The sequence below is a fragment of the Flavobacterium oreochromis genome, from assembly GCF_019565455.1.
Taxonomy (GTDB): Bacteria; Bacteroidota; Bacteroidia; order Flavobacteriales; family Flavobacteriaceae; genus Flavobacterium; species Flavobacterium oreochromis.
The window spans coordinates 1,853,015-1,910,685 of the sequence record NZ_CP067377.1 but is presented as its reverse complement, the minus strand read 5'-3'; the positions used below and the strand labels follow the sequence as shown (position 1 = coordinate 1,910,685).

General features: G+C 31.4%; 42 protein-coding genes and 8 pseudogenes (2 of these 50 running past the window's edge). 18 read left to right on the top strand and 32 right to left on the bottom strand.

Annotation, left to right across the window (positions count from 1 at the left end; all coding sequences use genetic code 11):
• Positions 1-1,197 carry the 3' portion of a UDP-N-acetylglucosamine 1-carboxyvinyltransferase gene (murA, locus tag JJC03_RS09040; RefSeq protein WP_088398519.1) on the top strand. It extends 114 nt beyond the left edge of the window, so only the last 1,197 of its 1,311 coding nucleotides appear in the window; the start codon falls outside the window, past its left edge; the stop codon is at positions 1,195-1,197.
• A gap of 75 nt (positions 1,198-1,272) precedes the next feature.
• Positions 1,273-2,040 (top strand): sulfite exporter TauE/SafE family protein, encoded by a 768-nt coding sequence (locus tag JJC03_RS09035; RefSeq protein WP_088398520.1) that lies wholly within the window; start codon positions 1,273-1,275, stop codon positions 2,038-2,040.
• A 29-nt stretch (positions 2,041-2,069) separates the two neighbouring features.
• Here the strand turns inward: JJC03_RS09035 and aroQ are convergent, their stop codons facing one another.
• Together aroQ and JJC03_RS09025 are read right to left on the bottom strand one after the other, a co-directional pair.
• The gene (aroQ, locus tag JJC03_RS09030) at positions 2,070-2,486 is read right to left on the bottom strand and encodes a type II 3-dehydroquinate dehydratase (RefSeq protein WP_088398521.1); all 417 of its coding nucleotides are present in this window, start codon (positions 2,484-2,486) and stop codon (positions 2,070-2,072) included.
• Between the two features lie 69 nt (positions 2,487-2,555).
• A complete protein-coding gene (locus JJC03_RS09025) occupies positions 2,556-3,101 on the bottom strand; it encodes a porin family protein (protein ID WP_088398522.1) in 546 nt (181 codons plus the stop codon).
• A gap of 185 nt (positions 3,102-3,286) precedes the next feature.
• Between JJC03_RS09025 and JJC03_RS09020 the strand changes: the two genes are divergently transcribed.
• Positions 3,287-3,991, top strand: coding sequence for a BT1926 family outer membrane beta-barrel protein (locus JJC03_RS09020; RefSeq protein WP_088398523.1), 705 nt, complete (start codon positions 3,287-3,289; stop codon positions 3,989-3,991).
• Positions 3,992-4,055: 64 nt separating this feature from the next.
• Positions 4,056-4,958 carry a site-specific tyrosine recombinase XerD gene (gene xerD, locus JJC03_RS09015; protein ID WP_088398524.1) on the top strand — a complete coding sequence of 301 codons (903 nt, stop codon included), beginning with the start codon at positions 4,056-4,058 and terminating at the stop codon, positions 4,956-4,958.
• 58 nt (positions 4,959-5,016) lie between these two features.
• On the opposite strand, the gene hisS is transcribed toward xerD, so the two are convergent.
• Positions 5,017-6,435 (bottom strand): histidine--tRNA ligase, encoded by a 1,419-nt coding sequence (hisS, locus tag JJC03_RS09010; protein ID WP_088398525.1) that lies wholly within the window; start codon positions 6,433-6,435, stop codon positions 5,017-5,019.
• A 172-nt stretch (positions 6,436-6,607) separates the two neighbouring features.
• On the opposite strand from hisS, the gene JJC03_RS09005 reads away from it, so the two are divergent.
• A complete protein-coding gene (locus JJC03_RS09005) occupies positions 6,608-7,855 on the top strand; it encodes an ABC transporter permease (protein ID WP_235873082.1) in 1,248 nt (415 codons plus the stop codon).
• Positions 7,856-7,899: 44 nt separating this feature from the next.
• Here JJC03_RS09005 and prmC read toward each other — a convergent pair.
• Both prmC and JJC03_RS08995 read right to left on the bottom strand, forming a co-directional pair.
• Positions 7,900-8,753, bottom strand: a pseudogene (gene prmC / locus JJC03_RS09000) (peptide chain release factor N(5)-glutamine methyltransferase).
• Positions 8,754-8,775: 22 nt separating this feature from the next.
• Entirely contained in the window at positions 8,776-9,249 is a 474-nt protein-coding gene (locus JJC03_RS08995; RefSeq protein WP_235873081.1) for a GNAT family N-acetyltransferase, read from the bottom strand.
• 86 nt (positions 9,250-9,335) lie between these two features.
• Between JJC03_RS08995 and ribD the strand changes: the two are divergent.
• The 4 genes and pseudogenes from ribD to JJC03_RS08980 all read left to right on the top strand — a co-directional run bounded on the left by ribD (position 9,336) and on the right by JJC03_RS08980 (position 11,599).
• Positions 9,336-10,342 (top strand): annotated as a pseudogene (gene ribD / locus JJC03_RS08990) (bifunctional diaminohydroxyphosphoribosylaminopyrimidine deaminase/5-amino-6-(5-phosphoribosylamino)uracil reductase RibD).
• Positions 10,335-10,535, top strand: a complete 201-nt coding sequence (locus tag JJC03_RS18800; RefSeq protein WP_309597631.1) for an HAD family hydrolase — start codon at positions 10,335-10,337, stop codon at positions 10,533-10,535. The pseudogene ribD and the gene JJC03_RS18800 overlap by 8 nt, the downstream one beginning before the upstream one ends.
• Positions 10,517-10,978 (top strand): HAD-IA family hydrolase, encoded by a 462-nt coding sequence (locus tag JJC03_RS08985; protein ID WP_309597630.1) that lies wholly within the window; start codon positions 10,517-10,519, stop codon positions 10,976-10,978. The genes JJC03_RS18800 and JJC03_RS08985 overlap by 19 nt, the downstream gene beginning before the upstream one ends.
• A gap of 11 nt (positions 10,979-10,989) precedes the next feature.
• A pseudogene (locus JJC03_RS08980) lies at positions 10,990-11,599 on the top strand (IMPACT family protein).
• On the opposite strand, the gene JJC03_RS08975 reads toward JJC03_RS08980, so the two are convergent.
• The gene (locus tag JJC03_RS08975; protein WP_088398531.1) at positions 11,596-11,997 is read right to left on the bottom strand and encodes an acyl-CoA thioesterase; all 402 of its coding nucleotides are present in this window, start codon (positions 11,995-11,997) and stop codon (positions 11,596-11,598) included. The pseudogene JJC03_RS08980 and the gene JJC03_RS08975 sit on opposite strands and share 4 nt — an antisense overlap.
• Before the next feature lie 196 nt (positions 11,998-12,193).
• Here JJC03_RS08975 and dnaA point away from each other — a divergent pair.
• The 3 genes and pseudogenes from dnaA (at position 12,194) to JJC03_RS08960 (ending at position 14,937) form a co-directional block, all read left to right on the top strand.
• Positions 12,194-13,620 (top strand): annotated as a pseudogene (gene dnaA / locus JJC03_RS08970) (chromosomal replication initiator protein DnaA).
• A complete protein-coding gene (locus tag JJC03_RS08965; RefSeq protein ID WP_088398533.1) occupies positions 13,620-14,084 on the top strand; it encodes a low molecular weight protein-tyrosine-phosphatase in 465 nt (154 codons plus the stop codon). The pseudogene dnaA and the gene JJC03_RS08965 overlap by 1 nt, the downstream one beginning before the upstream one ends.
• Before the next feature lie 128 nt (positions 14,085-14,212).
• Positions 14,213-14,937: pseudogene (locus tag JJC03_RS08960) on the top strand (SAM-dependent methyltransferase).
• Here the strand turns inward: JJC03_RS08960 and JJC03_RS08955 are convergent.
• From JJC03_RS08955 to dapF, 5 genes and pseudogenes are all read right to left on the bottom strand, one after another.
• Entirely contained in the window at positions 14,938-15,582 is a 645-nt protein-coding gene (locus JJC03_RS08955) for a peptidoglycan-binding protein LysM (protein WP_103714547.1), read from the bottom strand.
• A 272-nt stretch (positions 15,583-15,854) separates the two neighbouring features.
• Positions 15,855-16,091 carry an endolytic transglycosylase MltG gene (locus JJC03_RS18795; RefSeq protein WP_309597629.1) on the bottom strand — a complete coding sequence of 79 codons (237 nt, stop codon included), beginning with the start codon at positions 16,089-16,091 and terminating at the stop codon, positions 15,855-15,857.
• Positions 16,092-16,111: 20 nt separating this feature from the next.
• Positions 16,112-16,873, bottom strand: a complete 762-nt coding sequence (locus JJC03_RS08950) for an endolytic transglycosylase MltG (RefSeq protein WP_309597628.1) — start codon at positions 16,871-16,873, stop codon at positions 16,112-16,114.
• 12 nt (positions 16,874-16,885) lie between these two features.
• Positions 16,886-17,418 (bottom strand): annotated as a pseudogene (locus tag JJC03_RS08945) (GNAT family N-acetyltransferase).
• Between the two features lie 142 nt (positions 17,419-17,560).
• Positions 17,561-18,343 (bottom strand): diaminopimelate epimerase, encoded by a 783-nt coding sequence (dapF, locus tag JJC03_RS08940; protein ID WP_088398539.1) that lies wholly within the window; start codon positions 18,341-18,343, stop codon positions 17,561-17,563.
• Positions 18,344-18,583: 240 nt separating this feature from the next.
• Here dapF and JJC03_RS08935 point away from each other — a divergent pair, with 240 nt between their 5' ends.
• From JJC03_RS08935 to JJC03_RS17765, 5 genes are all read left to right on the top strand, one after another.
• Positions 18,584-19,969 (top strand): S1C family serine protease, encoded by a 1,386-nt coding sequence (locus JJC03_RS08935; RefSeq protein ID WP_088398540.1) that lies wholly within the window; start codon positions 18,584-18,586, stop codon positions 19,967-19,969.
• Between the two features lie 127 nt (positions 19,970-20,096).
• Positions 20,097-21,542 (top strand): glyceraldehyde-3-phosphate dehydrogenase, encoded by a 1,446-nt coding sequence (locus tag JJC03_RS08930; RefSeq protein ID WP_235873079.1) that lies wholly within the window; start codon positions 20,097-20,099, stop codon positions 21,540-21,542.
• 128 nt (positions 21,543-21,670) lie between these two features.
• On the top strand, positions 21,671-22,522 hold the full coding sequence (locus tag JJC03_RS08925; protein ID WP_088398545.1) for an alpha/beta hydrolase: 852 nt from the start codon (positions 21,671-21,673) through the stop codon (positions 22,520-22,522).
• Between the two features lie 5 nt (positions 22,523-22,527).
• A complete protein-coding gene (locus tag JJC03_RS17770; RefSeq protein ID WP_258930499.1) occupies positions 22,528-22,689 on the top strand; it encodes a GNAT family N-acetyltransferase in 162 nt (53 codons plus the stop codon).
• A 31-nt stretch (positions 22,690-22,720) separates the two neighbouring features.
• Entirely contained in the window at positions 22,721-23,062 is a 342-nt protein-coding gene (locus tag JJC03_RS17765; RefSeq protein ID WP_309597796.1) for a GNAT family N-acetyltransferase, read from the top strand.
• A gap of 255 nt (positions 23,063-23,317) precedes the next feature.
• On the opposite strand, the gene JJC03_RS08915 is transcribed toward JJC03_RS17765, so the two are convergent.
• From JJC03_RS08915 to JJC03_RS08820, 20 genes and pseudogenes are all read right to left on the bottom strand, one after another.
• Positions 23,318-23,929, bottom strand: a complete 612-nt coding sequence (locus JJC03_RS08915) for a hypothetical protein (protein ID WP_235873077.1) — start codon at positions 23,927-23,929, stop codon at positions 23,318-23,320.
• Between the two features lie 116 nt (positions 23,930-24,045).
• A pseudogene (locus tag JJC03_RS08910) lies at positions 24,046-24,414 on the bottom strand (copper resistance protein NlpE N-terminal domain-containing protein); the annotation flags it as partial.
• A 17-nt stretch (positions 24,415-24,431) separates the two neighbouring features.
• Positions 24,432-24,536 carry a lipoprotein gene (locus JJC03_RS19150; RefSeq protein WP_374226214.1) on the bottom strand — a complete coding sequence of 35 codons (105 nt, stop codon included), beginning with the start codon at positions 24,534-24,536 and terminating at the stop codon, positions 24,432-24,434.
• A gap of 50 nt (positions 24,537-24,586) precedes the next feature.
• Positions 24,587-25,645 carry an acyltransferase family protein gene (locus JJC03_RS08905; protein ID WP_103714551.1) on the bottom strand — a complete coding sequence of 353 codons (1,059 nt, stop codon included), beginning with the start codon at positions 25,643-25,645 and terminating at the stop codon, positions 24,587-24,589.
• The gene (locus JJC03_RS08900) at positions 25,642-26,766 is read right to left on the bottom strand and encodes a hypothetical protein (RefSeq protein WP_103714553.1); all 1,125 of its coding nucleotides are present in this window, start codon (positions 26,764-26,766) and stop codon (positions 25,642-25,644) included. The genes JJC03_RS08905 and JJC03_RS08900 overlap by 4 nt, the downstream gene beginning before the upstream one ends.
• A 250-nt stretch (positions 26,767-27,016) precedes the next feature.
• Entirely contained in the window at positions 27,017-27,139 is a 123-nt protein-coding gene (locus tag JJC03_RS19145) for a hypothetical protein (RefSeq protein ID WP_258932603.1), read from the bottom strand.
• Positions 27,140-27,165: 26 nt separating this feature from the next.
• Positions 27,166-28,356 carry a C40 family peptidase gene (locus JJC03_RS17755; RefSeq protein WP_258930498.1) on the bottom strand — a complete coding sequence of 397 codons (1,191 nt, stop codon included), beginning with the start codon at positions 28,354-28,356 and terminating at the stop codon, positions 27,166-27,168.
• A gap of 750 nt (positions 28,357-29,106) precedes the next feature.
• Positions 29,107-31,871 (bottom strand): annotated as a pseudogene (locus JJC03_RS08880) (bifunctional aconitate hydratase 2/2-methylisocitrate dehydratase).
• Between the two features lie 214 nt (positions 31,872-32,085).
• Entirely contained in the window at positions 32,086-32,769 is a 684-nt protein-coding gene (locus JJC03_RS08875; protein WP_174647553.1) for a carboxylesterase family protein, read from the bottom strand.
• A gap of 1 nt (position 32,770) precedes the next feature.
• Positions 32,771-33,724, bottom strand: coding sequence for an AAA family ATPase (locus JJC03_RS08870; RefSeq protein WP_088400841.1), 954 nt, complete (start codon positions 33,722-33,724; stop codon positions 32,771-32,773).
• A gap of 411 nt (positions 33,725-34,135) precedes the next feature.
• Positions 34,136-35,488: a peptidylprolyl isomerase gene (locus JJC03_RS08865; RefSeq protein ID WP_088444706.1), complete on the bottom strand. Its 1,353-nt coding sequence runs from the start codon at positions 35,486-35,488 to the stop codon at positions 34,136-34,138.
• A 21-nt stretch (positions 35,489-35,509) separates the two neighbouring features.
• On the bottom strand, positions 35,510-37,471 hold the full coding sequence (locus JJC03_RS08860; RefSeq protein WP_240918129.1) for a peptidylprolyl isomerase: 1,962 nt from the start codon (positions 37,469-37,471) through the stop codon (positions 35,510-35,512).
• Between the two features lie 137 nt (positions 37,472-37,608).
• A complete protein-coding gene (locus JJC03_RS08855) occupies positions 37,609-39,564 on the bottom strand; it encodes an OmpA family protein (RefSeq protein WP_088445493.1) in 1,956 nt (651 codons plus the stop codon).
• 10 nt (positions 39,565-39,574) lie between these two features.
• Positions 39,575-40,489 (bottom strand): PorP/SprF family type IX secretion system membrane protein, encoded by a 915-nt coding sequence (locus JJC03_RS08850; protein ID WP_088401289.1) that lies wholly within the window; start codon positions 40,487-40,489, stop codon positions 39,575-39,577.
• A 54-nt stretch (positions 40,490-40,543) separates the two neighbouring features.
• Complete coding sequence (locus JJC03_RS08845; protein WP_235873076.1) at positions 40,544-49,357, bottom strand: T9SS type B sorting domain-containing protein; 8,814 nt, start codon at positions 49,355-49,357, stop codon at positions 40,544-40,546.
• 477 nt (positions 49,358-49,834) lie between these two features.
• A complete protein-coding gene (locus JJC03_RS08840; protein ID WP_088444325.1) occupies positions 49,835-50,392 on the bottom strand; it encodes a hypothetical protein in 558 nt (185 codons plus the stop codon).
• A gap of 71 nt (positions 50,393-50,463) precedes the next feature.
• A complete protein-coding gene (locus JJC03_RS08835) occupies positions 50,464-51,066 on the bottom strand; it encodes a T9SS type A sorting domain-containing protein (protein ID WP_235873075.1) in 603 nt (200 codons plus the stop codon).
• Positions 51,050-52,297 carry a DUF8693 domain-containing protein gene (locus tag JJC03_RS08830; RefSeq protein ID WP_235873074.1) on the bottom strand — a complete coding sequence of 416 codons (1,248 nt, stop codon included), beginning with the start codon at positions 52,295-52,297 and terminating at the stop codon, positions 51,050-51,052. The genes JJC03_RS08835 and JJC03_RS08830 overlap by 17 nt, the downstream gene beginning before the upstream one ends.
• A gap of 1,099 nt (positions 52,298-53,396) precedes the next feature.
• Entirely contained in the window at positions 53,397-54,008 is a 612-nt protein-coding gene (locus tag JJC03_RS08825; protein WP_088400717.1) for a response regulator transcription factor, read from the bottom strand.
• A complete protein-coding gene (locus JJC03_RS08820) occupies positions 54,008-55,702 on the bottom strand; it encodes a sensor histidine kinase (RefSeq protein ID WP_235873073.1) in 1,695 nt (564 codons plus the stop codon). The genes JJC03_RS08825 and JJC03_RS08820 overlap by 1 nt, the downstream gene beginning before the upstream one ends.
• Positions 55,703-55,825: 123 nt before the next feature.
• On the opposite strand from JJC03_RS08820, the gene JJC03_RS08815 reads away from it, so the two are divergent.
• The gene (locus JJC03_RS08815; protein ID WP_088400721.1) at positions 55,826-57,415 is read left to right on the top strand and encodes a peptide chain release factor 3; all 1,590 of its coding nucleotides are present in this window, start codon (positions 55,826-55,828) and stop codon (positions 57,413-57,415) included.
• Positions 57,416-57,524: 109 nt separating this feature from the next.
• Here the strand turns inward: JJC03_RS08815 and JJC03_RS08810 are convergent, their stop codons facing one another.
• On the bottom strand, positions 57,525-57,671 hold the final stretch of the coding sequence (locus JJC03_RS08810; protein WP_088400723.1) for a DUF3467 domain-containing protein. The gene runs 171 nt beyond the window's last position; only the last 147 of its 318 coding nucleotides appear in the window; its start codon lies off the right edge, out of view; its stop codon occupies positions 57,525-57,527.

Genomic DNA, 57,671 nt, shown 5'->3' with positions numbered 1-57,671 from the left:
GTACGAATAACTAACATACCTGACATTATTGATGTTAACAAATTAATTTCTTTACTAGGAAATTTAGGTGTTAAAATTCAAAAAAATGGTCCTGGTGATTATACCTTTCAAGCAGACGAAGTAAACATAAATTATTTAAAAACAGAAACTTTCAAAAAAGAAGGAGGAAGTCTTCGTGGCTCTATCATGATTATAGGTCCTTTATTAGCACGTTTTGGCTGCGGCTATATTCCAAAACCAGGAGGGGATAAAATTGGTCGTCGTCGTTTAGACACCCATTTTGAAGGTTTTATAAATTTAGGAGCAAAGTTTAGATACGAAAGAGCAGATCATTTTTATGGAGTAGAAATAGATGGAAGACTAAAAGGTACTTACATGCTACTAGATGAAGCTTCTGTTACTGGAACTGCAAATATTGTTATGGCTGCGGTATTAGCAGAGGGCATCACTACAATTTATAATGCTGCTTGCGAACCCTACTTACAACAACTGTGTAAAATGTTAAATGCAATGGGGGCTAAAATTAGCGGCATTGGTTCAAACTTATTAACTATAGAAGGAGTGGAATCGTTAGGAGGCTGTGAGCACCACATTTTACCAGACATGATTGAGATAGGTTCATGGATAGGACTTGCCGCCATGACAAGAAGTGAAATTACAATAAAAAATGTAAGTTGGGAAAACCTTGGTGTTATACCTAATGTTTTTAGAAAACTAGGTATCACTATTGAGAAAAAAGGTGATGATATATATATTCCAGCTCACACAGATGGATATGAAATCAAAACAGATATTGATGGTTCTATTTTAACAATAGCTGACGCTCCTTGGCCAGGCTTTACTCCTGACCTATTAAGCATTATATTAGTTGTTGCTACTCAAGCAAAAGGAGATGTATTAATCCATCAAAAAATGTTTGAAAGTCGTCTATTCTTCGTTGACAAACTCATTGACATGGGAGCAAAGATAATGTTATGTGATCCACACAGAGCTGTTGTAATGGGACATAATTTTCAGTCACAACTAAAAGCAACCACCATGAGTTCACCTGATATTAGAGCTGGTATTTCTTTATTAATTGCAGCTTTAACCGCAAAAGGAACTAGTACAATTCAAAACATTGAGCAGATTGACAGAGGTTATGAACGTATTGATGAACGATTAAGAGCCTTGGGCGCAAATATTATAAGAGCATAATTTACCACTCAGGCTGTAGTCGCGGTATTCTTTTCGCGACTAGAGCCTGAACTAGAAATCAAACTAGAACTCACTTTGGAAACTTATATCATTATCCTGCTTTGCTTTGCTTCATTTATAGCAGGACTCATTGATGCTATTGCAGGCGGAGGAGGACTTATTCAAACACCTATAGCCTTAATATTACTTCCTAATAGTCCTATTGCTAATTTAATAGGTTCTTTAAAAGTACCCGCTATTACAGGAACTTCTATTGCAGCTGTTCATTATTTAAAAAATGTTAAAATGCACTGGAAACCTTTGCTCATCATGGGACTTTTTTCTTGTGTAAGTGCTTTTTTTGGATCTTATCTACTAACACTAGTTAGTAACGATTTCATAAAACCTTTACTTTTATTCATATTAATAATATTAGCTATTTACACTTTTCTAAAAAAAGACTTCGGCAATCACAAACCTAAAGATATTTCAAAAAGTTACTTTCTTATTCTTGGTTCCATTATAAGTAGCTTAATAGGTTTTTATGACGGTTTCATAGGACCTGGAACAGGAAGTTTTTTAATTGTTTCTTTCATCGTTATTTTAGGGCTTGATTTTTTACACGCATCTGCACACGCTAAATTAATCAACATAGCATCTAATATGGGCTCACTATGCTTATTCATTTCAAAAGGAAAAATTATTTGGATCATAGCAATCCCCATGGCTATTTGTAATGGCATTGGAGGATGGATAGGCGCTAAACTAGCAATACAAAAAGGAAACCAGTTAATCAGAATTTTCTTTTTAACAGTTGTTATTGGAACTCTAATCCGATTAAGTTATGATATTTTTATTAAATAATTTTTGAATTGATAACTATAGTTTAAAAATTATTTAATAAAACTTTTCAATGCTAATTCATAACTCTGTAATCCAAAACCTAAAATAACCCCTATAGCATTAGGTGAAATATAGGATTGATGTCGAAATTCTTCTCTTGAAAAAGTATTGGATATATGAACTTCTATTACGGGAGTAGGAATTGCTTTTATACAATCTCCTATACCTATAGAAGTATGTGTATAAGCACCTGCATTTAGTATAATTCCATCATAATCAAAACCAACTTCTTGCAACTTATCTATAAGCTCTCCTTCTATATTACTCTGAAAATAAGACAATTCTACAAGTGGATAAAGTTCTTTTAATTGATCAAAAAAATCTTCAAATGTAGCCGTTCCATAAATCTCAGGTTCTCTACGACCTAATAAATTCAAATTAGGACCATTAATTATATATATTTTCATCAAAATTAGGTTTCTGTAAAAATAAAAAAATAGTTCTTATCCAGAATAGTTTTATTCCTTCATCTTTAACTAAAACAAAATTCCTAAAGAAATTTGTCCTACACTATTTTTTATATCTGCATTTTTACCAATTTCTGTTAATCCTAAAATATATCTTCCTTGAACAAAAAGATGATCTGTAAGCTTAACAGCTAATCCTGCATTAGCACTAAAATCAAGTGTTTTCACATCCGTTTGCCAATCTACCTTCTTAGAGGCTAACCAAGAAAACTGAGGTCCTAATTCTAAACTTAATGTTCTACCTAAACTTATTTTAGCCATAAGTGGTAATGAAATATAACCTAACTCTGACTTGATTTCCTGAAAGGCATTATCATAAGTAGCACCTTGTGTAGAATACAATAACTCGGGTTGAAAACTTAAACCTCCTAAGACTTTTATTTCAGCGAGCAAACCAGCATGGTAACTTGTTAATGCCTTAGTTTGCAAAGTAGTACTTTTAAAATTAGCATAATTTGCACCTGCTTTTATACCAAACGTTAACAACTGTCCTCTTGTCATAAAAGAAGCGAATAGGAAAAGTATAACAATAAATGATTTCAATTCTGTTTTCATATGTCAACAATTTTAAATTAAAATAACTATTTAACTACAAAAAATAGCTTGTAAAATTCTAAAAGTAGAAGTTACAAAAAATATACTTAAAAATCAACTCATTACACTTTAAACTTTTTTCTTCTAAAAACTAAAAAAATGTCTGAATTTTTCTATAAATTTGCAAAAAATTAAATTAACTAGAAATGAAAAAAATTTTATTAACTGCTGCTGCAGTTTTTGCTTTTGGTTTTGCTAATGCACAAGAATCTTACAAACCAATTAAAGGTACATTAACAACAGAAGTTGGTGTAACAGGAGGTATTTTAGATACTAATTTTGGTACTATTAATGGAGCTGCAAAATTCAGATATTTCATAAAAGATGATTTAGCAGTTAGAGCTGGTTTAGGTTTAGGTAGTAACAAAAGAGAACAAAACAACATTACTAACCAAGGTTTACCTACAGAATTTACAACAACTGAAGTTGCTAGAACAACTAATAGAGTTATTACATTAGGAGCTGAAAAGCATTTTGCTGGTACAGATCGTCTATCAACTTATGTAGGAGCTGATATTGTTTTTGGTTTTACTGGAGCTGAATACAAAGTTACTCGATCAAACAGTAACGATTCTATGACACAAGTTGGTGCAGTTAACAATTTAGGAATAATAGGTAATGGTTCTTCTACTTTTGGTATTAGAGCTACAGTAGGTGCTGATTACTATTTCACTAAAAAATTATACCTTGGAGTAGAGGTTGGATTAGGTTACAATGCTGGAACACAAGATGCTGTTGAAACAACTACAGTAATTGGTAACACAACTACAGTTAACAAAACAGGTGAAGGAAAAACTTCTAACACATATACTAATGCAATTGGTGGTTTAAAATTAGGTTTCCAATTCTAATTAACATAAAGTCATCGTAAACCTCGGATAATATCCGAGGTTTATTTTTTTAACAAACTAACTTATGAATTGGCAAAATCTTCTAAAAGATTACCAACATTATCTAAAGCTAGAAAGAGCACTCTCAAAAAACTCTATTGAAAATTACACGTTGGATATAGAGAAATTAATACAATATCTTACAGAATACAATTTAGACTACTCTCCTGTAACTATTAAAGAAGAAATCATTCAAGATTTTATTTATCACATAGCCAATAACATCACCCCTAGAAGTCAAGCTCGTTTAATTTCCGGATTAAAAAGCTTTTTCAACTATCTTATTTTTGAAAATTACAGACAAGACAATCCTTTAGAACTAATAGAAAGTCCAAAATTAGGAAGAAAATTACCTGACACCCTTAGTATTGAAAATATTGACAGTTTAATTAACGCAATTGATCTATCTACCCCTGAAGGAGAACGTAATCGAGCCATATTAGAAACCCTTTATAGCTGCGGACTTAGGGTATCAGAGCTAACCTCTTTAAAAATTTCTGATTTATTTTTTGAAGAAGGTTTTATAAAAATAACAGGAAAAGGCAACAAACAACGTTTTGTCCCGATAAGTGAATTAACTCAAAAATACATCACAATCTACAAAAGTCAAATTCGTTGTCACCTTAACATTCAAAAAGGAGATGAAGACACTTTATTTCTTAACAGAAGGGGAAAACAACTGACACGTGCAATGATTTTTACAATCATTAAAGATTTAGCAAAAAAAATAAATTTAAAGAAAACTATTAGCCCACACACATTCAGACATTCATTTGCCACTCATTTATTAGAAAATGGTGCTGATTTACGATCTATTCAATTAATGCTAGGACATGAAAGCATTACTACAACAGAAATCTATATGCACCTTGACCGCACTCATTTAAATCAAGTCCTTCAAAAGTACCATCCTAGAAGTCAATCATAATCAAAATCAAAAGAGTGTCCTATTTTTTATCATATTTTAGAACACTCTCTTTATCTAATTATTTTAAATTAGTTACCAATTCATCAAACGAAACAGTTTTCTGCTCTCCTGTCTGAAGATTTTTTAAATTATATTGATCCTTTTTCATTTCCTCTCCCCCCACAAGAATAGCATATGGTATATTCCTTTTATCAGCATATTGAAACTGTTTCCCAATCTTTACTGAATCAGGATACATCTCTACCTTTATGCCTTTTTGACGTAATTTAGCTATTGCTTTCATTGAAAACAAAGCTTCTTCTGACCCAAAATTCAAAAAAATTGCCTTAGAATTAGCTGTAACTGTTTCAGGAAATAATCCTAGTTCCTCTACAACTAAATAAATTCGATCTAAACCAAATGAAATTCCTACACCACTCATATTCTTAAGTCCAAAGATACCTGTTAAATCATCATATCTTCCACCACCACCAATAGATCCCATACTAACACCTTCTGGAGCCGAAACCTCAAATATAGCACCTGTATAATAATTTAATCCACGAGCAAGTGTAACATCTAAATCTAAATTAGATTCTTGAAGACCTAGAGTTAACACTTTTTGACAAATAGACTGTAACTCTTCTACTCCTTTCATTCCTTCAACAGAAGAGGCTAATAATTCTGAAAGTTTTTCAATTTTTTCGGTTATTGTCCCTATAAAGTTAAATAAAGGTTGAACTTTTTTAATTGCATCTTCAGAAATACCTTTTTCAAGCATTTCTTTTTTCACCCCATCCGCTCCTATTTTATCTAACTTATCTAAAGCTACAGTAAAATCAATTAATTTATCAGAAGCTCCTATTACTTCTGCTATACCGGACAAAATCTTACGGTTATTAATTTTTATAGTTACTCCCTTTAATCCCAAATCACTAAAAACAGCATCATATAACTGAACTAATTCAACTTCTTGCCATAAAGAAGTTGATCCAACTACATCAGCATCACATTGATAAAACTCTCTAAAACGTCCTTTTTGAGGCCTATCAGCTCTCCAAACTGGCTGAATTTGATATCTTTTAAACGGAAATTCTATTTCATTCTGATGTTGCACCACATAACGGGCAAAAGGAACAGTTAAATCATAACGTAATGCTTTTTCAGAAATTCTATTAGTAAATTGATTTAATTCTATCAATTGTTCTTTAGAAATAGTTTCTGCTGAATTCAACTGCAATTGCTCAATAGTGGCTGGTAATTCAATTTTCTTTCTATTAAAAAAATAATTACCAGAATTTAAAATTTTAAATATCAACCGATCTCCCTCTTCTCCATATTTCCCCATTAATGTTTCAGCATTTTCAAAAGTGGGAGTTTCTATAGGCTGAAATCCAAAACGTTCAAAATGTTTACGAATCGTACCGAATATATAATTTCTTTTAGCTACTTCTGAAGGTGAAAAATCACGAGTCCCTTTTGGAATGGATGGTTTCATTTTTTTTTATATTAAATTAAAACTATAAATAATCTAGCTTATCTAAACAAATAAGTAATTAAGATTTAAACCACTAAACTATTATCTACTGCAAATATCATATTTTTTCAAGGAAAACTAAAATTTTGGTTTTAATTGTAACATTTACTTGATTAAAGATACTTATTAGCATATGGTAGGATTATTAGTAAAAGAGAATATAAAAATTGCACTAAGTGCTATTCGTACTCAATTTTTACGAACAACGCTAACGGTACTTATTATTGCCATAGGAATAATGGCACTTGTAGGCATATTAACAGTAGTATCTGTATTAAGTAATACTATTACTAAAGATTTTACTTCTATGGGAGCCAATACATTCTCAATAAGCCAATATAAAGACGAAATAAAAAGACATAAAAGAGGAAAACAACGTGAAAAAATAAATCCTATAATAACTTATTCTCAGGCAGAATCTTTTAAACAAAAATACAATTTCCCTTTTACCTATACTTCCATTTTTTTTATTGCCACACCTACTGCAGAAGTAAAACACGAAAATAAAAAAACAGATCCAGAAGTAAGTATACTGGGTGTTGATGAGAATTACATAGCAAACACAGGTTTTGAAATTATAAAAGGTCGAAACTTTTCAGCCTTTGACATTACTAACAATCATCCTGTATGTTTATTAGGCGCTGATTTTGAAAAAAAACTTTTCGCTAATATTAATCCTTTAGATAAAATTATTAGTGTACGAGGTGCTAAATTCAAGGTAATTGGTATTTTAAAAGAAAAAGGATCTAGCTTTGGAAACAATCAAGATCTAAGAGTTTTAATTCCTTTACAACTTGCTCGTTCCCTTTTTAGTTCCCCGAATATAAATTATACAATTAGCATAATGACTACTCGAAAGGATTTTCTAGATCCTGCAATAGATCATGCTATATTAAAAATGCGGATCATTAGAAAATTAAACCCTGTAGAAAATGATAATTTTGGAATATCCAGAAGTGATGATCTCATTAGAAGAATAATTAATTTAACTTCTTATCTTGATATATCTGCTTGGGTTATAGGAATTATAACCATTTTTGGATCCTCTATAGCACTTATGAACATAATGCTCGTTTCTGTTACAGAACGAACTCGTGAAATCGGAACCCGAAAAGCTTTAGGTGCTAAAAGAAGCACTATAGCATTTCAATTCTTCATGGAAACCTTAGTAATTGGCCAATTAGGAGGATTAGTTGGCACTCTAGGAGGGATATTAATAGGCTATGGATTCGCTACTTTATTGGATTTTGACTTTGTAATTCCCTGGATCGCTATTATTTCTGCATTTATTGTATGCTTTATAGTAGCGATCATTTCAGGCTCTTATCCTGCTTTTAAAGCATCTAAACTAGACCCTATAGAAGCCTTAAGATATGAATAATTCATTCCTGTTTTTTTATTAAAGTAAAAACATTTTTACAAAACTTATTTCTGCCCTAATAACATCCTATCATTTCCATATATATCAACGCGAAGATTAATATTTTGAAAATGTAATTCCTTCATAAGTTCGATCATTTCTTTACTTAAATACTGATTAATTTCAAAAAAAAGACAGCCTCCCTGTCTCAAACTTCCTTGTGCTAATTGCGCTATTTTTCTATAAAAAATTAACGGATCTGCATCTTGAACAAATAATGCTAAATGAGGTTCATAATCTAAAACATTTTTCTTTATTTCTACCTTCTCTAAATTTCTAATATAAGGAGGATTAGAAACTATAATATCAAATATCAAACCTAAATCTTCTAAATTTAATACATCCTGATGGATAAACTCTATAGTTACTTCGTTTCTTTTAGCGTTCTTTTTGCAACTTCAAGCGCTTTTAATGAAACATCCATTGCATAAACTTCTGCCATTTGTAAATTTTTAGCCAATGAAACAGCAATACATCCTGTTCCTGTTCCTATATCTAAAACCTTAATTTTTTGATCTTTTTTAGTTTCTGATATAATTTTGATAATCCAATCTACTAATTCTTCTGTCTCTGGTCTAGGAATTAAGGTATGTTCATTAACATAAAAAGGCATTCCATAAAAATCCGTTTCTCCTAAAATATACTGTATCGGTTTCTCTTGTTTTAATTGATCTAAAACTGTTTCCCATTGTAATAACTGCAAAGCATCTAACTCTAAATTAGGATTCAAAGCAAAATCAATTCGCTTCATACTATGAAAAGCTTCTAATAAAAGATTAAAAAAACTTTCTATTTCCTGTTCTTCATAAATTTTTAATAACTCTTCGGCAAATTGTATTTTATATTCTCGTAATAACATATTATCTTATCCTTTCACTAATTTATAATTCTTTTAACATCCAAACAGAACAAGCAGAATGACCAGTAGACCCCATAGGCTCAGACAAATAGACAAACCCTGATTTTAGGTATAACTTTTGAGCATTTTCCATAGTAGGCAACGTTTCTAAATAGCATTTCTCAAACCCTAATAAACTTGCCTTAGCAAGACAAACCTTCATCATCTTTGTCCCCCATCCTTTTCCTCTTACAGAGGGCAAAAAGTACATTTTTTGTAATTCACATACTTCAGTAGTCCCATTTTGTAATGAAGCTACACCAGCACAACCTACTATTTTTCCTGAAAGCTCTAACACAAAATATGCAGATCGAGCCATTTGATAAGTTTCATACATGGTGTCTAATTGTGGATCTTCATAGGCAGTTCCTTCTTTAGGTACTTTATACTCATCCAAAACAGATCGAATTAGAGTTGCAATTTCGCTATTATCCTCTTTCTTTATTAATCGAATCATATCCTATTAGTTTAAAACAAATTTTTGAAAATCCAAAATCTTATATACTTCTTATTTTTAAGCAATCATTTTATTATTTTTGTGTGGTGAAGATACATCAAAAATATATATCCCGCTGTATAGAATTAGCTAAAAATGGATTAGGCACTACGTATCCTAACCCTTTAGTAGGAAGTGTAATTGTACACAATAATTTAATCATAGGAGAAGGCTGGCACCAAAAATCAGGTGAGGCACATGCTGAGGTAAATGCAATCAACTCAACAAAAGACAAAAATCTTTTAAGCCAGTCAACAATTTATGTTAGTCTTGAACCTTGCAGCCATTTTGGGAAAACCCCCCTTGCGCTGACTTAATCATTAAGCATAAAATTCCTAAAGTTGTAATAGGCACTGTAGATCCTTTTGCTAAGGTGTGTGGTGCAGGAATACAAAAACTTAAAGATGCTGGTTGCGAAGTAATCATAGGCATTCTAGAAAAAGAATGTCAAGAACTAAATAAACGTTTCTTTACTTTTCATCAAAAAAAACGACCTTATATCATTTTAAAATGGGCTGAAACAACAGATGGTTTCATTGCCCCTCTTAAAAAAGAGATTCAAAAACCCATATGGATTAGCAATCAATACAGTAGACAATTAACTCATAAATGGCGAACAGAAGAACAAGCTATTTTAATAGGAACTCAAACAGCTATTGACGACAATCCACAACTAAGCGCCAGAGACTGGAAAGGAATAAACCCAATAAGAATAGTTTTAGATAAAAAAAATAAAGTTCCAAAAGAAAATCTTATATTTGATAGATCGGCCCCAACCTTTATCCTAGATGAAACAGTATTAAACAGCAATAAAAATTCCGTTTCTTCTATAATTGAATGGCTCTACCAACATCAGATTCAATCAATCATAATTGAAGGAGGCAGTCGAACATTACAACATTTCATAGAACACAATTACTGGGATGAAGCTCGTATTTTCAAGAATAAAGAGACTCTAATAGAAGGTATTAAAGCCCCTCAAATTTCCAGTCTAAAAGTAAAAAGTAAAAGGATACTGAATAATGAACTTTTAATTTTTTCAAATTATGATTAACAACATTATTTTCGACTTCGGCAATGTTTTTATGAATTTGGATAAAAATGCCTCTCTTAAAGCACTAAAAGAATTAGGCCTTTCAGAATGGGATGAAGATTTCGAACAAATCAACCAAGAATTCGAAAAAGGAAAAATAACAGAGGTTCATTTTATGATTGAACTAAAAAAAGAATGCCAAATGCTTCTATAGATGATATACGTACTGCTTGGAATGCTGTTATAACAGACTTCCCTTTATCTCGACTTGAATTTTTACAAAAACTATCTCACAAATACAAACTCTACCTTTTAAGTAATATAAATGAAATACATATTGCTAAATTCGAACATCGTGTTGGAATGACTTTCGCTAGGGAGTTTTACCAATGTTTTGAAAAAGTATATTTTTCATCAGAAATAGGTTTTCGTAAACCAGAAAAGGAAGCTTTTGATTTTATATTAAAAAAACACGAACTACCCCCAAAACGCACCTTATTTGTAGATGATGAGATAACAAATATTGAAACAGCAGCCTCAATGGGCATGCACGTGTGGCATTTACAAACAGACACTGAAGATGTAACAAACTTATTATCAAAAAAGAAATCCCTCTTTAATTCATTTTTATTTCCAAAAACAATAATTTTGTATTAAAAATATAACTTTTGAATACAGAAGATACTTATATAACGCTCAAAGAAGCTTCTCCTGAAGTTTTATATAAAGAAAAAAATAGTAAATTTTACGGTTATGCTTTCCCCATCACGAATGAAGAGGAAATCAAAACCCTTTTAGAAGGCTTAAAGAAAAAACATTACGCTGCTCGACACTGGTGTTATGCTTGGCAATTAGGCACAACTCAAAAACATTATCGTGCAAATGATGATGGCGAGCCTAACAATAGCGCAGGAATGCCTATATATGGTCAAATCCAATCATTCGAGCTAACAAATGTACTTGTTATTATAGTTCGTTATTTTGGAGGTATCAAACTAGGAGTTGGCGGATTAGTTTCTGCTTATAGAGAAAGCGCTAAAATGGCTTTAGAAGCCTCTTCTCTCATTGAAAAAAACAATTGATATTCTATACAAAGTAAATTTTGATTATAAGAATATGAATAAAGTCATGAGAGTCATAAAAGAAAAAGACATCAACATTGTTTCCCAAAAAATGGAAGAAAGCTGCGAACTCATTATTTCAACACGACAAAAAAATGCCGAAATGATTTTTGGCATTTTTTCGTCAATTTTTGAAGTAACAATAACTGAATTTTAAGAAAAATTCAATAAGCCTTCTAAATACTCAGGAGGCATTATTGGTTTCCCTGTTTTAGCATCTACAAACACTAATAAAGAGTTGGCCGTTGTTAATAACTCATCTGATTCATTATAAATTTCATAGTCAAATTCTAGCTTCACAGAAGTCTGACTTTTAAAAATAGTTCTAATGGTCAAGAGATCATCATAACGTGCTGGCTTTTTATAATTCATACTTAATGACACTAAAGGCAACATAACCCCTTTTTCCTCCATCCATTTATAAGAAACCCCCAGATTTCTAAGCCATTCCACTCGCCCCATTTCAAAATATTGCGCATAATTACCGTGGTAAACCACTCCCATTTGATCCGTTTCTGCATAACGAACACGTACTTGAATATCAAAAATTTTCATACTATTTATCTTACTTTTTTACGTTTTACTTAAAGTCAAAATTTAATTCTTACAATAAAATTTCTACAAAGTCAAGACTAAAAAAATTTTTTTAAAGAATTTTATCAACCATCTTTGCTATCCCAATGAACCCCAAATCTTGACCTTAATTTTGTCAAGTAAAACCTTAAAAATTAACACAATAAGAATGCACACAATGAACAAAACCGCTGAATCAGTATGGGCAAACTGTCTTTTATTTATAAAAGATAACATCCAGGAGCAAGCTTATAAAACTTGGTTTGAGCCTATCAAAGCGGTAGAGCTTACTGATAGCGCACTGTACATTCAAGTTCCTTCAAAATTCTTTTACGAATGGCTTGAAGAGCATTATGTGAAATTATTAAAGGTAGCATTACAAAAAGAACTAGGGAAAAACGCGAAGTTACTATATAAAATTAAAATGGAAAACCCTTATGGGAATAAACTTCCGTTTACACAACAAATTCCGAGTGCTGATAAAGCTCCTGTAAAAACACAGGAAATAGATGTACCTGTACAACAAAAAAATCCAGAGTTAAAAAATCCTTTTATCATCCCGGAATACGTAACATTAAAATTGACTCTCAGTTAAATTCTAATTACAGTTTTGACAATTTTCTTGAAGGAGACTCTAATCGTCTTGCAAGAAGTGCTGGTATGGCAGTAGCTAATAAACCAGGAGGAACTTCTTTTAATCCATTATTAATCTTTGGAGGAGTGGGATTAGGAAAAACACACCTTGCTCATGCCATAGGTGTAGAAATAAAAGAAAAACATCCAGAAAAAACTGTTTTATATATTTCTGCTGAAATATTCACTCAACAATACATTGATTCTGTCAAGAAAAACACACGTAATGATTTCATACATTTCTACCAACTAATAGATGTATTGATTATTGACGATGTTCAATTTTTATCAGGTAAAGCAGGTACACAAGATGTTTTTTTCCACATTTTTAATTACCTCCATCAGAACGGAAAACAAGTAATACTAACTTCTGATAAAGCCCCTGTTGATATGCAAGATATTGAACAACGTTTATTATCACGCTTTAAATGGGGATTATCTGCAGAGTTAAATCAGCCTGATTATGAAACTCGTGTAGCAATTGTAAAAAGCATTTTATTCCGAGATGGTGTTGAAATGCCAGAAGATATTATAGAATATGTAGCTCGAAATATAAAATCTAATGTGCGAGAACTAGAAGGCGCTATTATTTCATTAATAGCACAATCTTCGTTTAACAAAAAAGAAGTTACAATTGATTTAGCCAAACAAGTAGTTGAAAAATTTGTTAAAAATGTAAAAAGAGAAATATCTATTGACTATATTCAAAAAGTTGTATCTGATTATTTCCAATTAGATGTTGCCACATTACAATCTACAACACGTAAACGCCATGTAGTACAAGCACGCCAATTAGCTATGTTTTTTGCAAAAAAATACACTAAAGCCTCTTTAGCAAATATTGGATCTCAAATAGGAGATCGCGACCACGCTACTGTATTACATGCTTGTAAAACTGTTGACAATTTACTCACAACAGACAAACAGTTTAAAAAGTTTGTAGATGATATCAACAAAAAACTTTCGTTATAATGTCTAAAAAAATCTTGATGGTATGTTTGGGGAATATTTGCCGTTCCCCATTGGCCGAAGGAATATTAAAATCTAAGCTACCCAAAACCTACTTAATAGATTCAGCTGGAACTGGAGGATGGCACACCGGAGAACAACCTGACAAACGCTCTATACAAACAGCACGTAGCCGAGGAATTGACATTAGTCAACAAAGAGCGCGAAAATTCCAAAAATCAGATTTTGACATTTTTGATCAAATTTTTGTAATGGATAACCAAAATTACAAAGATGTAATCAATCAAGCCATAACAGAAAATCAAAAAAAGAAGGTACAATTAATTCTAGAAGAAGTATTTCCTGGCAAAAATCTTGATGTACCAGACCCTTACTATGGAGGGCAAGATGGTTTTGAACATGTTTTTGATATGTTAGACCAAGCTTGTCAGAATATTGCTAACAAATTAGAAAAAAAGAGCTCTTAAAAGCCCTTAAATACCATTGCAAACACAAATAAAAGGATTAAAAAACCAATTGCAACACTTCTACCAATTTCTTTTATTCTATCTTTGTCCATAATAAAATACATTTTCAACAAAAGAATACAAAATCTATGAAACCAGCAACTTTTCTTGGAAAATTATATCTAATACCCACAACTTTAGGTGAAATAAATCCTGAAGATGTATTACCTTATACAGTTAAGAGAAGCATTGATTTTATAAATCATTATATTGTTGAAAATGAAAAAAACAGCTCGTCGTTTTATCAAAGCAATTCATCCTGAAAAAAGCAACCAGAGTTAATCATTAACACTCTTAACAAACATACTCAGGAATCTGACCATATTCAATTCATTCAACCTTTATTAAGTGGTCAGAATATCGGCCTAATGAGTGAAGCAGGATGCCCTGGCGTAGCTGATCCTGGTGCTGCCATAGTAAAACTTGCACATGAAAAAGGTATACAAGTAGTTCCTTTAGTCGGACCAAGCTCAATCCTACTAGCTTTAATGGCTTCTGGCATGAATGGTCAAAGTTTTGCTTTTAATGGATATTTACCTATAGACAAAGGAGAAAAAAAACAAGCTTTAAAAGGATTTGAAAAATTATCTTTTGACAAAAAACAATCTCAACTTTTTATCGAAACACCTTACAGAAACAACAAATTATTAGAAGATTTAATTCAAATCTTACAACCTAATACTAGTTTATGTATTGCATGCGACCTTACACTACCTACTGAATACATAAAAACACTAACCATAAAAGAATGGAAAAAACAAAGGTCGATTTACACAACCGACCTTCTATTTTCATTATTCACAAACACTATTAATCAAAAAGTATAATGTTGGGCTTTTGCCTTTTTGTTTGGTTCCACAGAACTTGTGTCGTACCCTGCAAATTCTCTTAGATATTCTGTTATTGAAGTACCATAGCCATCTTTAAATTTCCGCCCTCCTTTAGTTCTTAGAAATCTTTTTATAGAACCTACACCTCCTAGATGGGCTGCTGCTAAAATTCCTGATTCGGTAATAGGAATACCATTAATTTCGGTACCTGAATAATTAGCAATCTCTCGACGAAGTTCCCATTTATTCCTTGCTAAATTAGCTAAAAAGGCTTTTTCTTGCAGTTTTTTACTTTGTAGAAAAGAAGCTTGATCCTGTATTCCTAGTGCGGCAAGTGTTTCTGATCCAAATTGATACTTTCCTAGATAACCTAATGAATTTACTATATTGTATATTCCTTGGGACTCTCTTGCCCCTATACTTTGGGTAAAACCAACAAACGTTTTACCTGTAAAAGGCACATCAAAAAACCTCTGCCCCACTTCTACCTCCATGGGTACCGTATACCGATCTCCTCTTTCAAGGGAATGTAACCAAGGATACATTTCCACTTTAAAAGGTCTAAAACCTGAACTCAAAAGAACGATTGAGCCAAATAATCCAAAATAGAATATTTGTTTTTTTGTCATAAAAATAAATTTCTTTTCAACTAAGTGCAGTATTAAAATATGTTACTCACACTATCATCGCTAAAAAATTAACCCTGCAAATTTACAATTAAAAACAAGATACGCAACAAAAACATTTGTTAACTTTTTGATTATTAACCAAAAAGCCCATAAATACTGTAGTAGAATTTTTTCTACTATTTTTTTTATTCTTCTTTTTTAAAAATAAGATTATATAAAAAATGCAATCTTACCTGAGGCAAGATTGCATTTTAAAAATATATTTTAAAGAATTACAGCCCTAATTTATTTACCCATTCTGCATATTTTTTTGCATTTATTTGATGCTCTTCATAAGTAACTGCAAAATCATGATATCCTTTACGATCTACACTAGCACAAAAATATATATAATCATGTTTTTCTGGAGATAAAACAGCTTCTACTGCTGAAATATCAGGCATGGCAATAGGACCTGGTGGCAACCCTATATTTTTATAGGTGTTATATGGTGAATTTACAAATAACATATCTCCCTTTACTCTTTTAATTATTTGATCAAAATCATGTGCATTTTTTTGATAGCAAAAATAATAGTAGGGTCAGCTTGTAAAGGCATTTCTAACTTTAATCTATTTAAATAAACTCCAGCCACTCTTGGTCGCTCATCTTCTTTTACGGATTCTTTATGAACTATAGAAGCTAAAGCAATAACCTGTTCTGGTGTAAGCTCCAAAGCTTTTGCTTTTGCTATACGCTCTGAATTCCAAAATTTATGGTATTCTTCTAACATTTTATCTCTGAATTTTTCAGCTCCAATATTCCATTTTATTTCATAGGTATTGGGTATAAAAATCCCTAGTACATTATCTGTTGTTAATCCATTTTTTTTCAAAAAAGTTGGGTCTTGTATCGCATTCATAAGACTCAGACTATCAGCTTCAATTTGCCCTGCTATACGAGAAACTAATTTTTCAATAACTTCCTGATTATTAAAAGAGAGACTTAATGGAATATTATGACGTAAGGCTGTTACAATCTGAAAACTTCCCATTCCTTTTTTTAACAAAAACCGCCCTGGAAAAACATTTTGATCATACGAGCGTTTTTCTGCAACAAATTTAAAATTTTCTATATCAGCTACTTCAGGTGTAAGAATTTTAATTACTTCTTTATACGTAGCTCCAGTTGGGATAAAAACATACTTTTCTTTTTCTGTAAATTTTGTATTACTTGTAAAGGCTTTGATATAAACAAAAACAACCAATACTAGTCCTACTAGCCCTAACCCTAAAAATACTTTTTTGTTCAAAATAATTCGTTTTTAATAATTTGGATTGATTAATTGAAAGAGGAGTTCATCTCGATAATTTCCATCTTGAAAAATCCAATCTTTTTTGACTCCTATTTTTTGGAAACCAAAATTAGTAAAAAGCTTTAAACTAGCTTCATTTGAACAGCCAATATTTGCATACAATTGATGCAATTGTAAATGTAAAAACGCATAATTAACTAATAACTGTAAGGCTTCCCCCCTAATCCTTTATTTCTATATATAGCATTTTTAATTACTATTCCTACTCCTGCCCTATGATTTTTAGGATCATAATCAAACAAATCAATTAAACCAACTGGCTTATAAGAGCCTAACTCACATATTGCTAAGCGCAACTGCTTAGCTTGATAAATATCTTGATGTGCGTTTTCAAGATATTGTTTAATTAAAAAACGGGAATAAGGAGTTTGAGTATTACTGACCTCCCAAATAGACTCTTCATTTTCAATTTTATAAATAAAGGACAAATCTTCGGGTTCTAATGCTCGTAAAAAAACTTTATCTCCTTTCAGTGTTGACATAATATTAAAGGTGCTATTTTAAACAATTTAAATTTTATATAATAATAAAAAATAAGAGCAAAAGTAATATTTATAAAAATGATAGTTGAGGTAATTTTATCATTATCTATATATAAAAAACACAATTAAAAAATTAAAGAGACTAAATGTCAATTTCTCCTTGAAAAACAAATTGAGCGGGTCCTATTAAATGAATATTTTTATAACCCTTTACATCTTTTTCAAATGCGATTTGTAATTTACCTCCTTCAACTTGAATTCCAATTTTATTTGAGGTGGATTTTCCTAAATGAAACATTGCTAATGCCACGGCTGTTGCCCCTGTACCACAAGATAAGGTTTCATCCTCTACCCCTCTTTCATAAGTTCTAATAATAAAATCGTTTTCTCCCTTTTGAGATACAAAGTTAATATTACTTCCTGCCTTCCCGTATAAATCACTATACCGAATTTTAGCTCCTTCTGTTTTAACATCTAATTCTTTTAAATTACTTACTTCTTGAACGTGATGCGGAGATCCTGTATTTAAGAACACATATTCTGATGTCACTTGTATCGATTGTACATCTATCATTTGTAACGAAACTATGTTTTCTTCTATTATACTTGCATGATGTACACCGTCTACAGCTATAAAAGTGGTTACATCATTAATTACTCCCATTTTTTTTGCAAATGCTACAAGACATCTTCCTCCATTACCACACATTGAACTTTCATTCCCATCAGCATTATAATAAACCATTTTAAAATCTGTCGAATTGTCATTTTCCAATAGCATTAATCCGTCAGCTCCTATCCCAAAACGCCTATCACAAAGAAAATGGATAAGTTTGGTATCATTTTTGGGAAAAGTTAAATCACGATTATCTAAAATGACAAAATCATTTCCCGTTCCTTGGTATTTATAAAATGTAAGTTTCATGTATCTAAGATTTATATATAATGGGTAAATACTAAAATCAATTGATTATTATTATGTGTTCTTCCTAATTATTTATTGATGTTAATTTTAAGGAACAAATATCAGAATCCTTCATAAACCTACCAAAGATATAAATATTAATAGGAAGTTAAAGATTGTTAAACGAGCGTTAAAGCTAAAAAACTGAAATAAGAAAATTATATTTTTACGTTTAAATAAAAACAAGAAAAAGAGGAAGCCATGAGAAAATTAAGTAGTTTATTTTTAATTTCAATACTAAGTGGAGCAACCACTTTAGGAGGTTACAAATTGTTTTTTGAAAACACTTCTGCAACCTCTTCATTATCTATTGCTCCTAATTACATGCGTGCAGTAAGTATCGGTGCTGAGAATATAGATTTTACGTCAGCTGCTGAAAAAGCAGTTCATACCGTTGTACACGTAAAAAATAAAACAGTCTATAACGTACCATCTGATCCTTTTATGGAGTTTTTCTACGGACATAGAGGAGGACAACAACAAACACAAGTGGGAACAGGGTCTGGAGTAATTATTAGTAAAGACGGATATATCGTAACTAACAACCACGTAATTCAAAATGCTACAGAACTAGAAGTTACTCTAAATAATAACAAAACATATAAAGCAAAACTAGTTGGAACCGATAGCAAAATGGATATTGCTTTATTAAAAATTGAAGCCGAAACAGATTTACCAGCAGCTACTTTTGGAAACTCAGAACAAATAAAAGTTGGCGAATGGGTTTTAGCCGTTGGAAATCCTTATAACCTAACATCTACAGTTACTGCTGGAATTGTATCAGCTAAAGCTCGTGATTTAAGCAATCAAGGTATTCAATCTTTTATCCAAACAGATGCTGCTGTAAATCCTGGAAACAGTGGGGGTGCATTAGTAAACACAAGAGGCGAACTAATAGGTATAAACACTATGATTTCATCTCCAACAGGAAGCTATACAGGTTATTCTTTTGCTGTACCATCTAACTTAGCCCGTAAAATTGTGGAAGATTTAATGGAGTATGGTAATGTACAAAGAGCCGTTTTAGGTATAGAAGGTAGAGAACTTAATACAACAGCAGCTAAAGAAATTAGCACTAAAGAAACTACAGGAGTATATGTTGCTAAAGTTTCAAAAGGAACTGGAGCGGAAAAAGCAGGTATTAAATCAGGTGATGTAATTAAAAAATTAGATGAAAAAACGATTAACACCTTTGCTGATTTAACAGCATACATCAACACAAAACGACCAAATGAGGAAGTTAAAGTAAGTTTTATAAGAGATGGTAAATTAAGTAGTACTGTAGTAAAATTAGTTAAAAAGGAACTTGTAAATTACGATTTAAAAGGCTTAGAATTAGAAGATTTAGATACAAATGATAAAAAACGTTTTCGATTAAGCTATGGTGTAAAAATAAAAGAAGTCTCAAATGAAGAATTAACGGATTATGCAGAACAACTAAAAGGAGGAATTATACTAAAAGTAGATAATATAAAAGCTACCGATATAGAAACTGTTACACGCGTAATAGCAAAAAAAGGAGAAACGCAAAAAACACAAATTGAAATGTTAACAAACTCAGGCGAGTTATTACGTTTCCTTCTATAATATACTTCGCTATTAACTATTGAAAACCAACGCTCAACCGTTGGTTTTTTTATTAAAAAAGTTTAAAAAAGTTTAACAAAAGATTTTAAATAAATACTTTTGCAAGGTCTAATTTTTATAAAAAGAAATGAGCAATACAACTTATGAAAAAGAGTTAGCATTTCAAGCTGACAGAAGAAAAGCAGCGGTTGAATTTATCAAAATCGTAAGTGATTTATGGTATGATAAATCAATCGAAATGGTTTTATTTAGAAACCAGTTACTAGATCGCAATGTAAGTGAAATTATGAATTTACATGATTATGCGGGCGAGTTTGTACAAAAACCGATTAATATTTTTGACTCTGTAGAAATCTTAAGAGCTATCCAAGCATTAGATTTACCCCCTTCACGATTAGATATTGGTAAATTAACGTATGAATTTCACTTAGAAGACAATAAGTATAATGATGCTACTGACTTCGTAGTAGACAAATTAAAAGATGCTAAAGCTTCAGATGAAATCAAACCTAAAGATGTGGTTCTTTATGGATTTGGTCGTATTGGACGTTTATTAGCTCGTGAACTTTCCTCTAAAGTTGGAAAAGGACAGCAATTACGTTTACGTGCTATTGTAACTCGCGATAAAAATGATGCTGTTTTATTAGAAAAACGCGCTTCTTTATTACGTTACGATTCTGTACATGGTGATTTCCAAGGTTCTGTGGAAGCAGATGCTAATAATAGTACTCTAATCATTAATGGTGCTCCTGTACATATTATTACTGCTAATTCTCCTGAGGAAATTGATTATACAAAATACGGAATTCAAGATGCTTTAGTAATTGATAACACGGGTGCTTTTACAACTGAAGAAGCTCTAAGCCGTCATTTAACTTCTGTTGGAGTTGAAAAAGTATTATTAACAGCTCCAGGAAAAGGTGTACCAAATATTGTTCATGGTGTAAACCACGAAGCATACAACCCAGATGAAGTTAAAATTTGGTCTGCCGCTTCTTGTACTACAAATGCTATTACTCCTGTATTAGCTGCTATTGAAGAAACTTTAGGAGTAGAAAAAGGTCATATTGAAACCATCCACGCGTATACAAACGACCAAAACTTGGTAGATAATATGCATAAAAAATACCGTCGTGGTCGTTCAGCTGCTTTAAACATGGTAATTACAGAAACAGGAGCAGGAAGCGCTGTAGCTAAAGCATTACCAAGTTTAGCAGGAAAATTAACTTCAAATGCTATTCGAGTACCTGTTCCAAATGGTTCATTAGTAGTATTAAACCTTGAAGTAGGCAAAACTACTAATCGTGAAGAATTAAATGGTATTATGAAAAAATATGCTTTAGAAGGTAAACTAGTTGAGCAAATCAAATACGAATTAAATAACGAATTAGTTTCATCAGATATTGTAGGTACATCAGCTCCATCTATTTTTGATAGCAATGCTACTATTGTTTCAGCTGATGGTAAAAACGTAGTAATGTACGTATGGTATGACAATGAATATGGTTACAGCCATCAAGTAATTCGTTTAGCAAAATATATTGCTAAAGTAAGACGTTATACATACTATTAATAGACAAACAAATCAAAGTATACAAAAGCCGTTTCTTTTTAAAGAAATGGCTTTTTTAATGCCATATGGCTGAATTATTATCATTTTAAAATATTAAATTTGAGTGTCTAATCAATCAAAAAATGAAAATGAAAAAATTATTATGCCTAGGCTTTTTCTTTTACAGCTTGATAACACAAGCTCAAAAAAACACTTCTACTGCAACTCCTAAAACTTTTAATTTAGGTATAGTTGAAGAAATCACGTCTAATATTTTAAATGAAAAAAGGATACTTAATATCTACCTCCCACAAGGATACAACAACCAAGAAAGTTATCCTGTAATTTATGTTTTAGACGGTAGTGCTGACGAAGATTTTATTCATATTGCAGGTTTAGTACAATACTTTACATTCCCTTGGATTGAACGAATCCCTAAATCTATTGTAGTAGGCATTGCTAATAAAGATCGTAAAAGAGATTTCACATCTACTCCTAACCAACAAGTGATTCGAGATCGTTATCCTACTTCTGGCGGATCTGAAAAATTCATGGCATTTATAGAAAATGAATTACAACCTTTTTTAAATAAAAACTATAAAACAACAAACGAAAAAACTATTATAGGTCAATCATTAGGAGGTCTCTTAGCAACTGAAATTTTATTTAAAAAACCATACTTATTTGACAAATATATCATCATTAGTCCTAGTCTATGGTGGAACGATGGAGAGTTATTAAAACAAAATCCTGAAATATTAAATGAAAACTTTCAACAAGGTAAATCTATTTATATAGGTGTAGGCAAAGAAGGTTTAAGCCCTATATTTGATAATCATGTGATGGAAGTAGATGCTAATATTCTTTTTGACAAAATTAAATATGGAAAATCTAAAACTGTAAAAGTTATTTTTGACTATTTACCTGAAGAAGATCACGCTACTGTAACACATCCTGCTGCATTTAATGCTTTTAAATTATTATATCCTAAGAAAGAATAATTAAAATGAATTTACAACCACAATTAGAAAACGATACAATCCTATTATTACCCTTAGAAGAAGAGGATTTTGATGCCTTATATTTTATTGCATCTGACCCTTTAATTTGGGAACAACATCCGCAGAGTAATCGTTATAAAATAGAAATATTTAAGCTTTTTTTTTAAAGAGGCACTTAATTCTAAAGGAGCGTTTAAAATAATTGATAAAAAACAAAATAAGATCATAGGAAGCTCTCGTTTTTATAATCTTGAGGATAAGAATAAAAGTGTACTTATTGGCTATACTTTTTTAAGTAGAGTATATTGGGGATCAGGATATAATCCTCAGATTAAAAAATTAATGTTAGATTATGCTTTTGATTATTTAGATAAAGTATATTTTACAGTAGGAGCATTTAATTTTCGTTCTCAAAAAGCAATTGAAGCAATAGGTGCTATTAAAAATAGAGAATTTTCTGTTTCTTACGATAATAAACCAGACACTCTAAATTTTGAATATATAATTGAAAAATTAAGCTGGTTAAAAAATGATTTTTAATTCAGGAATGATTTTTTAAATAAAAAAACTGGCATTTATAAAACATCATTTAATGAAATATAAATGCCAGTTAATACACACCCTTTATTTTTTTATTATAAAATTCTATAAATTTTACTTTTTTATTCTTTAAACTTTTTACGGCTTTAAAAAAAGCAAACAAAAAGGAACCAAGTATTGATTATAATAACTTTTTTTAAACATCAAAAAGATAAACTAGCAGGTATCTTTAATAATTTTTAAAGGGTTAATTTTTTAATTCCACCATAAGATAAAATTTTCAAAATGGCTATCTAATGCAATTTTAGTTTCATCTACTGTTTTTGTTTTCTCATTCCACCAACCTGTTTTTAGTGATTTTTTTGAAATAGAGAAACTTGCTTTGATTTCATCAACATGAACAACAATTCCGTCTTCTATTGGTTCTATGCGACTAATTTTATATGCTTTCCTTAAATCTTCAAAAGTAGATTGTTTATTAATTCCTTTATCTGTTTTAAAGATCGGACTTTCTATTAACACTCTATTTATTTTTTCTTTTAAATTCCCATTATTTAAAGGAGGAGTAATGGTAAATAGTTTCTCTTTATTTTGAGTTTCAATTTCATAATCATCATATACTTCATCAACAAATTCTCCCTCTCCTTTTTTCTTAGTTATTTGAGCAGATGGAATTAATTTTAAAACGTCTTCAATACTTGTTGATGCGTTTAAATCACCTATAGATCCCGCTTTTATGATACTTTTAAAATATTTTCCTGCTAAAGAACCGCCGCCTCCGCAATAATACATCATTTTAAAACGATCTTCATATTTAGGAGTAAATACTTCAATTCCTAAATTATCATGCGATGGTACTACATACATCCAAACTTTTTGTTTTGAATCATTAGAAATATTTACCCAAAGAGTATCATTTTTAACTTCTCCATATCCCGTAAAAGAGCAGTTTTCTTTATTTTTTATTTTAGATGCCGAAAAAACTAATTTATACTGATTTTTTCTGGCGAAATTGAAACAGTTTGTTTGTAATTTTCATTTGAATTATAGAAGATATCATATCTCCCTGCGTAGTCATATTTTTTTTGTTTATTAAGAATATAATAAGAAGCAAAATTACCTTTAATCAACTTCTTATTAAGATCCAACAAGGTTAACTTATCTTGACCAATTAAGAAATGAGTTTGTTCTTTTCCTTTTTGTAAAATAAGTGTGTCATTATTAATTGTATAAGTTCCTTTGTCTTTATACGCATGATTATCTTGACTCAGATACAAATTATTATAAAGAAAAGTTTTATTAGAATTTAAAACTAATTCCACTTCTATTCCTGAACAATCCGCACAAGGAAGGGTTCCTTTATAAACACCTAGGAAATTATTCTCTTGACTGTTTTCAGAATTTTGATCTTTTTCTTGTCGTTACAAGAAGCCAGAGTTAATAATACTGAAAAAACAAAAAGTCCTTTTTTCATATTTAATATTATTTTTTAGTTTGTCTATTATCAATAATCAATCCAAAATTCTAAAAGTTTATTTTTTTTCTTTCCATAATGATCGTGACCCAGTAAGTAAAGACAAAAACAAAGCCCATCAAGAGAATTGTTTGATATAAATCACATTCCTTCTGCCCTATAAAAGGAATTAGTCCTACTATTACAATCCATTGGATAGCATAAAAATTAGTAAGATTTCTACTTAAAAATGCTATGGGTTGATATACTTTTTCAGACGCATATTTCATTATAATATCACAAATTTTCATCCATATAAGTACAAATCCTATGTACAACATAATTCCTCCAATTCTGGTATGCCAATAGTCTCCTAAATGATATTTTGGATTTGTATAAGTAATTGCTCCCCCTATGATGAAAAGAAAAACTCCTAGATAAAAACTTTTCATTAAAACTTCTTTATCCTCTTTATGTAATAAATAATCTCCCATTACATAACCTGCTAAAGGATATACTAGCCATGGTAACAATGGAAAGGATACAGCATCTCCTTTATCTCCCCAAAATAAATCAAGTACTCTATCTACAACTGAATTTCCTGTTTGAATTCCCCATACATAAGTTGAAAAACCTCCTATAACAAGTATTAAAACGGCTATATATTTAACAGGTACCTTATATTTACTTAATAAACTCATTACTAAATATGATAATCCTGCAAATTGTAATATATCTATTACTAAAAAGTTCTTCACTAACGTTTCCACTACATTCCCTTCTTCTGAAATATTTTCAACGGTTTTTGTCGTTATAAATAAGGAAGTAATACCAAAAAAAATAGCTGGCACAAGTAATCTAAAAAAATTTAATTTATATCCTTTAAGAAAGATAGATAAACTTCTTTTAGCTCTGGATGCAAATTCAAAATTCTTTGAATAGGTAAAAGCAAGTCCCATGCTAAACATAAAAACAGGGGCTGCTGGAGCTTCTCCTAATAGGTTAATTATTTTCCCAAAATAAGTACCTTTGTCTACAGCTAATACAGTATGGGTATTGAGTACATGTACACAAACCATAAACACTGCAGCGAGTGCTTTCGCTAAATCGATAAATTTTAATCTTTTCATTTGATGTCTTTTAATTTGATTAATTTAATTTCATAATCCAAACTATCTATTTTATAGTCTTTCTTATTTTTTAAGAATCTAAAACTTAGTACTCCTGTATTATATTGCCCCATTTGGATAGAATTAACAATATTTAACTTTTTGTTAGCAACATAAAATTTATAACTATTATTTACATCTGTCAAGAGATCTTCTTTTACTAATTGTACTTTATAAGTACTGTAATCTGGAGTTGTATAAAGAGGAGAATAAAAAGTCCAAGAAAAATAATCTGAAACAGGTTGGTTTTTAACTGTAATTTCTAATGCTTCATCATCTTTTAATTTGATATAAATTCCTTCATAAAATATATCCTTGGAAGGAAATAAGGCGTTAGAATTTTTAGGATTTAGTTTAACTTCCTGCTTAGAGGTATTAGGTGCTACACTAAGTGAATTCGTTAAATCTATTGAATTTACAACTAATCCTTCAAAAAATTGAATAAACGAATTATTAGTATTCAGATTCGTATTATTATTTATTCCTTGTTTGGATAGGTTAGGATTAATTCTTTCTATAACAGGTATTTTTTTAGTCTCCTGTAATCTCTTAGTATAATTTGAGTAATACTCTCTTAGTATGATAATATAATCATCTTCACTTATTTTGAGTCCATTTTTTTTAGTCTCAATATTTTTAGACAGGTTAATTTCATAATCTCCGTTTGCATTAATTTCGATTGTTTCGGAAGAAATACTCTCTGAAAGTAAGTTATAACCTTCTTCTTGCTTATATACTTGTACTCCTACATAAATTGCATTACCTAGATTTCCTTTTATCACATAATCATTTTTACTTGAAATAAATGCTGAATAGTAATTTGTAGAAGGATTATCGCCTCCAACTTTACGATTTTCTCCTATCCAATTTGTAAATTTAGGAAAATCAGCACTATTATTTTCTAGATAAACATCCTTACTTAATGATAGTGCATCAGTCAAAAAAATGAATGATTCTTTATTTACTGATTTAACTTTATGATTTTTCACAAAGTTTTGTAGCTTACTAAAAGTATTATCAATTTTTAGATTTTGTGCATTTAAATAATTAACACTTATAAATAATAGTAGAATTAATCTCATAGGGTAGATGTATGTATTTAAAAATTATTAATAGCTAATTTATAATCATTCTTTATAAGATCAAACCTTTTTAACAAATAATACAGAATAGTCTTATAAATAAAATTGATTTAACCAATAGTCTACAACAATTAAAAGAATGGTAGTATACTATAATAGAAGAGTTTGTACTAAACTTCACTAGTCAAGTACAAACAATAATAGTATATAATTTTTAGATTAAACTTTGAATAGTTTTTGTTTTTTATTACTATTCATCAAGCAAGACGCGATTAATTTGAACGAATCTTTTAGCGTAATAAGGCTCTTTAGTAGATGATATAATTACTCCTTGGCTAGTTGAAGAGTGAATAAATTTAATTTCATCATCCATAACTTCTGTAACCATTCCTACATGTCCTACTCCTCTACCTCTTGTAGCAAAAAGATTAAATCACCTTTTTGTGCTTGATTTCTATCAATACGAACACCTGCTCTTTGCGCCATTTCTCTTGACGATCGAGGCAAAGTCATTTCTATATTTTTAAAGGTTGCAAACATTAAACCAGAACAATCAAAACCGCCATTTCCTGTAGAACCACTACGATATCGCGCTCCTATATTTTCAGATGCTTTAGTTATTAAAAATTCTGCCTTAGACATATTTTCCTCTGACAAAGGAGCTACTACTGTAATAGGCATTTCTGGCTGTACTGCTTCCGATTCAATAATTAGTTCATCTGTATTTTCTTCTTCAATTTGAGGTTTTATTTCTACAATTTTAATTTGCCCACTCTTAGACGGAACAGGGATTATTTTTTGAGGTTGCTTTATTAATTGAACATCCTTTTCTTCTTTTTGATTATCTTTCTCTTGATCTTTTTTATCTTGTGCTAATAAAATTTCTTTTGTTGAATTTGGCATCTTTGATTCTATGCCTACAAGAGGTGTATTTTCAGGTATTATTTTTGCCTTTATAACCAGCTTATCTCCTATTCCTAAACTATTTTTAATATGAGGATTTAGTGCTTCTAATTCTGTAATTGAAATCCCATACTTTCTTGAAATACCGTATTTTGTTTCTTTAATTTGCACTTCATGAATTAATTCTACTGTATTATTTAAATCTGGAGAAATGATTGGTTGCTGTTCTGAAATAACTATTTCTTCTTTTTTCTTTTTCTTTGGTTTTTCAGCTTTTGCATTTAAACCCTCTATGTTTTGTTGGGTTGAAATCTTTATATGTTCTCCTATTTTTAGACCTTGGGATTCAATATTAGGATTCAGTTCTTTTATTTTTTCTATAGTAGTATTGTATTTTTTAGAAAGACTATACAATGTTTCTTTAGTCAATACTTCATGTTCTACCAATACAACTTCAGATTCTTTATTTTTAATTTTAGAAGTTGGTATTTCTAAAATCATATTGAGTTGTAATGTTTTTTTTGCCTTTGGATTTAGCTCTATGATTTCACTTTGCTTAACATTGTATTTTTGAGCAATACTATAAACTGACTCACCGCTCACGACCTTATGCTTTAGTTTTTCTTGTCCAAAAACACTGATTGAGAACCACAAAAAACTATATATTACTTTTTTCTGAAAATTCATTATTAAAATTTAAGTATATTAAGAGGTTGCCCCTCTTTTTATTCGTTTCGCAAGTTACATAATAAAAGTGGGTCTATTCTTAAAATTTAACACTTTTTTAAAAACTAAAGCTATCTAATTTAGTTATTGAATTTAGAATAACCTTCAAGATAAATCATAATTTGAAGGATATTTTATAGAATTCTTCCACTGTTATATAAATCTTTATTGTTTAGTGATAAATTAAGAAATGAGTGTGTTTTTTGATTTTAAAATTAGTTGTTTGTCAATATTCCTAAAATAGCAAAAAACTAAATTCGTTACTTGAGGTTTAGGATACCTATAGAGTAGTTTCCTTTTCATGAATTATTATTCTTTTTATCCTTAATAATAAAACGATTATGTATTGAAGATAGTTATTTTTTTTACTAAGAACTATAAATATAATTGGTCTTTTTTGGATTGACAGAGATTTAAAATTCATAATATTTTACTACTCATTACATCTAAAGTTTTTTTTGATGTGTCAGCTTAATTTATATATTTAAATAACCTAGTTCAGCTTCCTTTCTTTATGATTTCTTATTGCAGCATTTTTCATTAAAATTTTATAAATCAAAAAATAAAGAGAGTAATTCAAAGATATTCTATGAAAATCGCTTATTCGATAACTTTTCGGGTAGATACTATATTTTATCAAAAAAAAGAGGCTGTCCAAATTTTTTTTTATTAGACAACCTCTATAATTAACAGTATTAATATTATTTATTCTTATAATAATTTATGAGATGGAGCAAACTTGGTTAAATTAATTCCATCTACTGCTTGTTTATATTCTTCTATTGTAGGTGTTCTTCCTAATAGAGTAGAAAGGATAACTACTGGTGTTGAAGATAATAATGATTCTCCTTTTTAGTATCCGTATCTTCTACTACACGTCCTTGAAACAAACGGGTAGATGTAGCCATAACGGTATCCCCTTTAGCTGCTTTTTCTTGGTTCCCCATACATAAGTTACAACCAGGACGTTCTAAATATAACATGTTTTCATATTCTGTACGTGCAACTGATTTAGGATTATTATCATCAAACTCAAAACCAGAGTATTTTTGTAACACTTCCCAGTCTCCTTCTGCTTTTAATTCATCTACAATGTTGTATGTTGGTGGTGCTACTACTAAGGGAGCTTTAAACTCAACTTTACCGTATTGTTTTTCTACATTTTTAAGCATCTGAGCTAATATTTTCATATCCCCTTTGTGTACCATACAAGATCCAATAAATCCTAGATCTACTTTTTTAGTTCCTCCATAAAATGATAATGGACGGATTGTATCGTGTGTATAACGTTTAGAGACATCTTTATTATTTACATCAGGATCTGCAATCATTGGTTCGTTTACCACATCTAAATCTACTACAACTTCAGCATAATATTTAGCGTTAGCATCTGGTCTTAATGCAGGTATTTCTCCTGAGCGAATTTCTGTAATACGTTTATTTGCTTTTTCAATTAGACCTTGTAATACTTTGTTTTTGTTGTCCATTCCTTTATCAATCATGATTTGGATTCTAGACTTAGCAATTTCTAATGATTCTATTAGTGTTTCATCTTCGGAAATACAGATAGAAGCTTTCGCTTTCATTTCTGCAGTCCAATCTGTAAATGTAAAAGCTTGATCAGCTGTTAAGGTTCCAATATGTACTTCAATAATTCTACCTTGGAATACGTTTTCACCGCCAAACTGGTGTAACATTTGCGCTTGAGTAGCATGTACTACATCGCGAAAATCCATATAGTTAGCCATATCACCTTTAAAAGTTACTTTTACAGACTCTGGAATTGGCATAGAAGCTTCCCCTGTTGCTAAAGCTAAAGCTACTGTACCTGAGTCAGCTCCAAAAGCGACTCCTTTAGACATACGAGTATGAGAGTCTCCTCCTATGATAATAGCCCTATCATCAACAGTAATATCATTTAATACTTTATGGATAACATCTGTCATAGAATGATAAATTCCTTTAGGATCACGAGCTGTAATCAATCCAAAGTCATTCATAAATTTCATTAACTTAGGAATATTGGTTTGTGCTTTTTTATCCCAAACTGAAGCAGTGTGGCAACCTGATTGATAAGCTCCATCTACAATTGGAGAAATTACTGTAGCTGCCATAGATTCTAGTTCCTGAGCTGTCATTAAACCTGTAGTATCTTGAGACCCTACAATATTAACTGTTACACGAACATCTGAACCGGCATGTAATACTTTACCAGGTGTATTACCAACTGCATTTCTATTAAATATTTTTTCTACTGCTGTCAATCCTTGACCATCTATAGAAACTTCTTTTGAAGGAGCAAAAACTACAGGTGCTGTTATTCCTAATGTTTTAGCTGCAAATGTTTGTAATTTTTTACCAAAAACAATAGCGTATGAACCTCCTGCTTTGATAAATTCCATTTTTTGGGGAGTGAATGATTTTGACAAATCAATTAACTCTTGATCGCCGTTATATAATTTTTTTGTTTTTGTATTAATTGTTAAAACGGTCCCTGTTTCAACTGAATATACCTGTTCTAAAACAGGTTCTCCATTTTCATCACGAACTAATTCTCCATTAGCAGCTGTTTTTTTAATCCAGTTTTTTAAATCTATACCGATACCTCCTGTAACGTCTACAGTTGTCAAGAAAATAGGAGAAATACCATTAGTTCCTCCTACAATTGGTGCAAAATTAACAAATGGCACGTAAGGGCTAGCTTGTTTTCCTGTCCATAATGCTACGTTGTTTACCCCAGACATACGGGAAGAACCTACTCCCATAGTTCCTTTTTCTGCAACTAACATAACGCTTTTATCAGGATGTAGTGTTTTTAGATCTTCTATTTCTTCTTGCGCTTTAGGAGAGATCATACATTTACCGTGTAATTCTCTATCTGAACGTGAGTGTGCTTGATTACCTGGAGAAAGCAAATCTGTTGAGATATCTCCCATACCTGCTACAAAAGTAACTACTTTTATTTCTTCTGCTACTTCAGGTAATTTTGTAAAAAATTCAGCTTTAGCATAACTTTCTAATACATCTTTAGCTATTGTATTACCTGCTTCAAAAGCTATTTTCAAGCGCTCCATATCTGCATCATATAAGAAAACTTGTGTTTTTAATACTTCTGCTGCTTGCTTAGCTATTTCTAAATCATTTCCTAAAGCTAGATCTAATAGTACTTCAATAGAAGGACCTCCTTTCATATGAGATAATAATTCAAAAGCAAAAGCTGGCGTAATTTCTGCAACTATTTGTTCACCTTGAATTATTTCTTTTAAAAACTGAGCTTTTACTTTTGCTGCAGGAGTTGTTCCTGGTAAGGTATTGTAAATAAAGAATTTCAGAGAGTTTTCTCTATCTTTATTATTCACATCTTTAATTTGAGCGACAATCTCATTTGATAATTCAGCACTATCAATCGGTTTTGGATGTAATCCTTGATCTTTTCGCTCCTCTATTTCTTTAAGGTATTCTTTATACAATTCCATATCTAATACTATAAATATAAGGTTATCATTTTTGTTGTTCAAATTTACAAAATGTTCAGATTGCTTAAAAATTTTTCAAACAAATATCGCAATCACTTATTATTTTTTACCAAAATATCAAAATCAACACTTTATATTTAAAAATAAACAAAAAAAAACAGGTGGTATTTTAACGAAATACCACCTGTTCTTTTATTCTAAAATATGATTTTATTTATTTTTTGTCTTTTATGTATTTAAATAACCAATCATAAAATACATCTTTATGAAAATAACGTTCTACACTTCCGTGATTTCCATTAGGTTCTATAGTAAAAGTAGCATCTGCTTCGGGCATACATTTTTTAATAGCTTCATAAACTTTTGAGGACTCTCTTAGTGGTACTATAAAATCTTTTGCTCCATGAATAATCCACAAAGGAAGTTGGGCCAAATTAAAACTATCTGTAATATTACCTCCTCCACATATAGCAACAGCTGCAGTTAATTCATTAGGATATTTTCCTGCAAAATGCAAAGTTCCATACCCTCCTAAACTCATTCCACAAACATATATTCTACTGGCATCTACTGGATAATTTTCTTTTGCATATTGAATTAGTTCTAATACTTTATCAGGATTCCAAGCTCCTTTAGCTAATTGTGGTGCCATAACTACTGCATCTACTTTTCTACCTCTCTCTATAGCTCTTAGAACACCGTATCTTTTTACTCGATTCAAATCAGTTCCGGAAAGGCTTTTACCATGTAAGAAAAGCAACAAAGGTAGTTTTTCTCCTTCTTTGGGTGCTTGTACCCAAAAAGGATAGGATGTTTTTCCTTTAACGGCTTCAATTTTTTTAGGTTTTTCTTGAAAAGATAAAAAAAACAGAGCTATAATTATCCCTATCCATCTCATATTAAAATAATTTTTGAATAATACTTTCTTCGGTAATTCCTTCTGCATCTGCTTTATAATTTTTTACTATACGATGACGAAGAATACCAGTTGCTACTGCTTGAACATCCTCTATATCAGGACTATATTTACCATTCAAAGCGGCATGTGATTTAGCTGCTAAAATTAAATTTTGTGAAGCACGTGGTCCTGCTCCCCAATCAATGTAATTTTTAACTAAATCAGGAGCTAAGGAATTATCTGGTCGTGTCTTAGAAACTAAGGTTACAGCATATTCTATTAGATGATCTGTAACTGGAATTCTACGAATCAAATGCTGGAATTCAATTATTTCGTTTGGTGTAAATAATGAATTTATATTTACTTTAAAATCGGAAGTAGTACTTTTTACAACTAAAACTTCCTCTGCAAAGGTTGGATAGTTTAATTTAATAGCAAACATAAAACGGTCTAATTGTGCTTCTGGCAAGGGGTAAGTCCCTTCTTGCTCTATAGGATTTTGAGTTGCTAACACAAAGAAAGGAAGGTCTAATTTATAATGATGACCTGCAACCGTAACTGATTTTTCTTGCATAGCTTCTAATAAAGCGGCCTGTGTTTTAGGAGGTGTACGATTAATCTCATCTGCCAAAATTATATTGGAAAAAATAGGGCCTTTTATAAATTTAAAATTCCTAGATTCATCTAAAATTTCACTTCCTAATATATCTGAAGGCATTAAATCAGGTGTAAACTGAATACGTTTAAAATCTAATCCTAAAGCTTGCGAAATAGTATTTACCATCAAAGTTTTAGCCAATCCTGGCACACCTACTAATAATGCGTGACCTCCTGAAAAAATACTTAATACAATTTGATTAATTACTTCTTCTTGACCTACTATAATTTTTGCAATTTCAGCTTTTAATTCTTTTTGTTTTTGAACTAATCGTTCTATAGCTGCTACGTCTGACATATATTTTATTTTTTTGACCTAAAGAAATAGACTTACTTTAGTTACTTTTATTTAAAATAAAAAAGGGTTTGTTATATAAAAGTATAAAACTAACTCTTTTATTTTAATTTAAAAAATTAGAGTACCTAGTAAATTTTACAAAGAAAGACTTTTCTTTTTAAAACAAATTTAATTGTTATAATTACAGAAGTGAATAATAACGATAAGAATATTTATATTATACATTTCTAAATTAGGATTTGATTTAACCTTACAACATATTAAAAAGTAAAAGAGCGTGTCCTAAAAATCAAATGTATTCTATTAGCATTATTTCTTTAAACAATTATACTCAATAGCAAAATATTTTATCAAAAGAAGAGGCTGTTCAATTTTTTTTTGACAGCCTCTTTTTTCATCTTATTGAGATAATTATTTTTTCAACCAATTATTGGTGAATTTACAATCACGATATTCTCCATTAATTTTAATATGTGTTTCTTTTATCTTATCAGTACTCCATTTTGCAATTTCTTTTAATTGCTTTTCTTTTAATGCTAATTCTTTTAAACGCAAATAATCTTTAGCATAATCAGCGGTATGTTCCTCAAAACGATTTGTTACTGTCATTATTTTAAAAAACTTAGCACCTGTTCTATCTTCATCTGTAATAGGATATGATATTTCACCATCTTTTAAATTTGCGACTACTCCATAAATGGAAGGGTCCATTTTTGTCAACTCAAAACGAGTATCTTGTGTTTTTGGATTTATTAAAACACCTCCATCATTTTTAGTTTCTTTTTCATCTGAAAACTGACGAGCTGCTTGAGCAAAGGTTAATTCTTTATTTAAGATACGTGTTCTAATTTTTTCTGCTTTTTCTTTTGCTTCTTTTACGGATTTATCAGAAGCTTTAGGAGCAATTACGATATGACGTAATTCTAAATCTTGTCCTTTTATTTTTTCTAATTGAATAATATGATATCCAAATTCTGTTTCAAAAGGCTCTGATATTTCTCCTTCTTGTAAAGCAAAGGCTACGTCTTTAAATTCTTTTACAAATTGGGTTTTACGGTTCATTTTATAATACCCTCCATTGTTTTTTGAACCAGGATCTTCTGAATATAAAACTGCTTTAGTAAAGAAACTAGCTCCGTTTTCTAAAACATCTTTTTTTAATGATTTTAGTTGATCTATAACGGCTTGTTTTCCTTCTTTTGTAATTTCAGGTTTAACTACGATTTGCGCTAATTGCATCTCAGCACCAAAAACAGGTAATTCTTCTTTTGGGATTTTTTTATAAAAATCCCGAACTTCTTCAGGTGTAATGGTCACACGATCTACAATTTTTTTTTGCATTTCTGCTGTCAATTTATTTGATTTTATGATATCAAATAATTCTGTTCTTAAATCTTGTTCACTAGATTTTCTATAATATTCAACTACTTTTTCTATTGACCCCAATTGTTGTTTTGCATAATCCAGCTGTTCTTCTAATTTTTGATTTACTTCTGAATCTGTTACTACAATACTATCTTGAACAGCTTGATGTGCATATAATTTATCTTCTAATAGTTTACCTAACATCTGACAACGGGAAATTTCCTTTGTATTAATTCCTTGCTGTTTTAGTTCAATATATGTTTTATCAATATCAGAATCTAAAATTATGTAGTCTCCTACTACTCCAACTACACCATCTACTTTTGTTTTTTGAGCAGTAGTCGAAAAAACGGCTATGAATAAAGTTAGAAAAACACTTACTTTTTGAATTAATTTCATTTTTATTGCTTTATTATTTTTTTATTTAGATGTTTTTATTTTCTCAAAAACACTATTATTTATATCTATTTTAAATTCTTTTTTGAGTTCTGAAACCCAATTATCTTCTAAATATTGTTGGTAATCACTAATTACTTTTCCTTTTGTTTCTTCTAATGTTTTTTGTGTAGCAGGTAATACTTTTAGAACTTTATTAACGTAAAAATAGTCTTTTTCCTTATAAATCTTAGAAATCCCTTCTTTTAGAATAATATTAGGATTAGCTCCTTCTTCAATTATTTCTTTCTTAGGAATAACATTAATAACTTCTTTTGTGTTTAATTTTTCTTTAAGCTGATCTATTGTAAGATTTTCTTTTAATAATTTTTGAGCCTTTTTTACAAATTCTTCATTAGTAGAAGAAACCGTTATTATTTCAGCTCTATTTTTCCATTGGTATTTCAATTTATTTTTTTCGAAATAATTTTTAAGTCCAATTGTATCTTGTTTAGCTTTATTCCAAATTTCTTTTTCCATCAAATCAAATAACAATAAGCCGTCTCTATATTCTTCTACAATATTAGCAAAATCAGGAAATTCTTTTTCTAAATTTTCATTATAATAAAGATTTAACTGGTTATCTATAAAATTAGAATATACTTGATCTACTAATTTTGTAATAGGTTTAATTTTTAATTTTGCTTTTTGTTGAGAATTTAATTCATTTAGAAAATTTGTTCCTAAAATAGTTTTCTCTCCTATTTTCACTAATTCCTGATCAAATTGTTTTTTATTTTCAGGCATATTCCATTCTCCAGCATAATAAGCATCTGTAACGGTATTTTTAATTTCTGAAAATATTTTTTCATTTCGCTTTACAGGATATTTTTGATGTAGTTTAGAAGTCAATGCTGAAATAATAATTTTTGAGCGGTCATCTTTTCTAATTTTTACATCTAATTCTCGCTCCATTTCTTGTAACTTCTTAATAGGAAATTTTTCAATAAGCTTAACGATATGCCATCCAAATTGACTTTCAAATGGTTCTGAATAATCTCCTATATTTTTTAATTCAAATGCTTTATCTTCAAAAATATCTGAACTCAACTGACCTGAACTAAATCGAGGCAAAGTTCCTCCTTTTGGAGCAGAACTCTTATCTTCTGAAAACTGATTTGCTAAAGTCGAAAAATTTTCTCCTTGTTTTAATTTTGAATAAATATCAAAAATTGCATTTTTAGCTTTAGTTATATCTGCATCTGTTTTTGTTTGAGGCTTTAAGATCATTATATGTGCAACTGTTACCTCTCCTCTATTTTCTCTTACATCTTGTACTTTTAATAAATGATATCCAAACTTTGTTCGTACAGGCATGGAAACATCACCTATCTTTGTTTTATAGGCAGCAGATTCAAAAGGATAAACCATTCTAAAAGCTGAAAAATAACCTAAATTCCCTTTATTTTCTTTAGCAGAAGGATCCTGAGAATATTGAAGAGCTAATGATTCAAAAGACTGACCTACAACTGCCTTATTTCGTATATCTTGAATTTGCTTATAAGCTTTTAATGTATCTTCTGGTGTTGCATCTTCATCACATAAAATAAGGATATGTGCTGCTTTTACTTCCTTTTGAATTCTAGAATAAGCTTCATCTATTAACGCTTTAGTAACCTTAATATCAGAAGTGTAATTTTTAGCTAATTGATTTCTATAAGAGCGTAACTCATTCTTATATTGCATTCCATTTTGCAATCCTAATTTATTAGCTTTATTAATTTTTAATTTATACGCCACATATAAATCTAAATAAGCATTCAAATCTTTTTGAGATTCATCCTTAACTAAATCAATATTTTTATTGTAAACCCTTAAAAATTCATCTGTATAATACGGTTTATCATCAATAGTAAACAAAACCTCTTTATTAGCATTTTGTGAAAAACCTACAGCTGATAGTGTTAATAATGCAGTAGTTACAAACTGTTTTAGATTCATTATCATATTATAATTTATAAATAGCAAAGCAAAAATAAGAATTCGAACACATTAAACAAGTAAAGATAAATCTATTAACAAAAAATTATTAACGAAAAAAGCACCTTTTATAAAAGGTGCTTTTCTATTAAACAAAAATTTTATTACATTTTTACGATAATAAACTCGCTTCTTCTGTTAGCTTGATGTTGTTCTTCTGTACAAGAAGATTCGTTTGTAGGTTCGCAAGCACAGTTGTTTACTAACTGTGATTCTCCATAACCACGTCCTGTTAAACGATCTTTGGCTATGCCATTTTTAACTAACCAAGCCATTGTTTCTTTTGCTCTACGATCAGAAAGTTTAGCATTATATGCTGCTGTTTGACGACAATCTGTATGGGATCTAACATCTACTTTCATCGTTGGATATTGTTTCATTACTTCTAATATTTTTGCTAGCTCTACTGCTGCGTCAGAACGAATAAATGATTTATCTAAATCAAAATAAATGATTTTAATATCAAATATTTTTGCTAGATCTGAACCTTCTTTTATTACTCGTACTTTTTTAGCTGTATCTATTGGCAAGTTGGTTTTTCCTGTTTTGTTTGGAATATCAACTGATTTTTCTTTTGTTTCATATTCGTCTTTCTCTGCTCTTACGTAATATTTTTTACCAGCAGGTACTTTCTTGAAATCATAAAGGCCTTTTTCATCTGCTAAAACTTTTCCAATTTCATTAAATTTATCATCATACAAGGTTACGGTAGCTCCTGGAATTATTTCTCCTGTTTCTGAATTTGTAACTATTCCTGCTAACTCATGTTGAATCTCTAAATTTAAAGGGGATTTTTCTATGAAGCTATAAATATCATCTAGACCTTTTCCTCCTGTACGATTTGAAGAGAAGAATCCTTTTCCTTTTTCGTCTATAATAAAAGCAAAGTCATCCATAGGACCATTTATTGGGGATCCAATGTTTACTAAATTAGATGCCATTCCTTTTTCATCTAATTGTGTAGCATAAATATCTAGGCCTCCTAGTCCTTGTTGACCATCAGTTGAATAATATAATACTCCTTTTTCTGTTATAAAAGGAAATGTTTCTCTTGATTCTGTATTAATTCCACTTCCTAAATTAACAGGGGTTCCATAACTATTTTCTCCTAAAATAGCTACTTTGAACAAATCTGATTGTCCATAAGTCCCTGGCATATTGGATGCAAAATACAGAGTCTTTTCATCTGGTGATAATGCTGGATGGGCTACGCTATATTGATCGCTATTAAAAGGTAATTCAACTACATTTACCCATTCTCCTTTGGAGTTTAAGTTCGCACGATATATTTTTAAGTTTACTACTTTGTTATCGTCTTTTCCTACTTTGCCTTCATTAAAATTATTACGGGTAAAGTAAACCGTCTTTAAATCTTTGGTAAAAACGGGTGAATCTTCATGGTATTTTGAGTTGATTGCTTTTGAGAAACGTACTGCTTTGAGTAGATCATCTGCTGTTTCATTTTTATCAGCAATATATAAATTGGTAAATGAATTCCCTGTCCATTTTGCTCGGGTTTTAAAAAGACCTATAGAGTCTCGGGTTGAAGCAAATAAAACTTTATCTCCATAAAATGCTGTCCCATAATCTGAAGACTTTCCATTAACACTTACTGCTTTTATCTCAAAACGTCCTGAATTCTTTGCTATAATATTTTTATAATCTTTTTGATTGTTAAAGATATTAGCTCGTGTATCTTTTGATGTTAATTGATAAAATCTATTCATATACTCATCTGCTTTTTTATAATCTTCTAATGATTTTAGCGTTTGAGCATAACGATAATAGTATTCTGCTTCTATTGTTTCACCTAAGGCGAATAATTCAGTATACCATTTATTAGCTTCTATGAATTTAGCATTGTAATAATATGAATCACCTAAACGTTGAAATAACTCTTTTGATTTATATCCTTTTTGAGCTACTTTTAAGTAGGTATCAATTGCATCGACGTATGCTAAACCATTATAGTGATTACCTGCTTTTATGATCTTTCTCTCTTGTGCATATCCATTATGCAAAGACAATCCTAATACGGTAAATAAAATTATTTTTTTCATAATAATAGTTTTAGAAGAAACGTGGGGCTACCACTTTTTCTACACGTTTAAACAATTCATAACGTAAAAATATTTCATGAGAACCAGAATTAAAGTTCCCTAATCGGGTAACATCACGATCATAGGCATATCCTATTAACCAAGAATCGTTAATCTGAAATCCTGCCATAGCACTCCATGCTGCACTCCAACGATAGGCTGCTCCCAATGAAAATTTTTCATTAAACCAAAAATTACCTGACAAATCAACTTGTAAAGGGGCTCCATTTACGTATTTTATCATAGTGGATGGCTTAAATTGTACTTCGCTGCTTAAACGAAATACGTGTCCTGCTATTAAATGCGGGTGCATACGCTCACTTGCTACGTATTGAACATCATTGTCATAATATTTTTGTTCTAAGATAAACGGTATAGATAAACCTACATAGCTCTTATCACTATACCAAAATGCTCCAGCTCCTATATTAGGAAAAAAGCGATTATCTACATTTTGTCTTAACAAACCATCTGTTACGTTATGAATCTTGGTTTTATTAAAATCAACACTGAAAAAATTTGCTGTCCCTTTTAACCCAAAAGACAATTTAGATCTCTCTGAGGTATCAATATTATAGCTTAAGTCTACTGATATTGCATTTTCATCTGAAGGTCCTATTTTATCGTTTATAACACTTACTCCTAATCCCATTTTATTATTAAGACCTAAAGGGGTACTTAGTGCAACTGTATTTGTCTGCGGTGCGCCTTCTAAACCTACCCATTGTGAACGGTGCATTACTAATGCACTAAAACAACCTCGGGTACCTGCATAACCAGGATTTACATTAGCAGTGTTATACATATATTGGGTGTACTGTGCTTCTTGTTGAGCAAAACCAGATCCACTTATTAAAAGTAGTAAATATATAATTCTCTTTTTCATATGATACTCTTTTTTAAACATCCTCCGCCTTTACAACGGAGGAATGTTAATTCTCTATCTATTGATATATAAATAACCTGCTTTTTCTTTGGTTACCCCTTCTGCATTAACATATTTGAACATATAATAATACGTCCCTTCTGGTAATTGCTCTAACTGATTAATCGTAACTCTTCCTGTAGATATTCCTCGGAATGCACGGTCATTATTGTTATAACCAATTGCCTCATAAACTAATACTCCCCAACGGTTATAAACCTCTACAGTATTATTAGGAAACTTATCTATACCATCTATCAAGAAAATATCATTATAACCATCTCCATTGGGAGTCATATGGTTATAAATTACAATCTCATCTCCTCCAGCTGGATTCACAGTTACTATAACTGTAGCTGGATCTTTTACACCTGGATTAATTGCTAAAGCAGCCTCATACTTTATTATATACTCTCCTGCAGGAGTTCCTGGAGGAACTACAACATTTCCTGTATGTATGTCTAAATATGGTACAGGCGAATTAGCTGGAGCAGTAATTACTGGCTGAGCAGAAGTAATCACTGTTAGCGAAACAGTAGACAAAGTAGCTGATCCCGCTCCTTGATTATTGATCGTATCATTTGCTAGAACATATCCTGCAATTCCTCCTGTACTTCCATTAGCCACAGAGTATATATCATCCACAGCATCTACCTTAGCAAGTACAGTAATAGTCACGGTAGTTGTACTACAATTTGCTGGAACTGCTCCATTTTCACAAATAGTATACGTAAAAGTATATGGACCATCTGCAACCGTAGGTGCTACTGACACAGTACCTGTAGCAGCGTTATAAGTAAATCCATTTGGAAGTGAACCTACTGTTAAAGTCACCTGTCCTGGACCTGAACCTACCGAAACCTTTGGAACACCTAAAGTGTCATTTCCAAATATCACTACACCACCTGTTGTACCTGCTGTAATAGTTTCTGTATCTGGATTCGCTACAATTGGATTCAATACCACTACTGTTGCTGTAGCTGTATCACAATTTCCTGGTGGATTTGGTAACGCTCCATTTTCACAGATTTGGTAAGTAACTACATACGTTCCTGATGGCGTGTTTGCATTTACTGTGATAGTACCGTCAGCATTTAACGTCAAGCCTGCTGGAACGGTTACTGGTGTTAATGCAACTTGACCTGGGTTAGTTCCGATCACTGCTGGAGCACCATCTAACGTATCATTTAAGATAACACTTGGTGTGCTATCACCTACTGTTACTACTGCTGGAGTATCATTTACAGCATCAATTGGATTCAATACCACTACTGTTGCTGTAGCTGTATCACAATTTGCTGGAACTGCTCCATTTTCACAAATTTGGTAAGTAACTACATACGTTCCTGATGGCGTGTTTGCATTTACTGTGATAGTACCATCAGCGTTTAAAGTTAAACCTGCTGGAACGGTTACTGGTGTTAATGCAACTTGACCTGGGTTAGTTCCGATTACTGCTGGAGCACCATCTAACGTATCATTTAAGATAACACTTGGTGTGCTATCACCTACTGTTACTACTGCTGGAGTATCATTTACAGCATCAATTGGATTCAATACCACTACTGTTGCTGTAGCTGTATCACAATTTCCTGGAACTGCTCCATTTTCACAGATTTGGTAAGTAACTACATACGTTCCTGATGGCGTGTTTGCATTTACTGTGATAGTACCGTCAGCATTTAACGTCAAGCCTGCTGGAACGGTTACTGGTGTTAATACAACTTGACCTGGGTTAGTTCCGATTACTACTGGAAGGTTATTAAAAGTATCGTTTAAAATTACACTTGGAGTTGTATCTCCTCCTGTTACTACTGCTGGAGTATCATTTACAGCATCAATTGGATTCAATACCACTACTGTTGCTGTAGCTGTATCACAATTTCCTGGTGGATTTGGTAACGCTCCATTTTCACAAATTTGGTAAGTAACTACATACGTTCCTGATGGCGTGTTTGCATTTACTGTGATAGTACCATCAGCGTTTAAAGTTAAACCTGCTGGAACGGTTACTGGTGTTAATGCAACTTGACCTGGGTTAGTTCCGATTACTGCTGGAGCACCATCTAACGTATCATTTAAGATAACACTTGATGTGCTATCACCTACTGTTACTACTGCTGGGGTATCATTTACAGCATCAATTGGATTCAATACCACTACTGTTGCTGTAGCTGTATCACAATTTCCTGGTGGATTTGGTAACGCTCCATTTTCACAGATTTGGTAAGTAACTACATACGTTCCTGATGGAGTTAATGGATTAACGGTAATTCTACCATCAGCGTTTAAAGTTAAACCTGCTGGAACGGTTACTGGTGTTAATGCAACTTGACCTGGGTTAGTTCCGATTACTGCTGGAGCACCATCTAACGTATCATTTAAGATAACACTTGGTGTGCTATCTCCTACTGTTACTACAGCTGGAGTATCATTTACAGCATCAATTGGATTCAATACCACTACTGTTGCTGTAGCTGTATCACAATTTCCTGGTGGATTTGGTAACGCTCCATTTTCACAGATTTGGTAAGTAACTACATACGTTCCTGATGGAGTTAATGGATTAACGGTAATTCTACCATCAGCGTTTAAAGTTAAACCTGCTGGAACGGTTACTGGTGTTAATGCAACTTGACCTGGGTTAGTTCCGATTACTGCTGGAGCACCATCTAACGTATCATTTAAGATAACACTTGGTGTGCTATCTCCTACTGTTACTACAGCTGGAGTATCATTTACAGCATCAATTGGATTCAATACCACTACTGTTGCTGTAGCTGTATCACAATTTCCTGGTGGATTTGGTAACGCTCCATTTTCACAGATTTGGTAAGTAACTACATACGTTCCTGATGGAGTTAATGGATTAACGGTAATTCTACCATCAGCGTTTAAAGTTAAACCTGCTGGAACGGTTACTGGTGTTAAAGCAACTTGACCTGGGTTAGTTCCGATTACTGCTGGAGCACCGTCTAACGTATCATTTAAGATAACACTTGGTGTGCTATCACCTACTGTTACTACTGCTGGAGTATCATTTACAGCATCAATTGGATTCAATACCACTACTGTTGCTGTAGCTGTATCACAATTTCCTGGTGGATTTGGTAACGCTCCATTTTCACAAATTTGGTAAGTAACTACATACGTTCCTGATGGCGTGTTTGCATTTACTGTGATAGTACCATCAGCGTTTAAAGTTAAACCTGCTGGAACGGTTACTGGTGTTAATGCAACTTGACCTGGGTTAGTTCCGATTACTGCTGGAGCACCGTCTAACGTATCATTTAAGATAACACTTGGTGTGCTATCACCTACTGTTACTACTGCTGGGGTATCGTTAACCGCGTCTATTGGATTCAATACCACTACTGTTGCTGTAGCTGTATCACAATTTGCTGGAACTGCTCCATTTTCACAAATTTGGTAAGTAACTACATACGTTCCTGATGGAGTTAATGGATTAACGGTAATTCTACCATCAGCGTTTAAAGTTAAACCTGCTGGAACGGTTACTGGTGTTAAAGCAACTTGACCTGGGTTAGTTCCGATTACTGCTGGAGCACCGTCTAACGTATCATTTAAGATAACACTTGGTGTGCTATCACCTACTGTTACTACTGCTGGAGTATCATTTACAGCATCAATTGGATTCAATACCACTACTGTTGCTGTAGCTGTATCACAATTTGCTGGAACTGCTCCATTTTCACAAATTTGGTAAGTAACTACATACGTTCCTGATGGCGTGTTTGCATTTACTGTGATAGTACCATCAGCGTTTAAAGTTAAACCTGCTGGAACGGTTACTGGTGTTAATGCAACTTGACCTGGGTTAGTTCCGATTACTGCTGGAGCACCATCTAACGTATCATTTAAGATAACACTTGGTGTGCTATCTCCTACTGTTACTACAGCTGGAGTATCATTTACAGCATCAATTGGATTCAATACCACTACTGTTGCTGTAGCTGTATCACAATTTCCTGGTGGATTTGGTAACGCTCCATTTTCACAAATTTGGTAAGTAACTACATACGTTCCTGATGGCGTGTTTGCATTTACTGTGATAGTACCATCAGCGTTTAAAGTTAAACCTGCTGGAACGGTTACTGGTGTTAATGCAACTTGACCTGGGTTAGTTCCGATTACTGCTGGAAGGTTATTAAAAGTATCGTTTAAAATTACACTTGGTGTGCTATCTCCTCCTGTTACTACAGCTGGAGTATCATTTACAGCATCAATTGGATTCAATACCACTACTGTTGCTGTAGCTGTATCACAATTTCCTGGTGGATTTGGTAACGCTCCATTTTCACAGATTTGGTAAGTAACTACATACGTTCCTGATGGAGTTAATGGATTAACGGTAATTCTACCATCAGCGTTTAAAGTTAAACCTGCTGGAACGGTTACTGGTGTTAATGCAACTTGACCTGGGTTAGTTCCGATTACTGCTGGAGCACCATCTAACGTATCATTTAAGATAACACTTGGAGTTGTATCTCCTCCTGTTACTACTGCTGGAGTATCATTTACAGCATCAATTGGATTCAATACCACTACTGTTGCTGTAGCTGTATCACAATTTCCTGGTGGATTTGGTAACGCTCCATTTTCACAGATTTGGTAAGTAACTACATACGTTCCTGATGGAGTTAATGGATTAACGGTAATTCTACCATCAGCGTTTAAAGTTAAACCTGCTGGAACGGTTACTGGTGTTAATGCAACTTGACCTGGGTTAGTTCCGATTACTGCTGGAGCACCATCTAACGTATCATTTAAGATAACACTTGGTGTGCTATCACCTACTGTTACTACAGCTGGAGTATCATTTACAGCATCAATTGGATTCAATACCACTACTGTTGCTGTAGCTGTATCACAATTTCCTGGTGGATTTGGTAACGCTCCATTTTCACAAATTTGGTAAGTAACTACATACGTTCCTGATGGCGTGTTTGCATTTACTGTGATAGTACCATCAGCGTTTAAAGTTAAACCTGCTGGAACGGTTACTGGTGTTAATGCAACTTGACCTGGGTTAGTTCCGATTACTGCTGGAAGGTTATTAAAAGTATCGTTTAAAATTACACTTGGAGTTGTATCTCCTCCTGTTACTACAGCTGGAGTATCATTTACAGCATCAATTGGATTCAATACCACTACTGTTGCTGTAGCTGTATCACAATTTCCTGGTGGATTTGGTAACGCTCCATTTTCACAAATTTGGTAAGTAACTACATACGTTCCTGATGGCGTGTTTGCATTTACTGTGATAGTACCATCAGCGTTTAAAGTTAAACCTGCTGGAACGGTTACTGGTGTTAATGCAACTTGACCTGGGTTAGTTCCGATTACTGCTGGAGCACCATCTAACGTATCATTTAAGATAACACTTGATGTGCTATCACCTACTGTTACTACTGCTGGGGTATCATTTACAGCATCAATTGGATTCAATACCACTACTGTTGCTGTAGCTGTATCACAATTTCCTGGTGGATTTGGTAACGCTCCATTTTCACAGATTTGGTAAGTAACTACATACGTTCCTGATGGAGTTAATGGATTAACGGTAATTCTACCATCAGCGTTTAAAGTTAAACCTGCTGGAACGGTTACTGGTGTTAATGCAACTTGACCTGGGTTAGTTCCGATTACTGCTGGAGCACCATCTAACGTATCATTTAAGATAACACTTGATGTGCTATCACCTACTGTTACTACTGCTGGGGTATCATTTACAGCATCAATTGGATTCAATACCACTACTGTTGCTGTAGCTGTATCACAATTTCCTGGTGGATTTGGTAACGCTCCATTTTCACAGATTTGGTAAGTAACTACATACGTTCCTGATGGAGTTAATGGATTAACGGTAATTCTACCATCAGCGTTTAAAGTTAAACCTGCTGGAACGGTTACTGGTGTTAATGCAACTTGACCTGGGTTAGTTCCGATTACTGCTGGAGCACCATCTAACGTATCATTTAAGATAACACTTGGAGTTGTATCTCCTCCTGTTACTACTGCTGGAGTATCATTTACAGCATCAATTGGATTCAATACCACTACTGTTGCTGTAGCTGTATCACAATTTCCTGGTGGATTTGGTAACGCTCCATTTTCACAGATTTGGTAAGTAACTACATACGTTCCTGATGGAGTTAATGGATTAACGGTAATTCTACCATCAGCGTTTAAAGTTAAACCTGCTGGAACGGTTACTGGTGTTAATGCAACTTGACCTGGGTTAGTTCCGATTACTGCTGGAGCACCATCTAACGTATCATTTAAGATAACACTTGGTGTGCTATCACCTACTGTTACTACTGCTGGAGTATCATTTACAGCATCAATTGGATTCAATACCACTACTGTTGCTGTAGCTGTATCACAATTTGCTGGAACTGCTCCATTTTCACAAATTTGGTAAGTAACTACATACGTTCCTGATGGCGTGTTTGCATTTACTGTGATAGTACCATCAGCTTTTAAAGTTAAACCTGCTGGAACGGTTACTGGTGTTAATGCAACTTGACCTGGGTTAGTTCCGATTACTGCTGGAGCACCGTCTAACGTATCATTTAAGATAACACTTGGTGTGCTATCACCTACTGTTACTACAGCTGGAGTATCATTTACAGCATCAATTGGATTCAATACGACTACCGTTGCTGTCGCTGTCTTACAGTTAGCTGGAACTGATCCTGTTTCACAGATAGTGTATGTAATAGGATAACTACCTGATGGTGTATTGGCTGCTACTGTTACATTACCATTTGCATCTATAGATAATGGACCATTAGTAGCAGGTGTTACATCTGTATTAGATGTTGTAACTGCAACTCCATTTAAGGTATCATTCCCTAAAACACTTCCTCCGGTTCCTGGCAATGTATCATTTGTTGCCACTAATGGATTACTTACAACTACTGTAGCTATTGCTGTATCACAATTGGCTGGAACTAAATTGTTTCCTGTAACTGGATCTGCTTCACACAACTGATACGTTACGGTATACGTTCCTGAAACTGTATTTGGTGCTAATGTTATAACGCCATTAGCATCTACACTTAAAGGACCATTAGTAACTGGGGTTACATTAGTATTTGTACCTGTAACAGCTACTCCGTTTAAGGTATCATTTGTTGTTACATTTCCTGGAACTACTACTGAAGTACTACCACTTGCTAAGGTTATAGCTGAATCATTTACTGCATCAACTACATTTTTTGGGCTTGGTGTACTAGTAGATGAATTATTAGTCAGTGTAGGATCAAGTTCAGTTCCTGTTACTGTAGCCGTATTTGCATAATTACCAGTAGCTTTCACTGTAGCCACAATATTTAATGTAGCAATGGCACCATTTGCCAATCCTCCAATACTCCAAACTCCCGTACCTGAATTATATGTTCCTACAGAAGGTAAACTTCCAACAAAAGTATAACCCGATGGTAATAAATCGTTCACTGTCACTCCTGTTGCATTACTTATACCTGTATTAGTAACTGTAAGTGTAAAAGTTACATTGCTACCTACATTAGGTGTAGCATCACTAACTGTTTTTACTATTCCTAAATCAGAATTAGGGGTAAAATATCCAAAATCATGTGATAAATTTGACTCTGATATAGATAATGCTTCTACTTGTATATTTCCTCCTGTCGTTGAAACGGCAGTTCCTCCTATAACATTTCCTGTATCAGTAACCCGTATAATATAATTACCTGGTAATAAATTACTTACATTATAAATACCTCCTACTCCTGTAGTAACGATAGTCAATAAAGTATCAGTACCTGCATCTATAATACCATTTCCATTAAAATCGTCATAAATATTAATGGTTACTCCAGCTATTCCTACATCTATACCATCAAAAAGTCCATTATTATTATAATCTCTATAAACTCTATCTCCTATAACTGCATCTGCTGCAACACATCCCCCTGCATCATTTGGACTTGGAACATTATTAATTCCGTCCGTAGTTGGTATAGTTGTAGCTGAAAAAGTATGAGTACTTGGAAAATATTGTCTAAATCCATCCGCAACTATCCATAAATTATTTAAATTATCTTGAGCTACTTGCGAAACATAAGATGGATCTCCTGGTGTTGTAAAAGAAGGAGCTGTATTAATCCCCGCAGTATACACTGCTGGAAAGGTATATTCAATAACATTACCACTATATGCTCTAACCATTAAATTACCTACTACACCAAAATCTCCCATAGAATCACTGGGATCAATCTGCATTACTGGTACAGCATTAACTAGGGTTAAACCATCAGCAGACATTGTACATCTGTATATCACAGTATCATTATCAGCTGTACCTGACCCTGTAGCTAAATTTTCTATAGCTAAATACAAAAAACCTCCGTCAAAAGCGGCACCACCAGACCCGACTCCATTACCTCCTAACAAAACACCTTGTGCTCTTACATCAGAACTTACAATTGAATGCGAATTAGTTGCTATATTATAAGCATATAAAGCCGTATTCGTAGCTCCTGTAACAGTATTTGTATAATACATTACTTTAGCTGCTGTGTTAGTAGCAAAAGAATTTAATCCTAAAGCACCACCTCCAGCCACAAATGGACTAGTAGAGATTAATGTTGTTTTACCTGTCCTAATATTAACTGCATGAATTTCATTCGATACGCTCATCAAAAAACCTCCTTGTTGAAAACCACTTCCACATTGTGAATAGTTTTTTTGGACAGGTAAAAAGAATGACGCAACGAGACAAGTTAGAAAAATTAAGTTTCTAAATTTATCTATATATATTTTTGGTATTTTTTCGACCATATATTAAATTTTTATTTTAATTTTTAGAATAAGGTTTTAAAATATGTTTTTCACATATTATACTATTTAAAATATTATCTTTTTACATACAAAATAATAAACTAATTATTCCAATTAAAAAGATATAATTAAAAGCAATTTATTTTCATAAAATGCGTTTACCTTCAATACAAGGCTATAAATAACCTATAAAACCATTCAGTTAACTAAAAAATTAACATCATTAGGGCATACTATCCTAAAAATAGTAAGCTATGACTCTAAAATTATGACCCCATTTTTTAGTAAAATAATTTATCTAAAGGAAAAGATAAATTATTAAATTTTATTCATTTAAAATCAATTTTTATTTTTCATATCGCACTTATATTTTTAATTATTATAAACTAAAACTGTCGTTTTAGTTAACATACATTCTGTATCTCTATTATATCCTATATAACTTATAGGATTACTACTAACTATCTGTTTTCGAGATCAAGTTGAATATCTAATTTTAAAGTTGTATGTTCCTAAACCTAATGTGATAGCATCCGTAAAGGTAGCGGGAGCTGGTAGATTAACTAGACTATCTCTATGTGAAATACAACCAGAACTCTGCTTTATTACTCCATTTCGTTCTAAAACAAATACTCTTTGTGTAGCAGATGGACTATCAGAAACAGCTGAAATAGCATGACCTTGAACAGTAAATAACAATGTCCTAGTAACTCCTGATGGTATCGTAATTGGTAAAGAAACTCCAGAAATATCTGCTGTTGTCCCTTGGATAAAATTAGCAGAGTAAATAGTTCCTGAAACTTTATTAGGTGTTTCCCTTCTTCGAGCTTTACCTGAACCATTAGAGATTAAAACTTGTCCTACAGTTCCTGAACTTCCAGAAGTTATAGCTGTTCCGCCCAAACTAATATCTTTTACTTGCAATATTCCATTTACATGTAAATCATTATGAATCATTTCAGTTCCTATTCCAACCTTGGCATTAAAAGAAATGAATGTAAAAAGAAAAGTTGAAAAAAATATTTGTTTTTTCATACATACACACTTTAAAGAAAAATGAAGGTTTATTTTAAAAAAATCTACCTTCATTTTTTAAAGGAAATTTACTAGTGAATAATAATTTTTTTAGATACTATATTCTTAAATTTATCTTGTATTTTAACAATATATGTTTGATCCTGAATATGATCAACTCCTAATATATATTTAGATTTTTGGTTAGACTCTAAAAAATCACACTTAATATTTTTCCCTGTAAGATCAAATAGACAGATATCTTTTAAATCGTGCTCTCTTTTATTTTCAACAATAATAGCCCTTAATGCTTTATCATAATAAACAATTAAATCTTGAGTTAATGTTGCATTATCAGTACTTAAAATTTCTGAGTCTTTACTAAAAACGATTTCATATGTATCATAATCCTCTCCTTTTTTTACAGAAAATTGTACAGGATCTCCGTTTAAATCATAATATTGATTTTCTTTTTTATTATGTAGATATATCTCAGAACTTTCCATTCCTTCTTCCGATCCTTTTTGAATTTTAAAGACACAGTCTTGATCAGATACACACTTTAGAGGATATTTATTAGTTTTATCAAATGGTCTACAATCATGAATAAAAGACTCTTGGTTAATAATTAAATTTATATCTTTGGTGTATCTTGAAGGAGGTCTTGAATCCCCTCTATCAACCCCCCACCTCACATTTATTCATAAAGACTAAGGCTAATTCTTTAGTTGCTATATCGCAAAAAGAAACTTTTAACTTTACATTTGGATTAGTTACTCTCTCTTTTGTATAATCTACACCAGCAATATTAGGAATTGGAGGATAAAATTCCTGATTGGAAACTTTATTACTATTTCTTTCAAATTGTGAAGATGTAATTATCTCATTTTCTTTCACAAAAACACGATGTTCATTTTTCAAGGTTAAATTTCCATTTCCACTTCCTCTAACCATAAATCCTTGTCCTATAGGAGAAAAACGTCTTTTATAAGAATGCCCTGGTGAACTATAAATACCTGTACTATTTCCCCCTGAATTATAAGTATAAAAAACAGCTGGTGTATAATTACCCGTCAAAACGTTATAAACACCATAGCCTCCTCTATATTCACTTAAATAATGAGAATTTACAGTCTTATCATGTTCCCAAAACAGAACAGTACCGTCAGATAGTGAAACATTATCTGTGTCGCTAAGAAATGAATTTAAATCTATAGCACTAGGATAAGGATTTCCTGTTAAAGTAAGTTTTCCAGCTACAACTGGAACTTTTATATCTCCTGAATTTGGTTTTCCCCTAAAATCGTAACGCTGAGCACTTCCTGAATTATTTTGAGTTAATCCCGCCATAGGAACTGTATTATCAGTTCCCATAGTACCTTTCATTGAAAAACCTTCACCTGCATTTATATCAACAGCATCTCCTTTGAAAACCCATCCACTATAAAGAGTTGATTGCTGATACGTATGTATCCATCTCTTAGAAATGGTAAGACTTCCATTTGCAGAAATCCCATCAAAAGCCGCTGTTATAGTAGCATCTGTTTTACCTAAAGTGGTAGTTGGCAATTTTAACCGAGTGATTCCAAATTTAGAATTACCTGATGTTAAACTAGGTTCACCTACAGGAGAGCACCAGTAATTATATTGATAGTTATTAACTGTTCCTTCCTGAAAAACAGAAAGATTACCAAGACCAGTATTAGTTGAAAGACCTTTTCCACCTTGTATAAGCTGACCTTCATTTCGTAAATAGAAATTCCCATCAGAAGTAGAACTTGCTAAATTAACATTACCTTTAACGTATACATAAACCCCCTTAACGAAAAGATACTTATTAGAATCTCCTCCTACGTATAATTGCGAATAATTTTTACTAAGCAAAAAAAATAAAAAATAAAAAAGAAAAATAGTTTTTTTTCTCATAACATACATATTTAAGCACTATAACCCAAAGCATCTAACTTAAATATCATCCTATTTTTTTTCTATAAGAATGATACAACCACAAAAAAAATGCCATAAAAATCAGGACACTTTCACTACACCCAACACTCAAACCCACCGGAGGTGGTCCTTCATCAGGAGGTGGAGGGGGATCCATCAGTTCTACAAAAAGCTTCATACGATTCTTTTTAAACAAATTACATTGTAAAAGTAATTCTTTTTTTTTTTTTCTTTTCTTTTCCGCTAGAAAATTTTCTACATTATAAAAAAAGAGTGAAACACACTCTATTGAAAATCAAACACAACGAAGATTTTAACCATTCTAAAACTTCATTTTACTGACCTTAATTATTAATTTTACTTCAAACTAATTCAAATCACTATAGAAATTATCAATTATAATCAAAAACATTTAAAAAACAAAAAATAATACAATAAATCAATATTTTATACTTTTAGGTCGAAATGTTAATTCTTTTTAATTTCTATCAGTCACAAAAGAAATTCTTATGATTTTTCAAATTAAAATTTAATCCAATTATTATTCACTTAAACATATTAAACTATTATAAAATATAATCACGTTGTTAAGTCAAGATTAACAACATTACCAAAAACTGAATATAAAAAGCAAACAATTTTTATATCATTCTTTAACGATATTATACACAATTATTAGTGAGTAACAATTTTATTACCCTCTATTAGATTCAGGTTATTTACCTCTTTAATAAATAAAATCAGGTACAAAAATTTTATATAATTCAATAAAATCATTAGTCCATACACCTCTAATAAATATAACAAAAAATAGGTTGTTAATTTGCCATGATCATTTAAATTCTAATTTAACAATTACAAAATAAACTTAAAATAATTTATTCTTACCAATTGATCAAGTTTTCAGAAAATCTATAGCTCTCATATTAGGAAGATTAGCTAAAAACAACTTTTTATCAATCTAAACTCTAATATTATTTTTTAATTAATACTTAACAATATTAAAAAGGGCTCAACTTTATATAAAGTTGAGCCCTTAATAATAACCAAGATCGGCTATTAAGTTTATCTTATTATATTACAATATATTTTCAGTAAAATAATTTAATAGTTCTACATTGTTTGTTAAATCTAACTTACCTAGGATTCTTTTACGAAGTGTTGATATAGTTGATTCTTTTATATCTAAATGATATACCATTTCTTTGTTTCCCATCCCTCCTAACATACACTCTAATATATCTAATTCTCTCTCAGTCAGTGTTTCTAGTCGTTTTACCTTTTCTTCATTTACTGGTGAACTTACAAAGTTTCCTGAACTAAAAACGGTTTCGAGTGTATGTATAAAGGCAGAGGCCTCAGACTGTTTTGTTAAAATAGCATTTACTTCTTTTTTTAAAATATTAAATTCCTTAAATGATAACCCACTGGTAAAAACGACAATCTTTGCTTGTGCTGATTTTTCTCTAATTTCAGAAATTTTCTGAGTTAAATTTGCATCAGCATAATTTACATCTAATAATAGTACGTCGTATTGATTTTGTTCTATTGCTTCTAAAACTTGTTGAATGGAATTAGCATAAGAAAATGTTGCTTTTTCAAATGCGGGCCTCACCAATACTTCTATTCCGCGACACACTACTGCATGATCATCCGCAATCAAAACTTTCTTTTCTCCTTTTATATTCATTATTTTTTAAAATTCAGATTAAACTTAATTTGGCTTCCTTTATTTAATTCGCTTTCAACAGAAATTGTGCCATTACTTGCCTTAATAATATTTTTACATAAATATAATCCTAACCCTAAACTTAAAGAATCGACGGATTTATTGTTTCTACTTTGATATTCTAAATCAAATATTTTTTCTTTATCTTCTTTTGGTATTCCGATTCCATCATCTTTCACTGTAAATAAAAAAGATTCTATGTCTCCATTTTTTTCTAACCTAACTACGATTTCTATTGTTGATTTCGCAAATTTTACTGCATTCCCAACTATATTATATACCAATTGATAAAATTTAGCTTTATCATACGCTACAACCCAATTAGATGGTAGTTCATTTTTAAATACCAAATTAATGTTTTTTGAGGATGCAAAAATCTTTAATGAATTAACAATAGCAGTAGTTTCATCTGACATATTAACAGATTCTAAGTTCAAATTAACTTCTCCTTCATTATTTTTCACTAATTCTAACGCTTGATTAGAAATATGCATTAGGGTATTAGATGTATAAACAACCGTATCAAAAAATTCTTTTAATTCAGCATCTTTATTCTTATTTCCCATAAATGCTCCATATAAATTAATAATACTTACAGGGGTTTTTATCTCATGAGTCAATGTTGAAATAATACGATTCTTTAAAAATAAATCTTTTGTTATTTGATCTTTAGCTTCTGATAATTTTCTTTTAACTTTAAATGTGTCAGTTATATATTTCAATAAAACAAATAACATAAATAAAATTAGAACCATGACAGTAATAATCATATAGAACCTAACTTTCTTATTTAATTTAGCTTGTTCGTCTATTTTTACAGAATTATCATCTAATACATCATCAATCATTAGTCTTAATTTATCATTTACCTCACGATAAGCAGAAACTAAAGCTTGATTTTTCTGAATTAAATTCTTTTCTCCTTTCTTAATATTTGCTAAACTTCTACCAATCGCTCCAAATTGTCTATTATAGTGTTTTTGTGATTCCAATAAAACATTTTTAAATTGTTGTTTTATATCACCTGAAACTACTTTTTTGCCAAATTTGATGCGAAGTATGCTATTGATTTGTTCTTTTTGAATATCATTTTCTCCTTTTAAAGCACTTCCTAATCTTGAAAACAAGCCTTTTTTCTTTACACTATCTACTTTTTTATCAGTTTCAAATTCTACACTATTTAAAACATCTTCAAACTTATAATTACTTGGCTTTAAGTATTCATCTAAATTTAATTGCTGAGAAATTGTTGATCTCTCATTAATTATAGAATCTGTTTTTTGCTTTAAATTAATTAAATTTTGATTAAGTGCTACATTATTTTTAATCTTATTTTTTAGTCTTGTGCTTTGATTTTGATCTATGATTAGATTATTTAAATGTTTAGCCATTAAAACAAGGCTTTCATTATATTTTTTAAGATCGGGTAATTCTCTAAAAAGAATATATTTATTAAAATAAGATTGTGTTCCCTCAATCAAATCAGAAAGTTTTTCTGCTTTATCTTTAAACTTTCTATCAACTTTATCTTCTCTTGTAATTACTAACAATTGTTTTTCTCCTTTATATTCCAAAAACACTAAATAGAAAAAGAGTATTTGCAATAAAAGTATAATAATAAGGCTTAAGTAAGATTTATTTTGAAGCTTATTCATGTTTATTTATTAATTTTGCAGACTTATAGGCTTTTTTAACAAAAATTTACAATTTACTTTTTTTAGAAAAGCAAGTTTTTTACATTTATTTAACGCAAAAATACTTAATTTTTTCTTTTAACAATGAGTTTCAACACTGAAATACAACGCCGAAGAACTTTTGGAATCATATCGCATCCTGATGCAGGAAAAACAACTTTAACTGAAAAACTATTACTTTTTGGGGGAGCTATCCAAGAAGCAGGAGCTGTAAAAAGTAATAAAATCAAAAAAGGAGCTACTTCAGACTTCATGGAAATTGAACGTCAAAGAGGTATCTCTGTAGCTACTTCTGTTTTAGCTTTTAACTATAAAGATAAAAAGATTAACATTCTTGATACGCCTGGTCACAAAGATTTCGCGGAAGATACATTCCGAACATTAACAGCTGTTGATAGTGTTATTGTAGTAGTCGATGTCGCAAAAGGAGTTGAGGAACAAACTGTGAAATTAGTAGAAGTTTGTCGTATGCGTAATATCCCTATGATCGTTTTTATTAATAAATTAGATCGTGAGGGTAAAGATGCTTTTGATTTAATGGATGAAGTCGAAAAAAAATTGGACCTTCATGTTACACCTCTAAGTTTTCCTATTGGAATGGGATATGATTTCCAAGGAATTTATAATATTTGGGAAAAAAACATCAATTTATTCGAAGGTGATAGCAGAAAAAACATTGAAGAAACAATTGCTTTTGAAGACGTAAATAACCCTGAACTAGAAAAAATAATAGGAGAAAAAGCAGCTCTTAAGCTAAGAGAAGAATTAGAACTTATAGAGGAAGTATACCCTTCTTTTGATCGTGAGGCCTACTTAAAAGGAGATTTACAACCTGTTTTTTTTGGTTCTGCATTAAACAACTTTGGTGTACGAGAACTACTAGATTGTTTTATAGAAATTGCACCTTCTCCAAGACCCAAACACTCTGACACGAGAGAAGTTAAACCAGAGGAAAATAAATTTTCAGGATTTGTTTTTAAAATACATGCTAATATGGATCCAAAGCATCGAGATCGTTTAGCATTTATCAAAATTGTTTCAGGAACATTTGAACGGAACAAACCTTACTTACACGTTCGTCATGCTAAGAATCTAAAATTCTCAAGTCCAAATGCTTTTTTTGCTGAGAAAAAAGAAATTGTAGATATATCTTACCCTGGTGACATTGTTGGATTACACGATACTGGTAATTTTAAGATTGGTGATACTCTTACAGAAGGTGAACAAATGAATTTCAAAGGAATTCCTAGCTTCTCTCCTCTTCATTTTCGCTATATAAATAATGCAGACCCTTTAAAAGCAAAACAATTAGAAAAGGGAATTGATCAATTAATGGATGAAGGAGTCGCGCAGTTATTTACTTTAGAGATGAACAATCGTAAGGTTATTGGTACGGTTGGAGCTCTTCAATATGAAGTAATACAATACAGATTGGAACATGAATATGGAGCTAAATGTACCTATGAAAATTTCCCTGCTTTTAAAGCTTGTTGGATTCAACCTGAGGATCCTAAAAACGAAGAATTCACTGAATTTAAACGTATTAAGCAAAAATTCTTAGCAAAAGACAAATATGGTCAAATGGTATTTTTAGCAGATTCTGATTTTTCTATCCAAATGACACAACAAAAATATCCTAGTGTAAAATTACATTTTACTTCGGAATTTGAATAAATTAAAAGAATTTAATTAAAAAAACACAAATAAATTAAAGCGACCAATTGGTCGCTTTAATTTATTTATACTTTCAGAAAATTTAAAAAATCAACCGATTAAAAAATAGTTAAGCTTGTCCTGTTGGTCCAAAATTTAAGGGAATCTGAGGCTGCTCTCCTTCTTTTATATCACCATGTGCTTTTTCGAATCGGTGAATATTATCAATTAAAGCTTGAGTCAAACGTTTAGCATGTTCTGGAGTTAAAATAATTCT

Excerpts from the sequence above, each read along its gene's own strand:
- aroQ (WP_088398521.1), bottom strand. The coding sequence starts at position 2,486 with ATGAAAATATATATAATTAATGGTCCTAATTTGAATTTATTAGGTCGT.
- JJC03_RS09025 (WP_088398522.1), bottom strand. The coding sequence starts at position 3,101 with ATGAAAACAGAATTGAAATCATTTATTGTTATACTTTTCCTATTCGCT.
- JJC03_RS09020 (WP_088398523.1), top strand. The coding sequence starts at position 3,287 with ATGAAAAAAATTTTATTAACTGCTGCTGCAGTTTTTGCTTTTGGTTTT.
- xerD (WP_088398524.1), top strand. The coding sequence starts at position 4,056 with ATGAATTGGCAAAATCTTCTAAAAGATTACCAACATTATCTAAAGCTA.
- hisS (WP_088398525.1), bottom strand. The coding sequence starts at position 6,435 with ATGAAACCATCCATTCCAAAAGGGACTCGTGATTTTTCACCTTCAGAA.
- JJC03_RS09005 (WP_235873082.1), top strand. The coding sequence starts at position 6,608 with ATGGTAGGATTATTAGTAAAAGAGAATATAAAAATTGCACTAAGTGCT.
- JJC03_RS08995 (WP_235873081.1), bottom strand. The coding sequence starts at position 9,249 with ATGATTCGATTAATAAAGAAAGAGGATAATAGCGAAATTGCAACTCTA.
- JJC03_RS18800 (WP_309597631.1), top strand. The coding sequence starts at position 10,335 with ATGATTAACAACATTATTTTCGACTTCGGCAATGTTTTTATGAATTTG.
- JJC03_RS08985 (WP_309597630.1), top strand. The coding sequence starts at position 10,517 with ATGCCAAATGCTTCTATAGATGATATACGTACTGCTTGGAATGCTGTT.
- JJC03_RS08975 (WP_088398531.1), bottom strand. The coding sequence starts at position 11,997 with ATGAAAATTTTTGATATTCAAGTACGTGTTCGTTATGCAGAAACGGAT.
- JJC03_RS08965 (WP_088398533.1), top strand. The coding sequence starts at position 13,620 with ATGTCTAAAAAAATCTTGATGGTATGTTTGGGGAATATTTGCCGTTCC.
- JJC03_RS08955 (WP_103714547.1), bottom strand. The coding sequence starts at position 15,582 with ATGACAAAAAAACAAATATTCTATTTTGGATTATTTGGCTCAATCGTT.
- JJC03_RS18795 (WP_309597629.1), bottom strand. The coding sequence starts at position 16,091 with ATGTTATTTGTAAATTCACCATATAACACCTATAAAAATATAGGGTTG.
- dapF (WP_088398539.1), bottom strand. The coding sequence starts at position 18,343 with ATGAAACTTACATTTTATAAATACCAAGGAACGGGAAATGATTTTGTC.
- JJC03_RS08935 (WP_088398540.1), top strand. The coding sequence starts at position 18,584 with ATGAGAAAATTAAGTAGTTTATTTTTAATTTCAATACTAAGTGGAGCA.
- JJC03_RS08930 (WP_235873079.1), top strand. The coding sequence starts at position 20,097 with ATGAGCAATACAACTTATGAAAAAGAGTTAGCATTTCAAGCTGACAGA.
- JJC03_RS08925 (WP_088398545.1), top strand. The coding sequence starts at position 21,671 with ATGAAAAAATTATTATGCCTAGGCTTTTTCTTTTACAGCTTGATAACA.
- JJC03_RS17770 (WP_258930499.1), top strand. The coding sequence starts at position 22,528 with ATGAATTTACAACCACAATTAGAAAACGATACAATCCTATTATTACCC.
- JJC03_RS08915 (WP_235873077.1), bottom strand. The coding sequence starts at position 23,929 with ATGTATGTAGTACCATCGCATGATAATTTAGGAATTGAAGTATTTACT.
- JJC03_RS19150 (WP_374226214.1), bottom strand. The coding sequence starts at position 24,536 with ATGAAAAAAGGACTTTTTGTTTTTTCAGTATTATTAACTCTGGCTTCT.
- JJC03_RS08905 (WP_103714551.1), bottom strand. The coding sequence starts at position 25,645 with ATGAAAAGATTAAAATTTATCGATTTAGCGAAAGCACTCGCTGCAGTG.
- JJC03_RS08900 (WP_103714553.1), bottom strand. The coding sequence starts at position 26,766 with ATGAGATTAATTCTACTATTATTTATAAGTGTTAATTATTTAAATGCA.
- JJC03_RS19145 (WP_258932603.1), bottom strand. The coding sequence starts at position 27,139 with ATGGATGATGAAATTAAATTTATTCACTCTTCAACTAGCCAAGGAGTA.
- JJC03_RS17755 (WP_258930498.1), bottom strand. The coding sequence starts at position 28,356 with ATGAATTTTCAGAAAAAAGTAATATATAGTTTTTTGTGGTTCTCAATC.
- JJC03_RS08875 (WP_174647553.1), bottom strand. The coding sequence starts at position 32,769 with ATGAGATGGATAGGGATAATTATAGCTCTGTTTTTTTTATCTTTTCAA.
- JJC03_RS08870 (WP_088400841.1), bottom strand. The coding sequence starts at position 33,724 with ATGTCAGACGTAGCAGCTATAGAACGATTAGTTCAAAAACAAAAAGAA.
- JJC03_RS08865 (WP_088444706.1), bottom strand. The coding sequence starts at position 35,488 with ATGAAATTAATTCAAAAAGTAAGTGTTTTTCTAACTTTATTCATAGCC.
- JJC03_RS08860 (WP_240918129.1), bottom strand. The coding sequence starts at position 37,471 with ATGATAATGAATCTAAAACAGTTTGTAACTACTGCATTATTAACACTA.
- JJC03_RS08855 (WP_088445493.1), bottom strand. The coding sequence starts at position 39,564 with ATGAAAAAAATAATTTTATTTACCGTATTAGGATTGTCTTTGCATAAT.
- JJC03_RS08850 (WP_088401289.1), bottom strand. The coding sequence starts at position 40,489 with ATGAAAAAGAGAATTATATATTTACTACTTTTAATAAGTGGATCTGGT.
- JJC03_RS08845 (WP_235873076.1), bottom strand. The coding sequence starts at position 49,357 with ATGGTCGAAAAAATACCAAAAATATATATAGATAAATTTAGAAACTTA.
- JJC03_RS08840 (WP_088444325.1), bottom strand. The coding sequence starts at position 50,392 with ATGAAAAAACAAATATTTTTTTCAACTTTTCTTTTTACATTCATTTCT.
- JJC03_RS08830 (WP_235873074.1), bottom strand. The coding sequence starts at position 52,297 with ATGAGAAAAAAAACTATTTTTCTTTTTTATTTTTTATTTTTTTTGCTT.
- JJC03_RS08825 (WP_088400717.1), bottom strand. The coding sequence starts at position 54,008 with ATGAATATAAAAGGAGAAAAGAAAGTTTTGATTGCGGATGATCATGCA.
- JJC03_RS08820 (WP_235873073.1), bottom strand. The coding sequence starts at position 55,702 with ATGAATAAGCTTCAAAATAAATCTTACTTAAGCCTTATTATTATACTT.
- JJC03_RS08815 (WP_088400721.1), top strand. The coding sequence starts at position 55,826 with ATGAGTTTCAACACTGAAATACAACGCCGAAGAACTTTTGGAATCATA.